This is a genomic window from Flagellimonas aurea (assembly GCF_017313785.1).
Lineage (GTDB): Bacteria > Bacteroidota > Bacteroidia > Flavobacteriales > Flavobacteriaceae > Flagellimonas > Flagellimonas aurea.
Window position 1 is genome coordinate 286,604 of the sequence record NZ_JAFLNL010000004.1, and the last position, 57,671, is coordinate 344,274.

At 41.8% G+C, this 57,671-nt stretch carries 56 protein-coding genes and 1 other RNA gene (2 of these 57 running past the window's edge); 24 read left to right on the forward strand and 33 right to left on the reverse strand.

Annotation, left to right across the window (positions count from 1 at the left end):
* Positions 1-352: the 5' portion of an SsrA-binding protein SmpB gene (gene smpB, locus J0656_RS09610; RefSeq protein WP_207033336.1), read on the reverse strand. The gene continues 110 nt to the left of window position 1, outside the view; 352 of the gene's 462 nt are visible here — the first part of the coding sequence; its start codon is at positions 350-352; the stop codon falls past the left edge of the window.
* Between the two features lie 80 nt (positions 353-432).
* Between smpB and J0656_RS09615 the strand changes: the two genes are divergently transcribed.
* The gene (locus J0656_RS09615) at positions 433-1,170 is read left to right on the forward strand and encodes a DUF6503 family protein (protein ID WP_207033191.1); all 738 of its coding nucleotides are present in this window, start codon (positions 433-435) and stop codon (positions 1,168-1,170) included.
* Position 1,171: 1 nt separating this feature from the next.
* Here J0656_RS09615 and J0656_RS09620 read toward each other — a convergent pair whose 3' ends face one another.
* Positions 1,172-1,696, reverse strand: a complete 525-nt coding sequence (locus tag J0656_RS09620; protein WP_207033193.1) for a SixA phosphatase family protein — start codon at positions 1,694-1,696, stop codon at positions 1,172-1,174.
* 71 nt (positions 1,697-1,767) lie between these two features.
* Between J0656_RS09620 and J0656_RS09625 the strand changes: the two genes are divergently transcribed.
* A complete protein-coding gene (locus J0656_RS09625) occupies positions 1,768-3,171 on the forward strand; it encodes a PorP/SprF family type IX secretion system membrane protein (RefSeq protein ID WP_207033195.1) in 1,404 nt (467 codons plus the stop codon).
* A 130-nt stretch (positions 3,172-3,301) separates the two neighbouring features.
* Here J0656_RS09625 and J0656_RS09630 read toward each other — a convergent pair whose 3' ends face one another.
* From J0656_RS09630 to clpB, 5 genes are all read right to left on the reverse strand, one after another.
* Positions 3,302-3,898 carry a TetR/AcrR family transcriptional regulator gene (locus J0656_RS09630; RefSeq protein WP_207033197.1) on the reverse strand — a complete coding sequence of 199 codons (597 nt, stop codon included), beginning with the start codon at positions 3,896-3,898 and terminating at the stop codon, positions 3,302-3,304.
* Between the two features lie 118 nt (positions 3,899-4,016).
* Positions 4,017-5,081 carry a dipeptidase gene (locus J0656_RS09635; protein WP_207033199.1) on the reverse strand — a complete coding sequence of 355 codons (1,065 nt, stop codon included), beginning with the start codon at positions 5,079-5,081 and terminating at the stop codon, positions 4,017-4,019.
* 8 nt (positions 5,082-5,089) lie between these two features.
* The gene (locus tag J0656_RS09640; RefSeq protein ID WP_207033201.1) at positions 5,090-5,554 is read right to left on the reverse strand and encodes a RidA family protein; all 465 of its coding nucleotides are present in this window, start codon (positions 5,552-5,554) and stop codon (positions 5,090-5,092) included.
* Positions 5,555-5,565: 11 nt separating this feature from the next.
* A complete protein-coding gene (locus J0656_RS09645) occupies positions 5,566-6,879 on the reverse strand; it encodes a gluconate:H+ symporter (protein ID WP_207033203.1) in 1,314 nt (437 codons plus the stop codon).
* 158 nt (positions 6,880-7,037) lie between these two features.
* Positions 7,038-9,638, reverse strand: coding sequence for an ATP-dependent chaperone ClpB (gene clpB / locus J0656_RS09650; RefSeq protein ID WP_207033205.1), 2,601 nt, complete (start codon positions 9,636-9,638; stop codon positions 7,038-7,040).
* Between the two features lie 143 nt (positions 9,639-9,781).
* Between clpB and ytxJ the strand changes: the two genes are divergently transcribed.
* Positions 9,782-10,165, forward strand: coding sequence for a bacillithiol system redox-active protein YtxJ (gene ytxJ / locus J0656_RS09655; RefSeq protein ID WP_207033206.1), 384 nt, complete (start codon positions 9,782-9,784; stop codon positions 10,163-10,165).
* Between the two features lie 77 nt (positions 10,166-10,242).
* Here ytxJ and J0656_RS09660 read toward each other — a convergent pair whose 3' ends face one another.
* Positions 10,243-11,427 (reverse strand): hypothetical protein, encoded by a 1,185-nt coding sequence (locus J0656_RS09660; protein ID WP_207033208.1) that lies wholly within the window; start codon positions 11,425-11,427, stop codon positions 10,243-10,245.
* Positions 11,428-11,678: 251 nt separating this feature from the next.
* Here J0656_RS09660 and glyA point away from each other — a divergent pair, with 251 nt between their 5' ends.
* On the forward strand, positions 11,679-12,953 hold the full coding sequence (gene glyA / locus J0656_RS09665) for a serine hydroxymethyltransferase (RefSeq protein WP_207033211.1): 1,275 nt from the start codon (positions 11,679-11,681) through the stop codon (positions 12,951-12,953).
* Positions 12,954-12,970: 17 nt separating this feature from the next.
* On the opposite strand, the gene J0656_RS09670 is transcribed toward glyA, so the two are convergent.
* The 7 genes from J0656_RS09670 to J0656_RS09700 all read right to left on the reverse strand — a co-directional run bounded on the left by J0656_RS09670 (position 12,971) and on the right by J0656_RS09700 (position 19,811).
* Positions 12,971-13,636 carry a hypothetical protein gene (locus J0656_RS09670; RefSeq protein WP_207033213.1) on the reverse strand — a complete coding sequence of 222 codons (666 nt, stop codon included), beginning with the start codon at positions 13,634-13,636 and terminating at the stop codon, positions 12,971-12,973.
* Between the two features lie 180 nt (positions 13,637-13,816).
* Entirely contained in the window at positions 13,817-14,485 is a 669-nt protein-coding gene (locus J0656_RS09675) for a response regulator (RefSeq protein ID WP_207033215.1), read from the reverse strand.
* A gap of 28 nt (positions 14,486-14,513) precedes the next feature.
* Positions 14,514-16,598, reverse strand: coding sequence for a tetratricopeptide repeat-containing sensor histidine kinase (locus J0656_RS09680; protein WP_207033217.1), 2,085 nt, complete (start codon positions 16,596-16,598; stop codon positions 14,514-14,516).
* A 333-nt stretch (positions 16,599-16,931) separates the two neighbouring features.
* Entirely contained in the window at positions 16,932-17,105 is a 174-nt protein-coding gene (locus J0656_RS09685) for a hypothetical protein (RefSeq protein ID WP_207033219.1), read from the reverse strand.
* Positions 17,106-17,242: 137 nt separating this feature from the next.
* Complete coding sequence (locus J0656_RS09690) at positions 17,243-17,977, reverse strand: LytR/AlgR family response regulator transcription factor (RefSeq protein ID WP_207033221.1); 735 nt, start codon at positions 17,975-17,977, stop codon at positions 17,243-17,245.
* A 398-nt stretch (positions 17,978-18,375) separates the two neighbouring features.
* Positions 18,376-18,768, reverse strand: coding sequence for an acyl-CoA thioesterase (locus J0656_RS09695; RefSeq protein WP_207033224.1), 393 nt, complete (start codon positions 18,766-18,768; stop codon positions 18,376-18,378).
* Positions 18,768-19,811: a glutaminyl-peptide cyclotransferase gene (locus tag J0656_RS09700; RefSeq protein ID WP_207033226.1), complete on the reverse strand. Its 1,044-nt coding sequence runs from the start codon at positions 19,809-19,811 to the stop codon at positions 18,768-18,770. The genes J0656_RS09695 and J0656_RS09700 overlap by 1 nt, the downstream gene beginning before the upstream one ends.
* 98 nt (positions 19,812-19,909) lie before the next feature.
* On the opposite strand from J0656_RS09700, the gene ffs reads away from it, so the two are divergent.
* The 3 genes from ffs (at position 19,910) to fsa (ending at position 21,538) form a co-directional block, all read left to right on the forward strand.
* Positions 19,910-20,008, forward strand: an RNA gene (gene ffs / locus J0656_RS09705) — signal recognition particle sRNA small type.
* Between the two features lie 24 nt (positions 20,009-20,032).
* Entirely contained in the window at positions 20,033-20,842 is an 810-nt protein-coding gene (locus J0656_RS09710) for an SDR family oxidoreductase (protein WP_207033228.1), read from the forward strand.
* Positions 20,843-20,881: 39 nt separating this feature from the next.
* Complete coding sequence (gene fsa / locus J0656_RS09715) at positions 20,882-21,538, forward strand: fructose-6-phosphate aldolase (protein WP_207033230.1); 657 nt, start codon at positions 20,882-20,884, stop codon at positions 21,536-21,538.
* A gap of 58 nt (positions 21,539-21,596) precedes the next feature.
* On the opposite strand, the gene J0656_RS09720 is transcribed toward fsa, so the two are convergent.
* Entirely contained in the window at positions 21,597-22,985 is a 1,389-nt protein-coding gene (locus J0656_RS09720; RefSeq protein ID WP_237688904.1) for a TlpA family protein disulfide reductase, read from the reverse strand.
* A 173-nt stretch (positions 22,986-23,158) separates the two neighbouring features.
* Between J0656_RS09720 and J0656_RS09725 the strand changes: the two genes are divergently transcribed.
* Complete coding sequence (locus J0656_RS09725; RefSeq protein WP_207033232.1) at positions 23,159-24,787, forward strand: ABC-F family ATP-binding cassette domain-containing protein; 1,629 nt, start codon at positions 23,159-23,161, stop codon at positions 24,785-24,787.
* On the opposite strand, the gene J0656_RS09730 is transcribed toward J0656_RS09725, so the two are convergent.
* Positions 24,784-25,503 carry a hypothetical protein gene (locus tag J0656_RS09730; protein ID WP_207033233.1) on the reverse strand — a complete coding sequence of 240 codons (720 nt, stop codon included), beginning with the start codon at positions 25,501-25,503 and terminating at the stop codon, positions 24,784-24,786. The genes J0656_RS09725 and J0656_RS09730 overlap by 4 nt on opposite strands.
* 209 nt (positions 25,504-25,712) lie before the next feature.
* Here J0656_RS09730 and J0656_RS09735 point away from each other — a divergent pair, with 209 nt between their 5' ends.
* The gene (locus J0656_RS09735; protein ID WP_207033235.1) at positions 25,713-26,240 is read left to right on the forward strand and encodes a fasciclin domain-containing protein; all 528 of its coding nucleotides are present in this window, start codon (positions 25,713-25,715) and stop codon (positions 26,238-26,240) included.
* 3 nt (positions 26,241-26,243) lie between these two features.
* Here the strand turns inward: J0656_RS09735 and pheT are convergent, their stop codons facing one another.
* Positions 26,244-28,655 (reverse strand): phenylalanine--tRNA ligase subunit beta, encoded by a 2,412-nt coding sequence (gene pheT, locus J0656_RS09740; protein ID WP_207033238.1) that lies wholly within the window; start codon positions 28,653-28,655, stop codon positions 26,244-26,246.
* Positions 28,656-28,784: 129 nt separating this feature from the next.
* Here pheT and J0656_RS09745 point away from each other — a divergent pair, with 129 nt between their 5' ends.
* The gene (locus tag J0656_RS09745; protein WP_207033240.1) at positions 28,785-30,041 is read left to right on the forward strand and encodes a peroxiredoxin family protein; all 1,257 of its coding nucleotides are present in this window, start codon (positions 28,785-28,787) and stop codon (positions 30,039-30,041) included.
* On the opposite strand, the gene leuB is transcribed toward J0656_RS09745, so the two are convergent.
* Both leuB and J0656_RS09755 read right to left on the reverse strand, forming a co-directional pair.
* The gene (leuB, locus tag J0656_RS09750; protein ID WP_207033242.1) at positions 30,034-31,152 is read right to left on the reverse strand and encodes a 3-isopropylmalate dehydrogenase; all 1,119 of its coding nucleotides are present in this window, start codon (positions 31,150-31,152) and stop codon (positions 30,034-30,036) included. The genes J0656_RS09745 and leuB overlap by 8 nt on opposite strands.
* Positions 31,153-31,164: 12 nt before the next feature.
* Positions 31,165-32,337, reverse strand: a complete 1,173-nt coding sequence (locus J0656_RS09755; protein WP_207033244.1) for a 2-isopropylmalate synthase — start codon at positions 32,335-32,337, stop codon at positions 31,165-31,167.
* A gap of 147 nt (positions 32,338-32,484) precedes the next feature.
* Between J0656_RS09755 and J0656_RS09760 the strand changes: the two genes are divergently transcribed.
* Entirely contained in the window at positions 32,485-34,029 is a 1,545-nt protein-coding gene (locus J0656_RS09760; RefSeq protein ID WP_207033246.1) for a hypothetical protein, read from the forward strand.
* On the opposite strand, the gene J0656_RS09765 is transcribed toward J0656_RS09760, so the two are convergent.
* Positions 34,019-34,681: an RluA family pseudouridine synthase gene (locus J0656_RS09765; RefSeq protein ID WP_237688906.1), complete on the reverse strand. Its 663-nt coding sequence runs from the start codon at positions 34,679-34,681 to the stop codon at positions 34,019-34,021. The two genes, J0656_RS09760 and J0656_RS09765, sit on opposite strands and share 11 nt — an antisense overlap.
* A gap of 62 nt (positions 34,682-34,743) precedes the next feature.
* Positions 34,744-35,562, reverse strand: coding sequence for a 3-methyl-2-oxobutanoate hydroxymethyltransferase (gene panB, locus J0656_RS09770; RefSeq protein ID WP_207033248.1), 819 nt, complete (start codon positions 35,560-35,562; stop codon positions 34,744-34,746).
* 69 nt (positions 35,563-35,631) lie between these two features.
* Here panB and J0656_RS09775 point away from each other — a divergent pair, with 69 nt between their 5' ends.
* The gene (locus tag J0656_RS09775; RefSeq protein ID WP_207033250.1) at positions 35,632-36,111 is read left to right on the forward strand and encodes a nuclear transport factor 2 family protein; all 480 of its coding nucleotides are present in this window, start codon (positions 35,632-35,634) and stop codon (positions 36,109-36,111) included.
* Here J0656_RS09775 and J0656_RS09780 read toward each other — a convergent pair.
* Positions 36,108-37,532 (reverse strand): L-serine ammonia-lyase, encoded by a 1,425-nt coding sequence (locus J0656_RS09780; RefSeq protein WP_207033252.1) that lies wholly within the window; start codon positions 37,530-37,532, stop codon positions 36,108-36,110. The genes J0656_RS09775 and J0656_RS09780 overlap by 4 nt on opposite strands.
* A 230-nt stretch (positions 37,533-37,762) precedes the next feature.
* On the opposite strand from J0656_RS09780, the gene dnaK reads away from it, so the two are divergent.
* The gene (gene dnaK / locus J0656_RS09785) at positions 37,763-39,676 is read left to right on the forward strand and encodes a molecular chaperone DnaK (protein WP_207033254.1); all 1,914 of its coding nucleotides are present in this window, start codon (positions 37,763-37,765) and stop codon (positions 39,674-39,676) included.
* A 73-nt stretch (positions 39,677-39,749) separates the two neighbouring features.
* On the opposite strand, the gene J0656_RS09790 is transcribed toward dnaK, so the two are convergent.
* Entirely contained in the window at positions 39,750-40,394 is a 645-nt protein-coding gene (locus J0656_RS09790; RefSeq protein ID WP_207033256.1) for a response regulator transcription factor, read from the reverse strand.
* A gap of 692 nt (positions 40,395-41,086) precedes the next feature.
* A complete protein-coding gene (locus tag J0656_RS09795; protein ID WP_207033258.1) occupies positions 41,087-41,935 on the reverse strand; it encodes a TolB-like translocation protein in 849 nt (282 codons plus the stop codon).
* A gap of 391 nt (positions 41,936-42,326) precedes the next feature.
* On the opposite strand from J0656_RS09795, the gene J0656_RS09800 reads away from it, so the two are divergent.
* Positions 42,327-43,823, forward strand: a complete 1,497-nt coding sequence (locus J0656_RS09800; RefSeq protein WP_207033260.1) for a potassium/proton antiporter — start codon at positions 42,327-42,329, stop codon at positions 43,821-43,823.
* Positions 43,824-43,827: 4 nt separating this feature from the next.
* Here the strand turns inward: J0656_RS09800 and J0656_RS09805 are convergent, their stop codons facing one another.
* Both J0656_RS09805 and J0656_RS09810 read right to left on the reverse strand, forming a co-directional pair.
* Positions 43,828-44,178, reverse strand: coding sequence for a tRNA-binding protein (locus tag J0656_RS09805; RefSeq protein WP_207033262.1), 351 nt, complete (start codon positions 44,176-44,178; stop codon positions 43,828-43,830).
* 52 nt (positions 44,179-44,230) lie between these two features.
* Positions 44,231-44,620, reverse strand: a complete 390-nt coding sequence (locus J0656_RS09810; RefSeq protein WP_207033264.1) for a DoxX family protein — start codon at positions 44,618-44,620, stop codon at positions 44,231-44,233.
* A 155-nt stretch (positions 44,621-44,775) separates the two neighbouring features.
* Here J0656_RS09810 and J0656_RS09815 point away from each other — a divergent pair, with 155 nt between their 5' ends.
* The gene (locus J0656_RS09815; RefSeq protein ID WP_207033266.1) at positions 44,776-45,972 is read left to right on the forward strand and encodes a TlpA family protein disulfide reductase; all 1,197 of its coding nucleotides are present in this window, start codon (positions 44,776-44,778) and stop codon (positions 45,970-45,972) included.
* A gap of 56 nt (positions 45,973-46,028) precedes the next feature.
* Here J0656_RS09815 and J0656_RS09820 read toward each other — a convergent pair whose 3' ends face one another.
* The 6 genes from J0656_RS09820 to J0656_RS09845 all read right to left on the reverse strand — a co-directional run bounded on the left by J0656_RS09820 (position 46,029) and on the right by J0656_RS09845 (position 50,624).
* Complete coding sequence (locus J0656_RS09820) at positions 46,029-46,922, reverse strand: DUF4382 domain-containing protein (RefSeq protein WP_207033268.1); 894 nt, start codon at positions 46,920-46,922, stop codon at positions 46,029-46,031.
* 143 nt (positions 46,923-47,065) lie between these two features.
* Positions 47,066-48,013, reverse strand: a complete 948-nt coding sequence (locus J0656_RS09825) for a TolB-like translocation protein (RefSeq protein WP_207033270.1) — start codon at positions 48,011-48,013, stop codon at positions 47,066-47,068.
* A gap of 73 nt (positions 48,014-48,086) precedes the next feature.
* Positions 48,087-49,145, reverse strand: a complete 1,059-nt coding sequence (arsB, locus tag J0656_RS09830) for an ACR3 family arsenite efflux transporter (RefSeq protein ID WP_207033272.1) — start codon at positions 49,143-49,145, stop codon at positions 48,087-48,089.
* Complete coding sequence (locus tag J0656_RS09835) at positions 49,145-49,762, reverse strand: arsenate-mycothiol transferase ArsC (protein WP_207033274.1); 618 nt, start codon at positions 49,760-49,762, stop codon at positions 49,145-49,147. Before J0656_RS09835 ends, arsB begins: the two co-directional genes overlap by 1 nt.
* A 16-nt stretch (positions 49,763-49,778) precedes the next feature.
* Positions 49,779-50,246 carry a DUF6428 family protein gene (locus J0656_RS09840; protein WP_207033275.1) on the reverse strand — a complete coding sequence of 156 codons (468 nt, stop codon included), beginning with the start codon at positions 50,244-50,246 and terminating at the stop codon, positions 49,779-49,781.
* A 48-nt stretch (positions 50,247-50,294) separates the two neighbouring features.
* Positions 50,295-50,624: an ArsR/SmtB family transcription factor gene (locus J0656_RS09845; RefSeq protein ID WP_207033277.1), complete on the reverse strand. Its 330-nt coding sequence runs from the start codon at positions 50,622-50,624 to the stop codon at positions 50,295-50,297.
* A 154-nt stretch (positions 50,625-50,778) separates the two neighbouring features.
* Here J0656_RS09845 and J0656_RS09850 point away from each other — a divergent pair, with 154 nt between their 5' ends.
* The 9 genes in view from J0656_RS09850 to J0656_RS09890 are tightly spaced (at most 21 nt apart) and all read left to right on the forward strand, a layout consistent with a single transcriptional unit that may run on beyond the window.
* Complete coding sequence (locus J0656_RS09850; RefSeq protein ID WP_207033280.1) at positions 50,779-51,933, forward strand: cysteine desulfurase family protein; 1,155 nt, start codon at positions 50,779-50,781, stop codon at positions 51,931-51,933.
* Complete coding sequence (locus J0656_RS09855; protein ID WP_207033282.1) at positions 51,930-53,084, forward strand: XdhC family protein; 1,155 nt, start codon at positions 51,930-51,932, stop codon at positions 53,082-53,084. The genes J0656_RS09850 and J0656_RS09855 overlap by 4 nt, the downstream gene beginning before the upstream one ends.
* Complete coding sequence (locus tag J0656_RS09860) at positions 53,081-53,686, forward strand: nucleotidyltransferase family protein (RefSeq protein ID WP_207033284.1); 606 nt, start codon at positions 53,081-53,083, stop codon at positions 53,684-53,686. Before J0656_RS09855 ends, J0656_RS09860 begins: the two co-directional genes overlap by 4 nt.
* Before the next feature lie 21 nt (positions 53,687-53,707).
* On the forward strand, positions 53,708-54,010 hold the full coding sequence (locus tag J0656_RS09865) for a MoaD/ThiS family protein (protein WP_225604618.1): 303 nt from the start codon (positions 53,708-53,710) through the stop codon (positions 54,008-54,010).
* Positions 54,007-55,020, forward strand: coding sequence for a HesA/MoeB/ThiF family protein (locus J0656_RS09870; RefSeq protein WP_207033285.1), 1,014 nt, complete (start codon positions 54,007-54,009; stop codon positions 55,018-55,020). The genes J0656_RS09865 and J0656_RS09870 overlap by 4 nt, the downstream gene beginning before the upstream one ends.
* The gene (locus J0656_RS09875) at positions 55,013-55,456 is read left to right on the forward strand and encodes a molybdenum cofactor biosynthesis protein MoaE (RefSeq protein WP_207033287.1); all 444 of its coding nucleotides are present in this window, start codon (positions 55,013-55,015) and stop codon (positions 55,454-55,456) included. Before J0656_RS09870 ends, J0656_RS09875 begins: the two co-directional genes overlap by 8 nt.
* On the forward strand, positions 55,457-56,353 hold the full coding sequence (moaCB, locus tag J0656_RS09880; RefSeq protein ID WP_207033289.1) for a bifunctional molybdenum cofactor biosynthesis protein MoaC/MoaB: 897 nt from the start codon (positions 55,457-55,459) through the stop codon (positions 56,351-56,353).
* Positions 56,346-57,338 (forward strand): GTP 3',8-cyclase MoaA, encoded by a 993-nt coding sequence (moaA, locus tag J0656_RS09885; protein ID WP_207033290.1) that lies wholly within the window; start codon positions 56,346-56,348, stop codon positions 57,336-57,338. The genes moaCB and moaA overlap by 8 nt, the downstream gene beginning before the upstream one ends.
* Positions 57,338-57,671, forward strand: partial view of a molybdopterin molybdotransferase MoeA gene (locus tag J0656_RS09890; protein ID WP_207033293.1) — the 5' portion only. Its footprint extends 833 nt past the window's final position; the window shows 334 of its 1,167 coding nt (coding positions 1-334); it begins with the start codon at positions 57,338-57,340; its stop codon lies beyond the right edge, outside the window. Before moaA ends, J0656_RS09890 begins: the two co-directional genes overlap by 1 nt.

Consider the following 57,671-nt stretch of genomic DNA (forward strand, 5'->3'; position numbering starts at 1 on the left):
TTTTGGCGAGACCTCTATCATTTATAAAAACCTTGAGGGGGACAATAGTGAGTCCTGTGGTGGCCACTTCTTTATGGAGCTTTTTTAGTTCCCGCTTGTTCAGTAACAATTTACGTACGGCCTTTGGAGCATGATTGAAGTGACTTGCGTGGCTGTATTCATCAATCTGCATGTTGACGACGAACAGTTCCCCTTTGTCATTAAACTCACAAAAACTTTGGGAAATGGAAGCCTTGCCCTCTCGGAGTGATTTTATTTCGGTACCACCCAAAACAATACCTGCCATATAGGTGTCCAAAATTTCATAATCGAATCGGGCCCTTCTATTTTTTATGTTGATATTTTTCTGCATCATGGACAAAAATATAAACTCTTTGCCAAGAATATTGTAATGTTACACTAGATTTTACGAATAACTACCAAAACCAACTCATGAAAAGAATTTTAATCCCCCTGATGCTTGTCTTTGTCATCTCATGCAAGCAAGAACCCAAAAAAGAATTGACAGTGCAGCAAATCGTGGATAATTCCATTACCGATAGCGGAGGAAAACGTTTTGACGATCATAAAGTGACTTTTGATTTTAGGGACAAAGGTTATGTTTCTGAAAATATGAATGGGCAACGTGTATATAAACGAATCTCAGATTTGGACTCCACTACCATTATTGATGTGAAACGAGGAGACGATTTTGAACGTTATATGAACGATTCCTTGGTGATGGTTCACGATACCATGGCGGTGAAATACGCCAACTCCATCAATTCGGTGCATTATTTTGTGCGGTTGCCCTATGGATTGAACGATGCAGCCGTCAACAAAGAACTTTTGGGCAAGGAGACTATCAAAAACAAAGAATATTACAAAGTAAAGGTAACGTTTGACCAACAGGGTGGTGGTGACGATTTTGAGGATACTTATTTATATTGGTTTGATATAGAATCATTTAAACCTGATTATTTAGCGTATGACTTTCATGTGAACGGAGGTGGGCAACGTTTCAGAAAAGCGTATAACGAACGCTACGTAAATGGTATCCGATTTGTGGATTATGAAAACTATAAGCCCAAAAAAAATGGCACGGACATCTTAGAGATTGGTCAATTGTATGACAAAGGAGAATTGGAGCTCTTGAGCAAAATTGAGCTAAAAAACATTGTAGTGGAATAATTTAGTCCATTTTTAAGCGGATATCTGTGGGGACTCCATCGATAATCCGTATTATAAATAGGCTGCTATTGTCAGAATCGTCCATTTGATCATACTTTTCCTCGCCTATTACTTTGTTTACGAGCATGGGAGTAGTGTTGCTATGGCCGACCACCAAAACATTTTTTCCTTCATTCTCTAGTTTAAAAGCTTCAATATCCAAAGAACTTGGGTCGTAATATTTGATGTCTATATCTTTTTTTACAGATGTTGGAGCGGCGGTCATAGAGGTGCGCTCATAATTGGTGGAATACACTATGTCCAAAGGGATGGCATCAAATACCTCTGCCCAACGAATGGCCCTGTCCAACCCATCTTGGTTAAGCTCTGGATCTGGATTTTCGGGGTCCGTCCTGTCCTTTTCGGCATGTCGGATAAAATAGAAGGTGGAAACAACGGGATATTCCCCAATTTTCGTATCTTTTTTGCAGCCGATACTTCCAACGAGTAAAACTGCAAGGGCAATTAAAGGTTTGATGGTTCGCATAGTTCTATTCAAAGTTCCCGTGTATTTTTGTTAATCAGTTTAAAAGTAACGTTTAATTTTCATTTTCTCGTATGCCAAAGTTTTTGGTTTTTTTCTGTGGATTAGCAATTTGCACATGGGGCATGGCCCAAGAATCCGTATTGCCGTCCGATTTCAGGCAGCATTCGTTGACACAATATAATGCAAGTTTGTTCAATCCCACATACGCTTTGGATTGGAACAACCCTAATTCCCTATCGGTATGGACACGTTGGCAATGGCAAACTATTGATGGGGACCCGACGACCATTTTTGCCAATTATACGCATCAATTCAATACTTCATCGGGGGCATCGATAGGATTTTTACAGCACAATACGGGAATATTTTTGTTTACAGGGGGCAATCTGAATTTTTCCCAAAGCTTTGAACTTGATAAGGGAATCAAGTTGATGGCGGGTTTGAATACATTCGTTTATCAACAAACAGTGGCGGATGAGCAATATGTTCCAGATGATCAGCTGGACCCCATTGCATTGGAGGATTTGGAGGGACTTAAGGTTCAATTTTCCCCCGGGCTGCGGTTGTTGATAAATAGATTCAGTGCTGGGATAGCTTTTGAAAATGCCATCGGATTCAATATTTCAGGAAACGATAGCGGCAGTGTGGGCAACTTTCAGAGCATTACGGGTACATTGAGCAATGATTTTCCGGTTGAACTTTCCCCAGGTCTTGGCGCGAGCTATATTCGCCCGGTACTCTATGTCAAATCGGTGCCCAATGCCGATACCCAATTTGGACTAAACGGATTGTTCTCCACATCTCGATTCTGGGTACAGGTCGGTTATAACAGCTTTTACGGTCCCTCCGGGGGATTGGGGATTACCATCACAAAATCCTTTTCTATCGGAGGGCTGATGGAATTTGGAACCGATAGTTCCTTGAGCGAGGAAGAACCCTCCATAGAAATATTGGCCTCCTATCATTTTGGAAAAACAAAACCGAAGAAAAAGAAGATTGAAGAATCGAATACGCTTGAAGAAGAGGTCGAGAGACAAAGATTGGAACAGGAACAAAGGGAGCTTGAAGCCAGAAAACGGATAAAACGAGAGAAAGATTCCTTGGCAGAGGTACAACGCCTCAAAGAGCAAATGGAACTACAAAGAAAGAAGGATAGTATTGAGCGCCTCCAAAATCAGACAGTAGAGGTGAGGCCCAATGAAAGATATGAGGAAGTTGAAAATGAAGACGGTCTGGAACCTGGTTTTTATCTGATTGCCAATGTGTACGGTACCAAAAAGTACTTCGACAATTTCATGAGGACACTTCGTGAAAAAGGTCTGGAACCGAAATCCTTTTATAGGAGCTTCAACAAGTATAATTATGTGTATCTGGAACGCTACAATACCATGGATGAAGCCAGAAAAGCCCGTGACAGTAAGTTTTTTGGTAAGTACGCAGATAAAACGTGGATATTTAGGGTGAAGGGCAATTGATTCTTAGGGTATAATGTCATTTCTAATCTGGTGAGAAATCTCTTCTCAAATTCAATAATGGGAGACTCCTCGTCGCTTCACTCAGTCGGAATGACAAACGGTTTCAATTTTAAAAGCAGGATAGGTTGCTTTATTTTTTCAGCTCCTGCTTCACCAAAAACTCCAGATACGTAATGGTATTGACCAAATACTTTCGGTCTTGGGTCATGGTGCTCATGGCTACCGCACCTTGAACCATGGTAAACAGTTGCTTTGCAAATTGTAGCGGGGGGACAGGAAGTTTAATTTCGTTCTGTTTGGCGCCGTTTTCCAAGATAAGGGCAATTTTTCCTTCAATCTCCTTAATGGTTTCTTTTACGGCCGCGGCCAAAAGCTTGTTGTTGCCTTGGGCATCCACGCCCACGTTCAACAGTGGGCATCCACCCATGGGAAGGGTAAAAACGTCGTACTGCTTGTAAAAATTCAAAAGGGAATACAATCTGGCCAACGCTTCAGTTCCAGTGCTAAGTTTATCGTCAATAGCTTTCAACAACATGTTCCGATTGTGTTCAAAAGCCGATAGCGCCAGAGCTTCTTTATTTTCAAAATTGCCATATATGGCTCCTTTGGTAAGCCCTGTGGCCTCGGTAAGGTCGCTCATGCTTGTACCTATATAGCCGTGCTTATTGAATATGGGCGCTACGGTTTCAATAATGTAAGCGGTGGTTCGTTCTGCTTTCTTGGACATGGGATAGGTTGCTGTTGGTCGAAACTAAGATATAAAAAATCAAATACTGTTTGGTATTTAAGCTGCCGAAAGCCTGTATTTTAACATGTTTCTGGCTTTTTTGTGGTTAGCTTATTGTTTAAGACCAAACTTTTTTAAGGAAGTTTATGAAATTCTGGTTCATAATTTTTTCAATACCCGAGCTTGTGTAACCTCTCTTCGTCAATAGATCTGGAATTTTTTGAAGGTCGGCAATCGTGTCCAGGTCATATGGGCTCTGTTCTTTCCCGAAGGCACCGTCCAGGTCGGTTCCAATACCAACATGGTCGGTATTCCCTGCCAACTGGCATATGTGATCTATATTATCTACCGCGATTTCTAAGGTCACGTTCATTTCTTTTGGAGTGGATTTACCACGTACCCAATTGGGAACCATCATCCAGGCATCCAATGCAACGCCGATTACAGCGTCCCGGCTAATAAGCTCTTTGATCTGTTCATCGGAAAACTGGCGATTATGGTCCACCAATTCTCTGCAATTATTGTGGCTGGCCCAAACAGGTCCATTGTAGACATCCATGGTCTCCCAAAAGCTTTTATCGCAAAGGTGGGTGGCATCCAAGATAATATTGAGTTCCTCCACTTTTTTGAGCAAATCCTTTCCTTTTTGACCTATTCCTCCCACCGAATCGGTGCCATGGGCATAAATCCCAGGACCGTAATGAGCTGGACCTATTGCCCTGAGGCCAGATTCGTAGGATTTTTCCAAATAGCTCAAATCTACAATGGAGTCCGCCCCTTCCAAACTTAAAATATATCCAACAGGTTTTTTAGGCATATCGCTCTTCCAAAGTTTAAGGTGGGATTCCAGTCCATCAATGTCCTTGATTTGAACCATTTCACCTGCCGCCTCCATGGTTTTGTACCATGCCAGTTGCCCTTGTGTCTGTGCCCAAGCTTGATGCTGTGAATGCCAACCAGGTAAGGAACTGCCTTTTTTTACAAAGCGTGCAATTTGGGTGGCCATGCACAGGCCAATGTTGCCTTCTCGCATAGCGGGCAAGGAAACGGTATTCTTGCCACGATCGGGTTTGTCCGTCATTCCCTGTTCACGTTCACGTATTTCGGCAACTGGAAGGGTAAGGTCCCTATTCCATTCCATTGCGTTCATGGAAAGGTCGAGATGGGCATCAAATATAAACATGAGAGGTTTTATTGGTGAAGTTCAAAAATTGCTTCAATTTCTACGGCAATATTTCCTGGAAGCATCATACCGACCGCACTTCGCGCTCCGATTCCGTTCTCTTCTCCAAAAATATCGGCCATCAGTTCACTAAAACCATTGATCACGTAGGGTTGTTTGCCAAAGTCGGGGGTGCAATTCACCATTCCCAATACTTTCACCATTCTTTTGATTTTGTCCAAGCTTCCAAAATGTGTCGTAATCGTGGATAGCATGGTCAATCCCACCTGACGAGCTGCCAGTTTGGCCTGGTCTTCATCAAGGTCGTCCCCAGCACGCCCAGTCATTAGGGAGCCATCCAAATTAACGGGCCCTTGACCCGATACGTACAGAAAATTACCGACCACTAAAACAGGTCGATACACGCCCGCAGGTGGCGGGGCAGGAGGAAATTGGAGGTTCAATGCCTCCATTCTTTTTGATGGTGATTCCATGAGTTTTATTGTTAGATTATACTATTGATGGCCAAAACGCCCAAGAGTCCCATAATGCCCACCAAGGTTTCCATAACGGTCCAAGTGGAAAGGGTTTCTTTCACTGATAGGTTAAAATATTCCTTGAACATCCAGAAGCCTGTATCGTTGACGTGGGAAAGCATTAAACTTCCTGAGCCGATGGCCAAAACCATTAACTCTGGACTTGTTCCCGTGCCCGAAGCCAGCGGAAGTACAATACCTGCGGCAGTAAGTCCTGCAACGGTGGCCGAACCTACACTAACGCGTATGGCGGTGGCAATCAGCCAGGCCAGTACCAAAGGTGAAATGCTTGAACCTTTTAAACTGTCCGCAATATATTCGCTTACTTGACTGTCTATCAAAACTTCCTTTAATGCCCCAGCTCCCGCAATGATCAAAAGAATCATGGTAATACTGGAAACGGAAGTGGACAGGGAATCCATAATGGTGCTCATTTCCTTGCCCTTGGCCAGCCCAAGTGAGTAGATGGCAATAAGTACCGAAATCAGCAAAGCTATCACGGGATTACCTATAAAGGTGAGTATATTTCTGAGTACGCCTTCTTCCAAAAATTGCTCGGCGGCAATACCGACCCCGATAAAGATGATTGGGGACAGGGCGGTTAAAATACTTGTTGCGGTCGATGGCAACTGTTCCTGGGGTATGGGCTCGGCATTGTAAAACTCTTTTAATGGTTTTGCCTCAATTTTTTTTATGGTACGGGCAAACAAGGGTCCCGCTACTATTATTGCTGGTACGGCAACGATAAGGCCGTACATCAATGTTTTGCCAATATCCGCATTGAACATGGCGGCAATGGCCGTTGGAGCGGGGTGGGGAGGAAGGTAGCCATGCGTTACAGATAAAGAGGTAAGCATGGGCAATCCCACATAAAGCAAGGGCAATCCCGTTGAAAAAGCTACGGTAAAGACCAGAGGTATCAAAATAACGAAGCCTACCGAATAGAACATCGGGATACCTACAATAAAACCAGTGACCACCATGGCCCATTGCACGTGTTTCACGCCAAATTTGTTGACCAATTGCGTGGTAATCTGTTGAGCGGCGCCGCTATCAGCCACCAATTTTCCCAACATGGCCCCGAGCCCTAGAATAAGTACCAGAAAGCCCAATGTGTTTCCTATTCCCCGTTGAATGGATTGCACCAAATTTGCCAGTTCCATCCCTTGGAAAATACCAACGAACAGGCAAACGATGATAAAGGACAGAAATGCATTGAGTTTAAATTTTGCGATAAGCAAGAAGAGCAGTAAAATACCTAGGACGGCAATGATCAGTGGCATATTTAGGATATGGTTTTGAGCTAAAATAAGGATTTAAATGTAATGGCATTCAAAAGTTGTAGATTTCTAAAATTTTGACAATAAAATATGATATAAATAAAAATCCCCTCCCGAGAAGTTAGGGGAGGGGATTTCATGACTGAAATTTATTTGGAGAATTATTCTACCAATTCATCTTGATTTCTGAACACCAATTGATCGTCAAAGGAATCCAAGAGCACTATGCTATCGGAGGTTATTTTTCCTGACAACAACTCTTTGGAAAGGTTGTTCAAGACCTCTTTCTGAATCAATCGTTTAACAGGTCGAGCACCATATTGAGGGTCGAAACCTTTTGCGGCCAAGTAGGCAATGGCTTCTTCGGTCGCATCGAGGGTAATGTTTTGCTTGCCCAACATTTTCTTCAAGTTTTCCAATTGCAATCCCACAATATCCTTGATGTCCGATTTGCTCAATGGTGCAAACATGATGATGTCATCAATACGGTTGAGGAACTCGGGCCTGATGGTTTTGCGAAGCAATCCCAGCACTTCTACCCTTGCTGCCTCGGAAGCACTTTCCACATCTACGGCATCTTCAAACTTCTCCTGAATGATGTGGCTTCCCATATTACTCGTCATAATAATGATGGAGTTCTTGAAATCCGCTACGCGACCTTTGTTATCGGTCAACCTACCTTCGTCCAACACCTGTAACAGTATGTTGAAGGTATCAGGATGTGCTTTTTCAATCTCATCCAACAAGATGACGGAATAGGGTTTCCTTCTCACGGCTTCGGTCAACTGACCTCCCTCATCATAACCCACATATCCTGGAGGCGCACCTACCAATCGGCTTACGGAGTGGCGCTCTTGGTATTCGCTCATATCTATCCGTGTGATGGCATTTTCATCATCGAACAGATAGGCGGCCAAGGTTTTGGCCAGCTCGGTCTTACCTACACCAGTTGTACCCAAGAATAGGAACGAACCGATGGGCTTTTTGGCGTCCTGCAATCCCGCCCTGCTTCTTCGGATGGCATCGGATACCGCGATAATCGCCTCATCTTGACCTACTACGCGTTTGTGCAGTACATCTTCCAGTTTCAGGAGTTTTTCCCGTTCGCTCTGCATCATCTTGTTCACGGGAATGCCTGTCCACTTGGCAACCACTTCGGCAATGTCCTCATAAGTGACTTCCTCTTTGATCAAAGTGCCCGCAGTTTGCTGCTCTGCCAACTCATCTTGAAGTTTTTCCAATCGTTCTTGGGCCTCTTTTATTTTGCCGTAGCGCAATTCGGCCACTTTTCCGTAATCGCCGTTTCGCTCGGCACGTTCTGCTTCAAGCTTATAGTTTTCAATGTCCTCTTTTGTTTTTTGGATGTTGTCCACCACGGTTTTTTCACTTTCCCATTTGGCAAATATCTCGTTACGTTCTTCTTTAAGATTGGCGAGATCCAAATTCAACGTTTTCAATTTGGAAGTGTCGTTTTCCCTTTTGATGGCCTCCAACTCAATCTCCAACTGCATTATCCTACGGTCGAGCACATCCAATTCCTCGGGTTTGGAGTTGATTTCCATGCGAAGTTTGGAAGCGGCCTCATCCATAAGGTCAATGGCCTTGTCTGGCAAGAATCTATTGGTAATATAGCGTTGTGATAACTCCACGGCACCAATTACAGCTTCGTCCTTGATGCGGACCTTATGGTGTGCCTCATATTTTTCCTTGATTCCCCTAAGGATGGAAATGGCACTCTCGGTATCGGGCTCGTCCACCATCACTTTTTGGAATCGACGCTCCAAGGCTTTATCCTTTTCAAAATATTTTTGGTACTCGTCCAATGTAGTGGCACCAATGGCCCTCAATTCGCCACGGGCCAAAGCAGGCTTCAGGATGTTTGCGGCATCCATCGCCCCTTGTCCGCCACCTGCACCCACCAAGGTGTGGATCTCATCAATAAAGAGCACAATGTTTCCATCCGATGAGGTTACCTCTTTGATTACGGCTTTCAAGCGTTCCTCGAACTCACCTTTGTATTTTGCCCCTGCGATAAGCGCACCCATATCCAAAGAATAAATGACTTTATCCTTCAGGTTTTCGGGTACATCCCCTTGAATGATTCGATGTGCCAAGCCTTCGGCAATAGCGGTTTTACCCACACCAGGTTCACCCACCAACATGGGGTTGTTCTTGGTGCGTCTGGACAAAATCTGCAAAACCCTACGGATTTCCTCGTCCCGACCAATCACGGGGTCCAATTTGCCGCTATCGGCCATTTGGTTGAGGTTGTTTGCATATTTATCCAATGAGTTATAGGTTTCTTCGGCACTTTGCGAGGTTACCTTACCGCCTTTGCGTAGTTCTTCAATGGCTGCTTTCAAATCTTTTTCGGTCACTCCCTGATCCTTTAGGATTTGGGCGATTTTGCTTTTGGATTTGAAAATGGCCAATAATAGGTGTTCAACGGAAACGTATTCATCGCCCATGTTTTTGGCCACGATGCTCGCTTCGTTGACGGTTTTTCCAGCTTCTCTGGAAAGCATGATTTCCCCTCCCGATACTTTTGAAAAGCTCTGCAGTTCCTTGTCCAATATTTGGTTGATGAGATTGGTATTGACGTTCAATTTTTTCAAAATGAAAGGCAGCACGTTTTCATCGACCTCGGCGATGGCCTTGAACAAGTGTTCGTTTTCTATTTGTTGATGCCCAAATTCTTGGGCCAATTGCTGGGCCCTTTGAATGGCTTCCTGTGATTTTATGGTAAAATTATTAAAGTTCATTGCTGTTGTTTTTCTAAAGGAATGTCAACAATCCTACCAATACAGGTTTACGGTCAAAATGTCTTGAAAAACCAACAATAGCAAGACATTTCGTCAGTTGTAAGCTTTTTGGTCGCTCCCGACTTATCCTGTAAATTTGTATTATGGGAATATTTGACAGCGTCTTCGGAAAGAAAGAGAAAAAGGAAAAGAAAGCATTGCCTTGGATTACATTGGAATCCGTTGCCCAATTGGAGGAAATCGTGAAAAAATCAAAAAACAAATCCCAAGTCATCTACAAGCATTCCAGTACTTGTGGAATCAGTAGGATGGTTTTGGGTATGTTCACCGATTCTTTTGATATGGAAACGGATGTTGACCTATATTTTTTAACGATACAGAACCACAGGGATGTGTCCAACACCATAGCGGATAAATTTGAGGTTAGGCACGAGTCACCCCAATTATTGGTAATCAAAAACGGGGAGGTGGTTTTTCACACTTCGCACGGGGCCATTTCGGAAATGGACTTTACAAAGTATTTATAAAAAAAAGAAGTTCATGTCAGTTCGAGCGCAGTCGAGATGTTTTAAGTTCTCGACTAAGCTCGATGTGACACAATCTTTTAGTTAAATTGATATTTTGAGACGATGCTCTTCAGCCGAAGTTTAAGGTCCTCACCTGCATCGTAGACCATTTGTTCGTTGGAAGGGAAAGGTACTTCCCTTGCGTTCAGGTACAACATTAAATCGTCTTCCAAAGCTCTTTTATCACCTTGATAATTGGCGAAAACATGTTCGAACAAGAACTCACTGGATAAAGGGTAGGAGTTGATTACCTGCCCGTTCCGTAAATCCGTGAAACTAACCTTAGCGCCGATTTGTGCGGTTTTGGTCTGTGTAAACTGAAACAATTTACAGGTTACCGTGCGCATTTTGTCAATTTTTATCTTATTGCCTAAACTGTCCTTTACCACATTGCCTTCTTGGTCCAAAAGATATTCCCAGCCATCTTTGATCTGTCTTTCTTTGATCACTTGGGTTTCGTTGATCCTTTCCGGCGACACGTTGATTTCCATAAAATCAAGGTTCATCGCGTAATCATACTTTACATTGGCCAATGGACTGGTATGGTATTGCAACCAAAAATTATCGATGCCAAAGGCATTAAAATCCAAAAGTTCAGACTCCAAACGTTCTGGAATTATCTGTTGTGTTTGGTTGGAGATATCCACCCTTACGAATTCCAGTCCTTTATTATAGGCTTCATCCATTTTGGACACTGTTTCCCTATACCCCGGATTTATTTCCTGTAAATATTTCAGATCATCGTAGGCAGCTCTGTAATCCGCTTTGTATTTGGCCGATGCCAACAGATTGGAAGCGTTTTGGTACAGATGTTCGGAAAGATCGTCCTTGGTGTTCAAAATGCTATTGTCGTAGTCCACAAAATTGAATTCGGCCGTTCTGCCTTCATCTTCAATATACAACGGCAATAGTGGCCTGATGCGCTGTTGAATCTGTTTTAATTGTAAATATTTGTTATAGATGGTCTCCAAATTGGCCGGGTTCCCATCATTTTGAAGAAAAGCAATTTCCTGCTGTTCCCTAGCGGCATTTTTGGCAAATGCTTCTTCCAAAAGGATAATGTATTCCTGATGCCCTTTCTTGGTCTTGTTCTCGGCCAAATTCTTAATGGCTTTGTTCATGGCGGTGGAATAATTCCCCGTATTCAAGGCCTCTTGTGTTTTCTTTACGCCACTGCAAGCGCTTAAAACAATGATAGTGGTTAAGAGTAAAAGTTTTTTCATATTGGTCAACTTTATGGTTGTTTAGGGGGAATTCAATAGCTGTGCCAAAAATCCTCATCCTATTAACGAAAAAGGTGATATTGTAGTATATCTTCAACAAAAACCCTTTTAAATGGAGGGCTGTACAGGATTTGATTTTTTCACAGAATTGTTAATTGCCGTTTAATAAAATTACATCTCAACCTTATTTTTATAGATGGAAATCCCCTTTCAATTCGTAATTTTACGCCCTTAATTAAACAATGGGCAACATGCAACGAGACCAGAAGATTTTTGAACTTATAGCACAAGAAAAGGAAAGACAGTTGGAGGGTATTGAACTAATAGCTTCCGAAAACTTTGTAAGTCCGCAAGTAATGGAGGCCGCAGGCTCCGTGCTTACGAACAAATATGCCGAAGGATATCCTGGAAAGCGCTATTATGGCGGTTGCGAAGTTGTTGACCAAGTCGAACAATTGGCCATTGATCGTGCCAAGGAGCTTTTTGGAGCTGAATATGCTAACGTGCAACCACATTCGGGTTCTCAGGCCAATGCTTCGGTGTACCATGCTTGCCTTAACGCAGGGGATAAAATTTTAGGTTTTGATTTGTCCCATGGAGGGCATTTAACCCACGGTTCACCCGTAAATTTCTCCGGAAAATTGTACAATCCTGTTTTTTATGGGGTTGATGAGGAGACCGGCATGTTGAACTACGATAAAATCCAAGAGATTGCGGACAAGGAAAAGCCCAAATTGATTATTGCCGGTGCTTCGGCCTATTCAAGGGATATGGACTTTAAACGATTCCGTGAGATTGCAGATAGTGTTGGTGCTATTTTGTTGGCCGATATTTCGCATCCGGCTGGTTTGATAGCCAAAGGTATTTTGAACGATCCCATTCCACATTGCCATATTGTTACCACAACTACCCATAAAACCCTACGTGGTCCACGTGGCGGTCTTATTTTGATGGGAGAGAATTTTGATAATCCATTCGGTATCAAACTGAAGAATGGAAACTTGAGAAAAATGTCAGCTTTGTTGGATTTGGCGGTGTTCCCAGGGAACCAAGGAGGACCTTTGGAGCACATCATCGCTGCCAAGGCCATTGCATTTGGAGAAGCGCTTACCGATGACTATTTGCACTACATGGTTCAAGTGAAAAAGAACGCTGCTGCCATGGCCAAGGCTTTTATGGACAGGGATTACAAAGTAATTTCCGGAGGTACGGACAATCATATGATGCTGATAGACCTACGGAACAAAGATATTTCTGGTAAAGAAGCAGAAGAGGTATTGGTAAAAGCCGACATTACTGCGAACAAGAATATGGTGCCTTTTGATGATAAATCACCGTTCATCACCTCTGGAATCCGTTTTGGTACTTCAGCCATTACCACTAGAGGTCTTAAGGAAGCGGATATGGAGACCGTTGTGGGCTTTATTGATGAGATCATCACTGATGCCGAGAATGATAAAAAAGTAGCCGAGATAAAACAAAAGGTCAACGACTTGATGAAATCGCGACCTTTGTTCAGTGCTTAGTATTTGCTAGTGGAATATTATTCGAAGAGGAATATGCTTTCCTCGTAAAATCTCTTTTGTTGGAGGGAATAGATCAAGGCTTCGTGCTCTTGGTTCCCTTTATCAAAATATAGCCCCCAGTAATTATCATAGCTGGTCTCTATATTCACCTTGAAAGGGTCGTCTTCTATGGATGTGTCCTCAAAAACCGGAACGAAAATTTCATAAGGCATTTCAGTCAATCCTTTGGTAAAATAGACAAAGTGTTTGCCAACTAATGTCAATATATTGCTTGCATGTTCGGGAATACTGTGTCTGTACAATCTCGAAATGATTATTGAAGTATCCTTAAAATGCATCGAAAGCTCCAAAATATCAGTTGGATAGGCACTCTTTTGGTTAAGCACTTGAAGTGCTTTGTTAATAGAGGAAAAAATGTTGGAACGGCTTTCCTCGGCAAAGTTATACCCGCCCCAATCGCCATTGTTGAAATGCCTTAAGCATTCGGCAATCCCAAAATTGTGAAACAAATCTATAATAAGGTCCGTTCTATTGTTTAGGGAATCGTGTTTGCACTTTACCTTTGCGGTCGCAAAAAAATACTTTTCTAGAACTCTAAGAAAATCGTCCAGTCCATCTGTGGCCTCATAGGTTTTTGGACCAGCGTACTTATAATTTTTTTTTGATCTGTTTGAAGATGACATGTGGTGTTGATTGAATTCTTATATTCTTTCAACATAAAGTTAGGATGAATCTTTTGCATGGGATTACAGATTATCCTTAAAAATTCTGGGGTTTTTCCCTTGTTTGTAAGATTTTTTTGAAAAAAAGATTGAAAACGAACCACAGAATCGAGTTGAGGCCAATTTTATGGACAGTGATCACTAAATAAAACCTCTGTTTTTTGCGGCCAATATAAGGGCCAGATCATTTTCGTTCTCTGTTCCGAATAGGGTCTTTAAATGGCGTTTTCTGTTTTCAATGGAAGAGGGGGAAAGCCTGATAAACTTCTCAAGATCTTTGTTCTTGGTTCCTTTGGACAAATGATAAAGTATTTGTTTATCCTTCTCATCGATTTCTATATCATTGGCCATTTTCTTTCTAATGGCACCAAGAGCTTTTGAAGAATAATAAGGTGGGTCCAGCATTATGGTCTTGACCGCATCCTCAAGTGTTTTGGGGTCAATATCAGTCTTTACCAAATACCCGTCCGGGTCAACTGATTTTAAGATGCTATTGATTCTGAAATTGTCGCTAAAAGAAGACATGAAAACGATTTTGCTACTGGGCACGATCTTACGCGCCAAAATACCCAAATCTTCACCTGTGTAGGGTTGATCTTCGTTCGGGGCGAACAATTGTACATCCAAGAACAAAATATCATACTGAAAGGTACTCACTGAATCCTCTATGAGCTTTTTGCCCGCATGATAGGAAGTCGCCGTATCCACAATAATGTTATAGCCGTCAAAATTAATGCTCTCCAGTATAAATTTATACCCGAGCATAGTCATTTCGTGGTCGTCTATGGCCAGTATTCTCAATGTTTTCATGGTAGGTTCTATTATTGTATCTGGGGAACTAAGCATTTATTAATTTATGTTCTTCAGGTGTTTTTACATCCGTGTATTTTGCGGGGATTAGAATTTTAATCGAAGTTCCCTGGCCCCGTTTACTGTCAATATCCAGAGTTCCTTTTATTTTTTTGACCCTTGAAACAATATTCCTAAGGCCAATTCCTTTTTTCTTTTTGTTTACATCAAAGCCAACGCCATCATCTGTAATGATCAACTTTAACTTGTCGTCCATAGCATGGAACGATATGGTAACGTGTTGACTTTTGGCATGTTTCACACAGTTTTTCAGCGATTCTTGAATAATCCTGTAAGCATTGATCTTAATGTCCCCCAACAAATCATCCCAATGTACTTCAGGGTCATAAGTAAAGGAACACGTAATGCCCGAAGATTTTTCAATCTCCACGATCATGTTTTCAAGAGACACAATAAAATTATGAAATTTTTTGTATGCTGCATGGTTCAGTTCGTGCGAAATGGTTCTGATTTCTTCTTCCAGCTCTCGCAATTTTTCAATAAGGGCTGCACGTTGCTGTATGGAAGCAGGATCCTCACGTTCGTTGAGTCCACTTAAAATGAGGCGTATTCCCAGCATTTCACCCAATATCCCGTCGTGTAGTTCTTCGGAAATCCGTTTTTGTTCCAATTGCTTCCCTTCCTCGAACTTGCCTTGTTGAGAAAGTAGGAGGTTGTAAATTTCTTGGTTGCTTTCCTGTTGCTTTTGCTTAAACTTCAACTGATTGTTGTTCACGTACAACGAAACCATGAGCATGAACCCAACACCGAAGATAATCAGTAATATAGCGGAGTATACCCACACCTGCTTTTCTTTGGTCAGAATTTGGTTTTCCTCTATAATTTCGTCCGTTTCCAGTCGTATCCGTGCAAATTTGTCCCTCTTGGTGCGTTCTTCCTCGCTGATAATTTCGTTCAATTGATAATATTCTTCTGCATAGGCAGATGCATTGGCCATATCGAATTTGGTCAATAACTTTAAGGCATCCAATGAGCGGTCATTGTTGTAGGTTTCCCGCGCTAAGGTGTAGGATTCATTGGCCTGTGCAATGGCCTGTACGGTATCTCCTTTGGTGGCCAATACCTCTGCATAAAAGTAATGGAGCCTAGCTTTATCATATAAATCCCCAGTTTGGGAGTTGATGTCAAATGCTTCTCGTAAAAGCTTTTCAGCTTGTTCAGTATCGCCGTCAACCTTGAGAATGGAGTAGGCTAAGCTTCCTAGAGCTTTTTCATATAGTCCTGGCATTTTTGCTTTCAACTGATTATCTAAAAGCAACTCTTTATAGTAATTTTTAGCCCCTAAATAATCACCTGAGTTAAGATATATGCTGGCAATATTATTTTTAATTTTCCATAAAAGCTCAGTTTTATCGGCCCTTTCAGATTTCATCAAATATTCTCGAGCTTTATTGTAGGACTCTATAGATTTTTCACTGTTACCCATGCCATTGCCAAGAACACCTAACATGTTATAAGCAAGATGTAATCTGTAGTTGTCTTCTAATTCATTGAAAATCTTTACTGCGGCAGTAGCACTTATTTCTCCACCCAAATAATCTTTATAGGAATCTTGAATTCGTGACATACCATAAAGCATTCTGCCTTTAAGAGATTGTGATGTGGAATCTTTCGGTAATTCTTCAAAATTATCCAGAGCATTTTTGTAATGAAAAAAAGCGCTGTCCATGACTCCTTTACTTTCCATAAAGGTGGCAAGGTCCCAATAGGAATACCCCAATATTTTGTTGGCCTCGGCTTTTTTGGACAACCTTAAGAGTTCAGCATTCGATTTTCTAAAACCCAAAGAGTCCCTCAATTTCATATAGGCCAATGAAACCTGCGAGAGCTGTTCCAGTTTGGTGGTATCCTGTGGCATAGCCAATACTTTGGCTTCGGCATCCCTTAAATAAGTTTTCCGGTCTTCGAGGGACAGTTCCTTGGAGGTTTTGGCGATATTCAATAATTCTTGGATGGTATCTACCTCGGGGTTGGAAGCATTTTCTCCTTTGGTCTTATCCTGAGAGCACCCTAAAAATAAAAATAGCAAAAATATTAAGGTTACGTTTTTCAAAATGATTTGGTTCGTTTATATATCCAAGGTAACAAAAAAAGCCCCAAATTTTTAAGGTTTGGGGCTGAGTTGTATGTTCAATATCAATTTAAAGTTCGCGACTATCGTTGGCAGTTTGCTCTAATCTGATCGTGCTACGTTTTAAAAACCCAGCATGCACCCGATTTTGAAGCAGCTTTTTTTTATAACGCTTTAGCTGTTCATTTTGATGTGTAGATATAATCTCATCTTGTGCAGTTGGTTCATCTTTGTGATAAGAAAACACTATTAACAAAAAAGAGATTGAAGCTATATTTCGTACTAAGTTGGTAAAGGTATTAAAATTCATTTTGTTTATTCATCATCTCCACGTCCGTCAGGGGTAATCTCATCATCATCCGTTGCATTTTGATCTAAGGTCAATTGTTCGAACATGGCTTCGGTGTCCTGTACATCTGTTTCGGCTTCACAAGAGTAGAATCCAACTGTTAATAATGCCACTGCTAAAATGCTAAATAATTTTTTCATAATGATAAGTTTTGGTATGAATATTAAGTTTATACAGCTAAAGTACAGGGCATTTTGAGCCTAGGTGGTATATACCCAAAGGGAGTAGTATTCCAAGGAAGTCTGTTAGAATTATACGGTAATCTGCAAGAATTTTGCTAATTGAGAGCTTTTGTCACTGTTTTGGAGAGCATTTCTTTTAATTGGTCCACCTTGTCCTTGTATGTTTTGGAAAAGGGGAGTTCCTCCTCTTCCCCATGATTTAGGCTACAAATGGACTTACCATAATTGATACGGGAAACGTAGCGACTATTAAGAATGTAACTCTGGTGCACGCGGATGAAATCCTTTGGAAGTTTTCCCTCGAAGGATTTCAAGGTTTTAAAGGCACTGATCACTGTGCCATCCTTCATGTAGAAATCCGTGGTGTTGTTGTCGGATTTAAGATAAAGGATGTTTTTGGTATCCAAATACCTATAGTCCTTATAAGATTTTAGACAAATGGTAGATGGGGTATCCTGTTGTGGGTACAATTTTCTTAATCTGAGTATCGTCTTTCTAATATCGAACTCATTGTGCGGTAGAATCCAATAATCAAAAAAGCCACTCTTAATGGCATTGTAAGCGTACTGCTTGGTCTTTGCATACCCTATTATAATAGGAAGCGTTTGCATATACTGGTTCAGCTCCGTTACCATTTGAAAGTAATCCATACCATCTTCACCAAGGTTGATGAGCACCAAGTCAGGATTATACTTTAATATAGAATTGAGTCCAGTGGAAGCAGTGGTCTCCACACCTGCACAAACCAAATCTTCATACTCCTCCAAATAGAGTTGCAGCTGAAGCTTAGAGGCCGCATCGGAGTCGATTATGTTGTAGGTGTATTCCATGTGCAATTTGCTGATTGCAAGTTACTAACGCACAAAATAAACTCATTGCAGTTTTCCCTTAAAAAAACTATGGGTTTTCCCTTAAATTGGGCTATTTTCCTACACTTTTCCCTAAAAAATCGTTAAAACAGGTTTAACTGTAATTTTTCACCTCATCTTTTTGGAAGGCTTGAACGTAAAAAAATGGCTGTTTCAACAAGTATTGGAATTTAGGAAAATAGGGAAGGTAAAATGGTCAAGGTTGCGTGTATTAGGTTCAACAAATAGGTTTAGTTTATGTTTGGTTCACTACTATATTACGATTTGTTGTCCCGGTTACAAAATTTTTGACAAGTGTATTTTAGGATATAGGGCTATATTTCGATGAAATACAAGGTTTTAGATGGTCCGATTAATGTTTAATCTATAAAAAGAGCTTCAATTTCACTGGGAACCCGTTTGGGTCGGAAGGTTTTGGCGTCCAATAAACACCATTCCGTGGCAGCTTTTACCAAGAGTTCACCAGTAGTTTTATTTTTGATTTCCACCACCCTCGTAGAAATAGGGCCTTTGTTGCTTTTGATATAAGTGTTCAGTAAGATGGTGTTTCCCAGCACTGCGGATTTATGATAGGTAATATTATGGTTCCTTACAACCCAAATCATGGATTTTTGGGTTTCTTCGGACGTAACGTGTGTCCAATGTTTTTTGGAAATATCCTGAATCCATTCCACATACCTTATATTGTTTACATGGTTCAGGTCATCTAAATCGCTCGGAACTACATCAAAAACTTGGGAATAGGTCTTCATTAATCTTTTTTACGGATTTTGACCTCAAAAAGCTTGTCCCAGTTTTTGCCGGTCACAAAAAAGGTTTCTCTTTCTGGATGATAGGCCACCCCATTCAACACAGAATTGCCTTCGTCCCATTCCGGTCCCTTGTTTACCTTGTTCTTGAGCCCTCCGAAGTTGATGACGCCCTCAATGGCCCCTGATGTGGCATCTATGATCATCATACTTTCCTTTTGGTAAACATTGGCATAGATTTTACCGTTCACATACTCCAGCTCGTTGGCCATATTAAAAATGGATTTGTTGGTAGCTGTTTCAATGTAGCCTTGTTCTTCCAAAGTTTCTGGATCCAAGAACCATATTTTCTCGGTTCCGTCACTTTTGAATATTTTGTCTCCGTCGTTGCACAGTCCCCATCCTTCGCGGCTTTTACCATAGACGAAATTTTTGATTTTCTCCAGATTGGATATGTCGTAAACAAAACCCATCCCACTTTGCCAGGTAAGTTGGTAGAGTTTATCATCCATAATGGTGATGCCTTCACCAAATATAGTGGCATCCATATTTATTCGCTGAAGAATCTCACCGGTTTCAAAATCTATTTTTCTAACGCTCGAGTTCCCTCTTTTTCCTGTGCTTTCATACAAAATACCATTGTGGAACTCCAAGCCTTGTGTGTAAGCACCCGTATCGTGAGGGTAGCTATTTACGATTTCATAAGTGTAAACCTCCGGAGCAGATGCGGCCAATAACCTCATCTCCTTCTCAACTTCCACTGTTTTTTCCTCGATTTTGAACTTGGCGACCAAGGTTTTGTTGCCTAGAGTTGGCAGGTCCAAGGTCAATTTTCCATTTTCAACGGGCAGTTCCTTTCCATCTATATAATAATGTAAGTCGGAAAATTCTATGTCCTTTTTATTCTTTAGTGCAACACCTACTTGCTGGTTTTGCTGTATGGCTTTGTTTTCCAGTTGAATGGAAAAATGTTTGGCGGGATCGGCACTTCCTCCGCACGCCAAAAAGAAGAGCAACGCCCCGGTTATGGAAAAAAGTTTGCCCATTGTTCTTATTGCTTGTATCATAAATCGTTAATCGTAAAACACCGAAATTAAGAATCAATTGGGATTGCCACAAATATAAAAGGTCGTATATTTGCAACCGGCAAGTCCTACACGACCAGCTCCTGCAGAATCCCCCAGGGCGGGAACGCAGCAAGGGTATGTGGTCGTAGCGGTGCGATGTAGGTAGCTTGCCTTTTTTTGTACCCAAAAATCAGATGATCATGGATAAAAAAGTTGTACTGATCACCGGCGGTTCTTCAGGTATTGGTAAATCCATCGGAACGTATTTGACCCAAAAAGGATTTGTTGTTTACGGTACTACGCGCAATCCAGAAAATTACCCCGATTTTAAGGAATTTGAACTTGTTCAATTGGATGTTAAAGATGTTGAAAGCATCCAAAGGGCCGTTTCTTACGTTATTTCTAAGGAAAGCAGATTGGATGTGCTGATCAACAATGCGGGTGTGGGTATTACCGGACCCATTGAAGAAACTCCACATGAAGAAATCCTTCATGTATTCGACACCAACTTTCATGGCCCGGTACATGTGATGAAGGCTGTTTTGCCACAAATGCGTAAACAGGGTAGTGGGGCCATCATCAATATAACATCCATTGCAGGATATATGGGATTGCCCTTCAGGGGATTCTATTCCGCAACAAAAGGCGCTTTGGGACTGATTACAGAAGCACTTCGAATGGAGACCAAGGATTTTGGGGTGACCATCACCAATGTGGCACCAGGTGATTTTGCTACCAATATAGCATCAGGTAGGTACCATTCCCCTGTAATAAAGGGTTCTGCCTACGAAGAAAAGTATGGTCAGACCCTTAAAGGAATCGACGAGGATGTGGATAGTGGGGGTGACCCAATTCAGGTAGCCGAGGCCGTTTATAAAATTATCAACCAGAAAAAACCGAAGGTGCACAACCCCGTTGGAGCGTTTTTACAAAAGTTTTCACTTAGATTAAAGAAGATTTTACCGGACAAAGTCTACGAAAAGTTACTCCTCAACCATTATAAGTTGTAATTTTACAGGTATTAGCGAACAAATTATAAATACTTAGAAATGAAGTTTTTTATTGATACTGCCAACCTTGACCAAATTAAGGAAGCCCAAGAACTGGGTGTGTTGGATGGGGTGACCACCAACCCTTCCCTAATGGCAAAAGAAGGTATTACAGGAAAGGATAATATTTTAAAGCACTACGTGGACATTTGCAACATTGTTGATGGTGATGTTTCTGCTGAAGTTGTTGCCACCGATTTTGACGGAATGGTCAAAGAAGGGGAGGAGCTTGCAGAACTGCACGAGCAGATCGTAGTAAAAGTTCCCATGATCAAGGATGGTGTAAAGGCATTGAAATATTTTTCGGATAAGGGCATTCGTACCAACTGTACGTTGGTATTTTCACCAGGTCAGGCATTATTGGCCGCCAAAGCGGGAGCTACTTACGTGTCTCCTTTCTTGGGCAGATTGGACGATATTTCCACGGATGGTCTAAACCTGATTGCTGAAATCCGTTTGATTTATGACAACTATGGGTTCGAAACTGAAATTTTGGCCGCATCTATCCGTCATACCATGCACGTGATCGACTGTGCCAAATTGGGTGCCGATGTTATGACAGGCCCATTATCTTCTATTGAAGGATTATTGAAACACCCATTGACCGATATCGGGTTGGCCAAATTCTTGGAAGATTACAAAAAAGGAAATTCCTAATTAAGGAATCAAAATAAAAGTAAAGAGAGCTCTGAACTAAAGTTTGGGGCTTTTTTATTTATAGGGAAGTGTAAAGATTGGCAAAGCCGTCCACCACAACGGAATCTTTAGTAATGACACATTTGTTAAGACCATCAATGATCATGGCCATTTGTAGCTCCTTAAAATTTTCTCCGTAGAATTGCTTCTCCTTATCCAAATTGTTCTCGCTCATGAGTTGTTTCCACTGCGAGTGGCTGGTTCTTAGATTGATGCCCAAAAAGTTATGATTCGGATATTTTCCTTCTAACTCAGCAATGTGCTTGCTTATATTTCTAAAGTGTCCTTTTTGTCCTGCTGTCCAGAAATAGAAAACGGTATTTTCTTTTTTGCCGGCTAAATCCTTTAATGATACTTTCTCATCATTGAAATTTAAAACTGCAATATCCGGGATGGTATTGTTGGGTTGAAGATTTTGTATTCCCTTGTATAAAAGCTCAATCTCTTGCTCATGCTCCTCATTTGTGGATAGCGTCTTGAACTTATCTATAAAAGCTACGGATTCCTTATCAGGATTATGTTCCCACTTTAAATAGTCCACGGCAATATTCCGGAAAAGGTTGTTTCTCAATTCCTTTTCAACAACAATGCTATCTACAATGGCAAGCTTGTGTTGGTTAAAGTGCAAGCGATCGCTTACGGGTTTTTTGTTGCTGGAACAGTCATCTAGGCAGGTCATGTACGAAACGTTGCCTATATACCATTTCATAAAATCAAAATAAGGCTTTAAATAGGTTAAATCCTTGTTGTTGAAATCTATCTCTTTCCGATAACTGTAAAATTCGTTGCTGAGATCGTGTATGGTCTCTTCCCCTGTTTTCTTTTTATGATAGAAGGGATACTTTTCCTTTGTGATAAACGTATTGTAGTACACAGAAGCCTTGCCCATGGCCAAAGCTTTTGGGGGCAATTGGTCGTCGGAACTCAATTCGTTCAACAAGTCCAATTTATCCTTGTGTAAGGAGTCGATTTTTTGGCTGAAAGCCTCAGGGTCTAGACTATAATAATCTTTTATCAGTTCCTCGTCACTTTCATTTTGTAAAAAAATTTCAATCAGAAAGTTGTTTATTTCGCTTCCTTTTCCGGAAAACACAAGTGATTCATCAAACTCTACCGTATTAAGGCGCGCAACAAGACTGTCTCCTTTGCTCAAATACACATATTGAAGCTCAGGTGTGTGGTCAAAATGATATAAGCCATCTTCTAAGGTGTCGAGTTGAAAAGAAAAGTGGTTTTTTTCATCGAGCTTTACGGAATCCACAAAGTTATCTTTGTGGTAAAGAACCACATAATCACTTGTAGGGTTTACAATTTCACCACCAAAAAAAACAGTGGAATTGTTCTCAGGGGAATCCGAGCACGATACAATTGAAGAAATAAAAGTGAGGCTTAGTAAAAATCTTACCATATATAGATACCAATCTATTTGACTTTCAAATGTAAGCAACCCAGGAAGCTAAACTTGTTAAGGGCTAGTTAAAAGTTGTTAAACGGTGATTTTCCATCGTTTAAATATGCATTCCAAAATTAGAATTACCATTTGTATTTAGCTACTTTTGCAAAAAATCTAAAGATAGTTGCATGTTATCAGTATCGAATTTATCCGTACAGTTTGGCAAAAGAGTTTTGTTCGATGAGGTCAATGTAACCTTTACCGAAGGGAATTGTTACGGTATTATAGGGGCCAATGGCGCTGGAAAATCCACTTTTCTCAAAATATTATCGGGACAAATAGACCCTACTTCCGGCCATGTACACTTGGAGCCGGGAAAACGTATGTCCATTCTGGAACAGAACCACAACGCCTATGATGAGTACCCGGTTTTGGAGACTGTGGTAATGGGAAACAAGCCACTGTTTAAGATAAAAAAGGAAATAGATGCGCTATATGCAGACTATACGGATGAGAATGCCGAAAAAATAGGTGAGCTTCAGGTTACTTTCGAAGAAATGAACGGATGGAATGCCGATAGCAATGCTGCCGCCATGCTTTCCAACCTTGGTATTCCGGAAGACCTTCATTATACCAATATGGCCGATTTGGATTCCAAGCTCAAGGTACGTGTGCTTTTGGCACAGGCCTTATTTGGCAACCCAGATGTGTTGATCATGGACGAGCCTACCAACGACTTGGATTACGATACAATCAACTGGTTGGAGAACTTCTTGGCAAATTATGATAACACGGTTATCGTGGTCTCTCACGATAGGCACTTCTTGGATGCTGTCTGTACCACCATCGCCGATATTGATTTCGGAAAAATCAACCTGTTTTCCGGTAACTATACGTTCTGGTACGAGAGTAGCCAATTGGCTGCACGTCAGAGGGCGCAGCAAAACAAAAAGGCCGAAGAAAAGGCGAAAGAACTCAATGAGTTTATTCAGCGTTTTAGTGCCAACGTGGCCAAAAGTAAGCAGGCCACTTCCCGTAAAAAGATGTTGGAAAAACTTAAGGTCGAAGATATTAAGCCTTCAAGTAGAAGATACCCAGCCATTATTTTTGATAGAGAGCGTGAGGCCGGTGATCAAATTTTGAATGTAGAGAAACTATCTGCAACTTCAGAAGACGGGGATTTGTTGTTCAAAGATGTGAACATCAACTTGGCCAAAGGGGATAAAGTGGCTATTCTGTCCAAAGACTCACGTGCCACGACTGCATTCTATGATATTATTGCCAATAAACTCAAACCAGAAAGTGGTAAGTTCCAATGGGGGGTGACCACGACCCAATCCTATTTGCCAGCGGATAATTCCGATTTTTTCCAAGAAGACATCAACTTGGTGGATTGGTTGCGCCAATGGGCCAAGACGGAAGAGGAAAGGGAAGAGGTGTATATCCGAGGTTTCTTGGGCAAGATGCTTTTCAGCGGCGAGGAAGCCCTTAAAAAATGTACCGTACTTTCGGGAGGAGAAAAAGTACGTTGTATGCTCAGCCGTATGATGATGCTTCGTGCCAATGTTCTTATGTTGGACGAACCAACCAATCACTTGGATTTGGAGAGTATTACGGCTTTCAACAACTCGCTTAAGAACTTTAAGGGGACTATCCTGTTGACAACCCACGATCATGAGTTTGTGAACACGGTGGCAAATAGAATTATTGAGTTGACACCAAACGGAGCTATTGACCGTTACTTGAGCTTTGATGATTATATGTCCGATAAATCCATCAAAGAACAGCGTGATAAAATGTACGCCGTTACGGTCTAAGCGTTAAAGTACTTACTTTTCCAAATAGCAGGGTTAAAGTTTTTCCCTAAGGCGAATCCATAGAAAATCACTATGGATGCAATGCATTTGAACATAAAAAAGTAGATGATCCAAAACTCTGCCGTTGTGTTTTTTTTGGAAAAGAGCCCTTCAGGAACCATAAGGGTGACAAGGTAGCTGATCAGAAGTACCACCAATCCCAAGTTGGCGATGTTCTTAAAAGGCCATGCAAACAATTTTCGCAAGGGGTGAAGATCGTTTCCCCACTTGTGGATTAGATAAAAATAATCGTTTCCGATAGGGGCAAAGAGCAATGGGTCGTCCTTATCTTCCAATTTGAACAATTTGGAGGGAGCCATAATTTTAAAACCTCTTATTTTGGTATTATGGGCTGCTTCCAACTGTTTGATCTTGGAAATCGCTTCTTGTGGAATTTCACCTTTAAAATAAGAGCTGTTCAAAAAACGCAGTCGGTAATCAATACAGATTTCTTTGATGTGTTCAATATGAAAGATTTTATCCGTTTCCAATAGATCAAAATCAAAGTCGTTTTCGCGAGTGTTGCTTTTTGAACTCAATTGCTTACATATCTGTTCGTCCTTGCGGGAATCTTTATTCAGAATTTGTTGTACTTCGTCCAAAATATCCAAGCTGCGCGCACTTTTATTTTTACTTTTTTGAAGCTTGTGTTCAATATTTGTTCCTCTCAAAATCACACGAATTTTTCAGTAATCTACTCAAATTTAAGGAATTGAATTTTCGATTAGATGTCTTTGTCAAAAACATTGGCGTTAAGTTTCTGTTAAATGGAATTATGGATAAAAATTAATTGAACCAAGTAAGCAAAAAAAGGTGTATCTTATCGACGTTTTTGGTAGTTAATCGTAAAATCATACTAAGAGAAGCTTATAATTTGACCAACCGCATGAACACCCCCGCAACCAAATTCTTCCTATGCCTTTGTCTGGCATTTTCATTTAACACAACTGCCCAAAATACATCCAATGCACTTTCGTACACGGGCAAGATGGATAATCATAAAATTTTGCTGGCAGCAGTAAATGCAACTGAACTGGGCTCTTTGCTTCAAAAATCAGGGCCATTTACCATTTTTGCGCCATCAGATGCTGCATTCGAAAAGTTCTCCAGCAATAAAATAGCCGAGTTGATCAAAGCGGAGGATAAGAGGGCCCTAAAGTCGTTGTTGTCCTACCATATTGTTGCAGGCCAACTTACTGCTTCCCGTATGTTGCGTGCAATAGGCAGGGGCAATGGTATGGCTAGTTTTACAACGGTGCAGGGCAAAAAGCTTATTGCGCACTTGGATGGCTATGATATTGTGCTTACCGACCCCATGGGAAACACAGCCAGGATTACAGCTGCAGACCTAAATCTGGAAAATGAAGGCGTTGTCCATGAAATAGATAGTGTTATCCTTCCGGCTCAGATGTAATTTTTAACGAAGTTCTGCTCCCAATTCCTTTTGATACTGGGCCAAAAGTTTGCCCATGATCTTGTCGATTTGTTTGTCTGCCAAGGTTTTCTTTTCATCCATCAACGTGAAGCTTACAGCGTAGGATTTTTTGCCCTCGGGCAAGTTTTTTCCAGTGTACACATCGAACAGGTTTACTTTTTTAAGCAATTTTTTCTCTGTATTCCAAGCAATATCGTATACTTTTTGGAAAGAGATCGATTCATCCAACAGTAGTGCAAAATCTCGCGTCACCTCTGGGAACTTTGGAATTTCTTTGAAAGAAACATTTTGTGTGCTTACCGATTCCAGAATAGCATCCCAATCCAAGTCCGCATAGAACACCTCCTGTTTAATATCGAATTTTTTAATGTCTGCCTTGCCCACTAAACCGAGCGATACCAGGACTTTGTCGTTCTTCACATAAGAAATACCTTCGGCGTAACCTGATTCGGCCAATGGTTTTGTATCGATGTCTCTTAACCCTAAACGTTCCAAAACATTGTCAACTATACCTTTTAGGTAGAAAAACTCTGATTTTTTAGAGGCCACCGACCAACTGTTTTGGTTACGGTCGCCTGAGATGAAAATGGCCAAATGTTGTTTTTCTATATGTTCTCCGTTCACTTTGTGATACGTTTTTCCGAACTCGAACAACTTAAGGTCCGTTTTTTGGCGATTGTGGTTATAGCTTACCGTTTGGAGTCCTGAATGAAGCATGGAGGTCCTTAGCACGGATAAGTCGGAGCTCAATGGATTCAACATCTGAACAGCGCTATCATCCGTAGAAGTAATATCCGATGAGACCAGACTGTTGGTCATTATCTCATAAAAACCTTTTGCGGCAAGCATATTTCCAACCAAATCTTGGATTCTGTAGTTTTCGAATCGTGATGTTTTGGCAATGGATGCGTTCAGTTTTTCCTTAAAGTCAATGTTGTTATAGCCGTAAACCCTTAGGATTTCCTCGATAACATCAACCTCTCTTGTTACATCCACCCTATACGCAGGAATGGTTAAGCCAAGCCCCGATTCGGTTACATTGTTGATGCGGATTTCCAACGAAGAAAGAATCGATTTGATGGTATCCTGTGGAATCTCCTGACCAATCAATGAGTGAATTTTATTGAAGGTCAAGAATACTTGTCTATCCTGTGGTTTTTTCGGAAATAAGTCAACAATCTCCGAAGTGATATATCCGCCAGCAATTTCCCTTATTAACAATGCAGCCCTTTTCAATGCATATTTGGTCAAATTGATATCGATGCCCCTTTCAAATCGAAACGAAGCATCAGTATTAAGACCATGTCTTTTGGCTGTCTTTCTAATTGAAACAGAGTCAAAGTAGGCACTTTCCAAAAATATGGAAGTGGTGTGTTCCGTAACCCCGGAGTGAAGCCCTCCAAAAACACCAGCAATGCACATTGGGGTTCCGGCGTCACAAATCATAAGGTCGTCTTCGTGCAATTCGCGTTCTACACCATCCAATGTGGTGAACTTGGTGCCACTTGGCAAAGTTTTTACCTCTACTTTGGTACCTTTTATTTTAAATGCATCAAAGGCATGCAATGGCTGGCCCAGTTCGTGAAGCACATAGTTGGTGACGTCCACAACATTGTTTATTGGGGTCAATCCAATGGATTTTAGCCTATTTTTTAGCCAATCCGGAGAATCCTGTACAACCAGATTACTTATGGTTACACCGCAATATCTTGGAGCAAGGTTGCTTTCTAAAACCTCTACGTCGACCTTTAAAGAGCGGTTGTCGATAGAAAAGTTGCTTACGGAGGGGGTAACCAGTTCTTTTTGGATTTCTTTTTGCTCCAAACCAGCCTTAAGGTCACGGGCTACGCCAAAATGGCTCATGGCATCAGCCCGGTTAGGGGTAAGGCCTATTTCAAAAACCTCGTCATTTTCAATGTCAAAAACTTTGGAACAAGGCGTGCCAGGAATCAATTCCTCATTGAGGACCATAATCCCATCGTGGCTTTCACCAATACCTATTTCATCTTCGGCACAGATCATTCCTTCGCTTACCTCACCACGGATTTTTCCTTTCTTGATGACCCAAGCTTCACCTTCTGGAGTGTAGAGCGTGGTTCCAACAGTGGCAACAGGTACTTTTTGTCCGGCAGCTACGTTGGGTGCGCCACAAACAATCTGTAATGGTGCTTCTTGGCCAATATCTACCGTAGTTAACTTTAGCTTGTCTGCATTCGGGTGTTTTTCGCAAGTAAGCACTTGTCCTACCACTATACCTTTTAATCCACCCTTAACTGATTCAAATTGAGATATGCCCTCAACCTCAAGCCCGAGGTCAGTTAACAGTTCACCTGTTTTTTGAGCGTCCCAATCAACTTGCAAAAATTGTTTTAACCAGTTATAAGAAATCTTCATAGCCCGTTTTTAGAGGGCACAAATATATAACAATAGGGGAACAGATTCAACGATAATAATAACCATAAACCTATAGAAATGCTCTGTTTTAAAATGTATTCCCTACATTTAGGTAAAATCTTTCATTTTATGACAAGAATCAGGTTGGCAATGCTGGGGCTTTTGATTCTTATGGCCTCTTGCAAAAAAGAAGGGAAAGGAAATCTTAAAATTGGTCACTGGCTGGGAACTATGGAAGTTTCGGAGTCGCAAATGCTACCATTTGAGTTTACCGTTTCCCAAAACGATGAAGGTGGATATGTAATGAAAGTATACAACGCCGAAGAGGTAGTGGAGATCGATGAGTTTACATTTGATGGCGACTCCATCGATATTCGTATGCCCATTTTTGAAGGTCATATTGTTGGAACGTACACTGCTACTGAAATCACAGGGGAATTTATTGAGGAAAGTAAGGAGAGAAGTGTTCCCTTTAGGGCTGTGCACGGTCCGCAAGACCGTTTTGATGCGGAGAAACCAGCTGATGTGAACATTTCAGGTATCTGGGAGACCTATTTTAAAGTGAACACGGAGGATGAATATCCTGCCAAGGGTATTTTTATGCAGAACGGCAATGAGGTAAAGGGAACTTTTAGGACCAACACAGGAGATTATCGCTATTTGGAAGGAGTGGTGACAGGAGATAGTATGAAATTGTCCGCTTTTGATGGTTCCCACGTGTTTCTATTTTTGGCCCAAGTGACCGATAGTACTTTGGACGGAAAGTTTTACTCCGGACAACATTCCATTCAGGAGTTTTTAGGGGCCAGAAACGAAGCTTTTGAGCTTCCCGACTCGAACGAACTCACCTATTTACGTGAAGGCTATGATAAATTTGATTTTACTTTTCCGAACAGTGAAGGACAAATGGTAGGACTGGATGACCCAGTGTTCCAAGGAAAGCCGGTACTGATCCAGATTATGGGAACATGGTGTACCAATTGTTTGGACGAAACCCGATTCTATGTGGATTTTATTAAGAACAACCCCGATTTGGATGTGCAATTTGTGGGGTTAGCATTCGAGTATTCCAAAACCGAGGAAAAGGCCTTCGAAGGTATAAATAGATTAAAAGAGCGAGAAGATGTGCCGTATCCTATTCTATTGGCGCAATATGGGACATCGAACAAGCAAAAGGCCAACGAGAAGTTGCCCATGTTGAATCATATTCTTTCATACCCTACTACCATTTACATTGATAAATTCGGAAAAGTCAAGAAGATTCACACAGGTTTTAATGGACCGGCCACTGGTAAAAAGTTTATCGAATTTAAAGAAGAGTTCAATAAAACCATTCAAGAGTTGACAGCGCCACAGGAAACCGAAGAAAACAGCGAAGCTATATAATGGTCGATTTCCCCAAGTCGATGTTTTCATCGTTCATAAGGGTATCATCTTCAATATCTACAATGTTATGTGCGATAAAATCACCAACTTGATTGGTTCCGTATTGACTGTTTTCCTTTAAATCCGGAGTTACAATTCCTTTTTTTAGTGATTTGTCCACCGCTTTTTTGATGGCCCATGCTTCCTCAATAAGTCCAAAGTGTTCCAAAAGCATTGCAGCGGATAGTATGGAGGCAATCGGGTTTGCAATATCTTTCCCCTTTGCTTGTGGGTATGAACCGTGGATAGGTTCGAACAGCGCATTTTCTTCACCTATCGAAGCTGAGGCCAACAATCCTATAGAACCACCGATAACACTGCCTTCGTCGGAAATAATATCTCCGAACATGTTCTCTGTCAAAATAACATCAAACTGTCTAGGGTTGAGTATAATCTGCATTGCGGCATTGTCCACAAATAAAAAATCCAATGCAACTTCGGGGTAGCTTTCACCAATTCGTTTTACAACCTTGCGCCAAAGCCTTGAGGATTCCAAAACATTCGCTTTGTCCACCAAAGTAAGTTTCTTTTTTCTTCCTTTAGCTGCTTTAAAGGCCAAATGTGCGATACGGCTTATTTCAGCTTCGCTATATTCATAAAGGTCGGAAGCTTTTGTGCCTTCCTCGTTCAATTTTTTCTCCCCAAAATATATTCCTCCTGTGAGCTCACGGTAGATTACAAAATCGGTACCGCTGATTACTCTCTTTTTTAAAGGAGATTTGTCCAACAAAGTTGGGTGGGACAAAACAGGTCTTATATTCGCAAAAAGTCCTAGCTCTTTTCGTAATTGGAGCAAACCCTGTTCGGGTCGCACTTTGGCATCTGGGTCGTTGTCGTATTTTGGGTCGCCAATGGCGCCAAAAAGGACTGCATCCGATTCTTTGCAAAGCTTTAGGGTAGCATCGGGTAGGGGAGTTCCTTTTTTATCGATGGCGATGGCGCCAACAGGAGCTTCTTTAAATATAAAACGTTGGTTGAAGGTCTCTTCAACAGCTTCCAGACATTTTACAGCCTGGGCCAGCACTTCGGGGCCCACACCATCTCCTGGAAGCAATGCAATTTTCAATGTCATATGATACGCGTGTTACGCCAAACTTTTCATTCCGACATTGCTGGTTTCAACAATCTCGTGGATATCTTCATCCAAAATCTCCTTCTTCACGTCCGCATATTTCAAGAAGTTTTCATACACAGTGTCCAATTGAAGCTTTGTGAGTTCGTAACCTACTTTTTTAGCTCTGTATGCCAAGGCGGCACGCCCACTTCTAGCAGTCAAAACAATGGAGGATTCGCTCACGCCAACATCCTTAGGGTCGATGATTTCGTAAGTTTCCCTACGTTTGATCACACCATCTTGGTGGATTCCAGAGCTATGTGCAAATGCATTAGAGCCTACAATGGCTTTATTGGGCTGTACCGGCATTCCCATTTTTTGGGAAACCATGGTGCTGGTGTCCCATAATAATTGACTGTTGATATTGGTGTCCAAGTTTAAATGTGGATGCTGCCTCATAATCATTACAACCTCCTCTAAAGAAGTGTTCCCGGCTCTTTCGCCTATACCATTGATAGTACATTCAATTTGTCGTGCTCCGTTGATTACGCCTGCAATTGAATTTGCTGTGGCCAAACCAAGATCGTTATGGCAGTGACATGAAAGAATGGCTTTATCAATGCCTGTTACGTTTTCTTTCAAGTATTTCATTTTGGCACCGTATTCTTCAGGCAAGCAATAACCTGTGGTATCAGGAATGTTGAGCACGGTTGCCCCGGCCTTTATGACGGCCTCGCAAATACGGGCTAAAAATTCATTGTCCGTACGTCCGGCATCTTCAGCATAAAACTCCACATCTTCCACAAAAGTCTTGGCATAGGCTACCGCATCAACAGCACGCTCAATAATCTTATCTTGTGTAGAGTTGAATTTGTATTTGATGTGGGATTCAGAAGTTCCGATTCCGGTATGTATTCTAGGTCTTTTTGCAATTTTGATGGCTTCAGCGGCCACTTCAATGTCTTTTTTCACGGCGCGGGTCAATCCACATACTGTAGCATTTTTGACCAACTTTGCAATTTCGTTCACCGATTTGAAATCACCAGGGCTGGATATGGGGAAACCTGCCTCGATCACATCAACTCCGAGTTCATCCAATCGTTCGGCAATGATCAATTTTTGTTCGGTATCCAGTTTACATCCTGGAACTTGTTCTCCATCTCTTAGTGTTGTGTCAAAAATTTCTACCTTATCTTTACCCATGATATCAACCTGATTTTTTCTATGACTAACGAAATTAGTAAAGCAAGGTTGAAGATGAAAGGCAGCCCGGATTGTGTTACAACGTTAAACTGCTTTTTGTTGTGTTCAATTAACTGAAAAACAATACTTTAAATATTATTTTTTACGATGACAAATGCCCATCAGGATGCTTTGTTTGTGCTGGTAAAATCGCTATCCAAATCTGAAAAACGCCAATTCAAACTATATGTTGGTCGATTGGGGGTGAATACGGATGCCAAGTTTTTGGCACTTTTTAACCTCTTGGATAAGATGCGAAAGTACGATGAAAAGCAAATTTTGGACAGCGGCATTGTCAAAAAATCACAGCTCTCCAACCTTAAAGCGCATTTGTACAAGCAAATATTGGTGAGCCTACGTTTGAACCCCGTGAACCAAAACGTTCGAATTCAAATTCGTGAACAATTGGATTTTGCTACGATTCTTTATCAAAAAGGCCTCTACAAACAGAGCTTGAAGATTTTGGAAAAAGCAAAAAGCTTCGCCATTGAGAACGAAGAGAAGAACGTAGCCTACGAAATCGTGGAGTTGGAAAAAGTAATCGAAACCCAATATATTACCAGAAGTATTCCGGATCGGGCCGATGAACTTGCCGTTGAAGCCAAGGAACTTTCCGCACAAAATGTGATGACGAGTAAGCTTTCCAACCTTTCGCTGCAATTGTATGGGATGATGCTGAAAGTAGGATATGTGCGTAGCGATGAAGACCTTCAAAAAGTAAAGAGTTACTTTGACGAGCATTTGCCCAAATATGATATTGAAAAGTTGGGTTTCCGAGAAAAATTATGGCTGTACAAAGCACATTTGTGGTACAGTCTGTTGATACAGGACTTTTTGTCAGCCTACAAATACGCAAGCAAATGGGTGGACCTTTTCTACGAACACGAACATATGATTCCGCTTAACCCCGTGTTCTTTTTAAAAGGGAACCACTATTTATTGGAGTCCTTGTTCTTTGTGAAATATGCATCACAGTTTAGACAAACTTTGGAGCGCTTGGAAGAGCAAGTTCAAGATCCTGGTTTTCCTAAAAACGACAATATAAGTTCACTTGCCTTTTTGTACATCAACACCAACAAATTGAACCTTCATTTTTTGGAAGGTACTTTTGATAAGGGTGTTTACTTGGTGAACATTATCGAGTATGGCATTAAAAAACACCGACAACAGATTGATGAGCACCACATTATGTTGCTTTATTACAAAATTGCTTGCCTGTACTTTGGAAATGGAGATAACAAGAACTGTATTGCCTACCTCAAAAAAATCATCTCCAACAAAAAACTGAAAATGCGAGAAGATTTGATGTGCTTTGCAAGGGTATTGAGCCTGGTAGCACATTATGAAGCGGGGATGGACTATCATTTGGAAGTTCAGCTTAAAAGTACGTACAAGTTCTTGCTGAAAATGAACGACTTGCACGAGGTGCAAAAGGAAATGATCAAATTCTTGCGAAACCTTGGGGATATCTACCCGACCGATTTAAAAGGAGAGTTCCAAAAGTTGTACAATGAGTTGAAGAAGTACGAAAACCACCCCTACGAAAAAAGGGCGTTCCTGTATTTGGATATACTTTCGTGGTTAGAAAGCCATTTACAGAACAAGCCTGTTTCCGAAATCATCAGGGAAAAGGCATTGGCAATTACTCGCTAACGCAGGCGTTCCAAATAGGGTCTTCTGGTGGAGGCGCCAAAAACGGCATGGGTTCTTTTTGAACAGGATGCATTATTTCCAAGCTTCGTGCGTGTAGGTGTATGCCGCCATCTTTGTTGCTACGGTCGGCACCATATTTTAAATCTCCTTTTATGGTACAGCCTATAGTTGCCAGCTGCGCCCTAATTTGATGATGTCTACCGGTTTTCAAATCAATTTCCAGCAAGAAATAATTGTCGAGTTTTTTTATGATATTATAATCCAAAACCGCTTTTTTGCTATCGGAAACCTCCTTTTCGTGGGCATACGATTTATTCTGTTTCGGGTTACGTACCAGCCAATGGGTCAAAGTGCCGCTTTCTTGTGGAGGGGCATTTTTTACTACCGCCCAATACACTTTTTTCGTCTCGCCCTGAGCAAACATTTTATTTAGGCGAGGTAATGCTTTGGAAGTTTTGGAAAAAAGTACAATGCCTGAAGTAGGGCGGTCCAATCGATGCACTACGCCCAAGTACACATTGCCTGGCTTGTTGTGCTTTTCTTTCAGATACTGCTTTACCACTTCGCTTAGGGGATCATCACCTGTTTTATCCCCTTGTACAATGTCGCCGACCCGCTTATTGATTACAATCAAGTGGTTGTCTTCAAACAAAACCTGAAGATTGGAGGGAGTAGAGTGTTGATTATTGTTGATTGGCAATTGTTTATTGGGATTTAATAAGATTCCTCATCATTTGGAAAATCCTGGCTTTTTACATCGTTCACGTATTGAGATACCGCATCGCTCATTTCATCATAGAGGTTCAGGTACCTTCTTAAAAATCTAGGATGGAACTCGTGGGTCATTCCCAACATATCGTGAACCACCAAGACCTGACCGTCCACGTGGTTACCTGCGCCAATACCAATAATGGGAATGGAAACACTTTCCGCTACCTCTTTTGCCAATTTGGCTGGAATTTTCTCCAAAACTATGGCAAAACAGCCTAATTCTTCCAATAATTTGGCATCTGACTTCAATTTTTCGGCTTCCTCTTCTTCTTTTGCACGAACGGTATAGGTGCCGAATTTATAGATAGATTGTGGAGTAAGTCCCAAGTGGCCCATCACGGGGATGCCTGCTTCCAATATACGGCTGATGGACACCTTGATTTCTTCGCCACCTTCAACCTTTACAGCATGAGCACCGCTTTCTTTCATGATTCGTATAGCGGAGCGTAAAGCTTCTTTGGAGTCTCCTTGATAGCTTCCAAAGGGAATATCCACCACAACAAGCGCCCTTTTGGCCGCTCTTACAACAGAGCTTGCATGATAGATCATTTGGTCTAGGGTAATGGGCAATGTGGTTTCGTGTCCTGCCATGACGTTACTGGCGGAATCGCCTACTAAAATGGCGTCCACATTGGCACCATCCACAATTTTGGCCATGGAGTAATCGTAGGAGGTAAGCATGCTGATTTTTTCACCACGCTTTTTCATGTCCACCAACGACTTTACGGTTACTCTCTTATATTCTTTTTTAGCTGTTGACATCGAAATTGTATTTGATGCTAAAAGTAAGCAGATTTGTTTAATTTAGGCATTGATCAAAAAACTAATCAAATGAGAGAACTGTTCTGTTGTGTAGTATTATTTGCTTTGGGTGCAATCGGATATACCCAAGGTTCAAATGCTTCAAACGAAGAAGCCAAAAATGAGGTCAAACAAGTTATCGAAACTTTTTTTGATGGATTTCATAAACAAGACTCCACTATCATCAAAAATACGGTTGCGGATGAAATTGTACTGCAGACCACGGGAAGAAACCCAGAAGGCAAGACACTTTTCAAAACCGAAGAATTCTCGAAATTTTTAAAATCCATTGTGGGCATTCCGGAAACCGTGAAGTTTGAGGAAAAACTCACGTCCTTCTCCATTCAGGTGGATAGGACCATGGCCAATGCCTGGGTAGGTTACGAGTTTTGGTTGAACGACGAGTTCAGTCATTGCGGCATTAATTCCTTTCAGCTCATCAATTTTGATGGGGAATGGAGGATTATCTATTTAATCGATACGCGGGGCAAGGAAGGTTGTATGGATTAACAATCGCTCAAAAATACGCCGACAGCAAGTCCTCCTTCGGAGGTTTCCTTGTACTTGGAGCTCATGTCCTTAGCCGTTTCCCACATAGTATTCACCACTTTGTCCAAAGGCACCTTAGCTTCTTTTGGGTCGGTGTCCAACGCCAGTTCAGCCGCATTAATGGCCTTTATGGCTCCCATGGCGTTACGTTCTATACATGGGACCTGCACCAAACCGCCAATGGGATCGCACGTGAGCCCAAGGTGATGCTCCATGGCAATTTCAGCAGCAATAAGTACTTGTTCTGGCGAACCTCCCATTAGTTCGGTGAGTCCGGCCGCGGCCATGGCGGATGATACACCGATTTCGGCTTGGCACCCACCCATGGCTGCGGAGATGGTAGCGCCTTTTTTAAAGATGCTTCCCACTTCACTGGCCACCAACAAAAATTGCTTTACATCATCAAAATTGGCATCATGGTTTTCGATGACCATATAATACATCAAAACAGCGGGGATTACGCCCGCACTTCCATTGGTTGGAGCAGTAACAACACGTCCCAAGGAAGCATTCACTTCGTTGACACTGAGCGCAAAACAGCTTACCCATTTAATGATCTGACGGAATTTCACCTCTGTATCGCGAATACTTTCCAGCCATTCCTGCGGATTGGAGTAGGGAATATCCCCTTTAAGTTTTTGGTGCATCTCAAAAGCACGTCGCTTTACGTTCAATCCACCGGGGAGCTTACCTTCGGTGTGGCAGCCAACGTACATGCTTTCCAACATGGTGTTCCAGATTCGGGCAATGCCTTGGTCTATTTCCGATGCCGTTCGCAACGATAGTTCGTTTTCCATCACAATGGTAGAGATGGTTTTGTTTTGTGCATGGCAATGTTCCAGTAGTTCGTTTCCAGTGGTTACAGGATGGGGAAAGGTTTTAAACGTTTCTTTGTTCTCTTTGGCATGAACGCGTTCTTCCTTTACAACAAAACCGCCGCCAATAGAATAGTATGTTTCGGAAATGGTTTCTCCAGTAACCAGTTCGGCTTCAAATTGCATTGCGTTTGCGTGAAAGGGAAGAAACTCTTTTTTGAAGACTACATCGTTGAGGAAGCTAAAAGAAATCTCTCTTTTTCCGCCCAAATTGAGTTTGTTCTCGGTCTTGATCTTGTCAATACTTCCTGAAATACTGTCAATATCGATTGTCACAGGGTCTGTTCCCAACAACCCCATTACCACGGCAATATCTGTTGCATGTCCTTTTCCGGTGAGGGAAAGCGACCCGTACAAATATATCTTAATGGATTGTACTTCATCAAAAACATGCTGCTCTTCAAGTTCGGAAATCCAGCGTTCGGCCGCACGCCAAGGGCCAAGGGTGTGCGAGCTGGAAGGCCCAACACCGATTTTTAGCATATCAAACACACTAATGCACTCCATAAACTCAATTTACAGTTTCAAATATAGGAAGCTAAACGGGATAAAAATGCGAATATTTAAATATACCGCCGGCTTTTTCAATATTGATTATGGCATCCTTAACGGAGTCAAGGTTTTTAAGTGTTTTGATAAAAATATGACACCTTGTCAGATTCTATGTCGTGGCATAATCATTGACATTTTAAGAGCGAGACAAAAAAGAATTTTAAACAGATATAACTTTAGATACGATGAGCAAGATTATAGGTATAGACTTAGGTACGACCAACTCCTGCGTCTCTGTAATGGAAGGTAACGAACCCGTGGTAATTCCAAACGCCGAGGGAAAACGTACCACTCCATCGATGATCGCATTTGTTGACGGTGGGGAGATCAAGGTCGGAGACCCTGCAAAAAGACAAGCGGTGACCAACCCTCACAAAACGATTTATTCCATTAAGCGATTTATGGGTAACAAATACTCAGAATCCAGTAAAGAGGCCACAAGGGTTCCTTACAAAGTGGTAAAGGGGGACAATGATACACCAAGAGTGGATGTTGACGGACGTTTGTACACTCCACAGGAATTGTCTGCCATGATTCTTCAAAAAATGAAGAAGACCGCGGAGGATTACTTGGGACAAGATGTAACCAGAGCGGTAATTACCGTTCCAGCATATTTTAACGATTCACAAAGACAGGCCACCAAGGAAGCTGGTGAAATTGCAGGTCTTACCGTGGAACGAATCATCAACGAGCCAACCGCCGCTTCTTTGGCATACGGACTTGATAAAAAGGACACAGAACAAAAAATTGTAGTATTCGACTTTGGTGGAGGTACGCATGACGTTTCCATTTTGGAATTGGGTGACGGAGTGTTCGAAGTATTGGCCACGGATGGTGATACCCACTTGGGTGGTGACGATGTTGACCAGAAAATTATTGATTGGTTGGCCGAAGAGTTCAAGAAAGATGAGGATATGGACCTTCGTGAAGACCCCATGGCATTGCAACGTTTGAGGGAAGCTGCCGAAAAGGCCAAAATCGAGTTGTCCTCTTCTGCACAGACAGAAATCAACTTGCCTTACGTTACAGCTACGTCTTCAGGACCAAAGCACTTGGTAAGAACATTGTCCCGTTCCAAATTTGAGCAATTGATTGCCGATTTGGTAAAAAGGACCATCGAGCCCTGTGAGAAAGCGTTGAAATCTGCAGGACTTTCCAAAAGTGATATTGATGAAATTATCTTGGTAGGTGGTTCTACCCGTATCCCAGCGGTACAGGAAGCCGTTGAGAAATTCTTCGGTAAAAAACCATCAAAAGGAGTAAACCCAGATGAGGTTGTGGCCATTGGTGCCGCTATTCAAGGTGGTGTATTGACAGGGGATGTAAAAGACGTGCTCTTGTTGGACGTAACCCCACTTTCTTTGGGTATCGAAACTATGGGAAGCGTGTTTACCAAATTGATTGAGGCGAACACCACCATCCCGACCAAGAAATCACAGGTATTCTCTACCGCAGCGGATAATCAACCTTCGGTTGAGATTCACGTGCTGCAAGGGGAAAGGCCTATGGCAGCGGATAACAAAACTATTGGTAGGTTCCACTTGGATGGTATTCCACCAGCACCAAGAGGTACACCTCAAATTGAAGTGACCTTCGATATTGATGCCAACGGTATCATCAAGGTTTCTGCAACAGATAAAGCTACTGGCAAATCGCAGGACATCCGAATCGAGGCTTCTTCTGGATTGACCGAGGAAGAAATCCAAAAGATGAAAGCGGAAGCGGAAGCCAATGCCGATGCAGATAAAAAAGCGAAGGAAACCGCAGATAAGTTGAACGAGGCGGACGCCATGATTTTCCAAACAGAAAAGCAATTGGGCGAGTTTGGCGATAAATTGTCCGATGACAAGAAAAAGCCGATTGAGGAAGCTTTGGAGGAATTGAAGAAGGCTTACGAAGGTAAAGACCTAGCAGTCATTACACCTGCTTTGGAGAAAATCAACGAAGCGTGGAAAGTAGCTTCCGAAGAAATGTACAAAGCGCAAGCTGAAGCACAGGGCGGAGCAGCAGGAGACACCGCAGGTGGTGGTGATGCTGCTGGAAACGGAGCCTCAGAAGGTGATAATGTAGAGGACGTAGACTTCGAAGAAGTGAAGTAATTTACATTACTTTAAATAGATAAAAAAACCCTGACCATTTGGTCAGGGTTTTTTGTTTAGTGGAATCTTCAACTTACGCCGCGTTCAACTGCTGTATCTCCATTTCTTTGAGTTTTCGCAAAGCTTCTGATTTTGAGTTTACGTTCAGCTTTACATAAATGTTCTGAATGTGAAAATTGACCGCGCTGGGAGTAACAAAAAGCTTGTCCGCAATCATTTTATAGGTGAATCCTTGGGTAAGGAGCTCTATGATTTCGTTCTCCTTTTTGGAGAAAGCTTCAAAAGATTTTGACTGGAACGAGTCGATGATTTTTTTCGCTACATCCAGTTCCAGAGCAATTCCATGCTGGTCAAGTGCCTCCAAAGCATTGAACAACCTATCCTTGGTTATCGGTTTGATAAGGTAGCCACTCGCTCCTTTTTTAAAAGCCTCTTTGATGAGTTTGAAATCATTCATTTTACTCATCATCAATACCTTAAGGTCCTTGTTTTTTCGGTAAAAATAATCAAGGCCATCAATGCCCGAAATACCGTTCAGCATTGCTTCGCAGATAATGATATCTGGATGGGAGCGCCCAAAATTGGACAGCAGTTCATGTACGGAACCATAGGTTCCGTGAAGCTCATACTGCTCGTTTTCTTCAAAATACTGATTGTAAATGCCGCCGATAGCACCATCATTATCGATGATGGCAATTTTTAATGGTTTTTTTTCCATGATAAGAAAGATTTGGGGGATTAATACTGTTACATCATTGTTCTGTAGGTTGAGTTTTTGGACATGGGAGTCCTTCTCCGCATTGTTGAAGTTGGGATAAACCAATATTGAAACTAACCGTATTGCTTTGTAAGGCAACAACAATCGATGTTCCATTTAAGTTTACTTCAAAAATGGGTGTAATCCCTAAAGGGATTAATTGCTAAAATTTGTGCTTAGTTGAGGTTTTTACCTCATCAAAAAAGTAAGGTGAAAAGAGGTTTTTGGGACGCCTTTTTTTCTAGTGTTGTAGTTTTTGTTCATGACTTAATAGATTTGGGATTGTATTATTTCAATAGTGAATTTAGAATTTTTTAACTATTGAACGGAATTTTTGTAGTGGTTTTCGTTCAAATGCACTTTTGATGAAATCTTTCAATTCAGAAAGATAGAAGAATGGGGGAGTGGAGGGTATATTTAAGTATTTGTTTTTCAGTATTTTAAACAAAAAAAATAGGATGCCGTCCCATCAGCATCCTATTCTTGGTGTAAATCGGTCAGATTGAAATAATACAACCCGCTTTCTATGATAGTCTGTCAGTTTCCCCCTGTCTTTCTTATCATGGTCATGAGTGTTTCAAAATTCGGCTATGAAACAACATCACAAGACACTTCAGGTTTATTGACCGATTCAGTAAGTATTTTTCTGTATTCTATTCTTCGTCTTGGAACGATGTATCCACGTAATCGATGGTATTATCGTTCATAACAGTTTGGAGTCCTGTACCTCCATCAGCAACATCGTTGTACTGATCCCGCTTACTTGAACGTCCATAGGCTACAGTATATTGTGATACGGTATTGTTGAAACCTCTATTGGACACTACAAATCCCATCTTTTTCTCTGGGCTCAATTGAATGGCGTAGTCGTCACTATTGCTGTTGATGTGGGCACCAAGGTTCACGGATGTGGTAAGCGTGTTCTTTACCACCTGTGAGGCATAAAGGTCCAATCCACCGTAACCATCTCTCCCTTCAGAAGCAAAGAACAACAAGGTTTCGTTGTAAATGCTAGGGTAGAGCTCATCTTCTTTGGTGTTTACTTTGGGGCCAAGGTTTTTGGATACACCTGGAGTTCCGTCTGTAGCGATATCGGCTACGTAGATGTCATATTTTCCATAGCTTCCTTTCATATTGGATGCAAAGAACAATCGAGATCCATCAGCGGTTACCGTTGGGTGTTTGGCGGAATAATGTTTAGGACATACCTCCAATCGAGTAACGTTGGTCCATTCACCGTTGACTTTCTCGGCACGATAAACGTGATAAATCAATTCTTTTTTAGAAAACACACCGTAAAGTGGCTTTTCGTAAGTACCCTTGCTAAAGTAGGCTGTTTTACCATCTTTGGTAATGGACATGGATGGTACGTAGCCATCAACAGTGGAAACACTGCCATCCATAGTCTCGTTGATCATTTTTTCGTCTGCCTGGGCAAAAGTAGATTGACCGGCTAGTATTGTAACTGAAACAATAAGGCTGTAAAAAGTTGAACGTGTCATGATGTATAGATTTGGGGGTTAATACATGACAAAGTTCAAAAACATTGGCAGCGAATACTTATCAAATTTTCATAGGTTTTTACTTTTAACGACTAAAAAGTGCATTTTATCGAATATTTTTTAGGTATTTAACACTGGTTTGACCGTAAAAATGCAGTTAAACGTTCTTTTTTGTGTTTTAACAGATTAATTCAAGTTCGGATAAATTAGGCTCAATTAGTTCAAAATCAAGATTTCTTATGCTCATTTTGAGGGTAATGGTAATATTTCCCATCTTCACATATCGGACAAATTGAGTTAACTTCGCTTTTTTGAAAACGTATCCATACTATAAGGAGCTATTCCTTGAATACTTTAAAAACAATTACCTCAAACTAGAAAGCCTGCCTAAATGAATATCACTATTGAAAATATCATCTTAATAGGTTCGGTGCTCCTTTTGATCAGTATTTTGGCGGGCAAAACAAGCTACCGTTTTGGTATTCCTACATTGTTGTTGTTCTTGACCATTGGTATGTTGGCTGGCTCGGATGGTATTGGAGGTATTTATTTTGATAATCCAAAGATTGCTCAGTTCGTTGGTGTCGTTTCCTTGAATTTTATTCTTTTCTCCGGGGGATTGGATACCAACTGGCAGTCGGTTAAGCCTGTACTAAAGGAGGGTATAATGCTTTCAACCATTGGAGTTTTGCTCACGGCGGTAGGTTTAGGGTATTTTGTGTACCTGATCACCGACTTTAGTATATATGAAAGCCTGTTACTGGGTGCTATTGTATCATCCACAGATGCTGCTGCGGTTTTTTCCATACTTAGGGGCAAGAATTTGGCGCTGAAGAAAAACCTTAGACCTACCCTGGAACTGGAAAGTGGAAGTAACGACCCCATGGCCTATGTGCTCACCATTGCATTTTTGACCTTGGTGCAGTTTCCTGAAAGGAATATTTTATCGGTATTGCCCATGTTTTTTCTACAAATGACGTTGGGCGGCGCGGCAGGTTTCCTGTTTGGTAAATTGAGCAAGATAATCATCAATAGGATACAGCTGGACTTTGAAGGACTCTATCCGGTATTGACCATCGCACTGATGTTCATTACATTTTCCGCTACCAATTTTATAGGGGGGAACGGGTTTTTGGCCATTTACATCTGTTCCGTATATCTGGGCAACCAAAACCTGATTCATAAGAAAACCATCATGCGAATGTTTGATGGCCTGGCCTGGCTTATGCAAATAGTGTTGTTCCTTACCCTGGGGCTTTTGGTTTTCCCGACCCAGATTGTTCCATTTATTGGAATAGGGCTGTTAATCTCCCTATTCTTGATTTTTGTGGCCCGTCCCTTGGCGGTAATGCTTTCCCTTTTGCCGTTTAGAATGAAATTGAGACGGAGATTCTATATTTCTTGGGTGGGATTAAGAGGGGCCGTGCCCATTGTGTTCGCTACGTATCCATTACTCGCTGGAATCGACAAGGCAAGTATCATATTCAATATTGTTTTCTTTGTATCGATAACCTCTGTGCTTATTCAAGGAAGTACCTTGTCCATTGTGGCGAAATGGCTTCATGTGGGATTGCCCGAGAAAGCCAAACCACTTTCTCCTACGGATGAATTGCTGTCGGAACATCCTAAAGCAATTATGAAAGAGATAACGATCAGTGGGTCTTGTCCTGCCACAGGAGAAAAAATCGTGAACTTGAACTTTCCTAAGAAAGCCATTATTGCAATGATCAAGCGTAATGGCAATTACCTTACACCAAATGGCTCTACCATTATTGAAGCAAATGATACGTTGGTAGTGCTTACGGACAAACCCGAAATTTTGGACAAAGTCTATGCGTCTCTCTCCATATCCAAAACCGTAGAGAAGACAGGGGAACTAGCTGAATAGTTCCCTATCCGATTCGGGTGCCGTTTTCAATACTTCGTTCCGGTTGTAGGAGAGTAATTTCTTTGTTCTGGCCAATACCTCCAAGAACCAAACATTCGCTCATCATCGTGGCAATTTGCTTAGGAGGGAAGTTGACAACCGCTACAACTTGTTTTCCTATCAGTTCTTTGGGAGTGTATAGATCTGTGATTTGGGCAGAGGTCTTTCTTTTGCCCACAGCACCAAAGTCAATGATCATTTTATAGGCGGGGTTTCTAGCTTCTTCAAACACTTCGGCTTCCAATATGGTTCCAATCCGCATTTCTACCTTGGTAAAATCACTCCAAGTTAATTCGTTGGATGTTTTTTCGTCCATTTTCATAATTTAAAACAAAAATAGGACCGTATTGAACAGGGTAGGACTTAATTCAGAACAAATTTTTGACAAATGGTATGTTGGAACGCCGTTGCCAAGCTAAAATCAGGCAGAACAGTAAAGTAACCAGAGCTAAAATAAAAAGAGAACCGCCGTCATTCTGAACTACTATCCCTAATTTGGTGAGATGTGAAAGTACGGCTCCCAACATAATTCCAACACCCAACAAAGCCCCAAGCCAAGTTGTTTTGGGAACAAGTATCAGAACCGCTACGATCAATTCAATTATTCCCAGGCCTATTCTTCCCCAAGGCTCCATGCCTAGCTGTTCGAATATGTATACGGATTCGGGGGCTGCCGAAAACTTAAAAAATAAGGTCTGTAACAAAATTACGGCGGGGACAATTCTCAGTAGTGCATTTACAATTGATTTTGTTTTCATTTTTTAATTGATTGAATTGGATATTGGTTTGGTCGGGAAACATCATTGTAAATAACTGAATGGCAATAATTATGTGCGGATTGATATGGGACTCAATTTATTCAGGGTTGATTGAGGTCATAAAACCATCTGAGGAAATGGTTAATTTTACTGCTATGAAAAATCTATTGAAATTCTCTTTGCTTTTCCTTTTTTTGATACAATCCTGCTCCAAGGAAACATGGTTATCCGGAACTATGGATTTGGAGGGTGGTGAAGATTGGAAACCTATGGTATACCTGGTTGTTCCCGAAAAATTTGATGCCGTGGCGCAAAGTTTTGTTGGCAAGGTGTTGGATTCGGCCCAAGTTGATGAAGCCGGGAGCTTTGAGTTTAAGAGCCCACCTGAATTGCAAGCTCCGGTATTGTTGGAGATAGTGGTTCAGCGGAAAGGAGAAAAGTATCCGAATAAGTTGTTGAATGAAAATCCTGAAACGGATAATTACTTTCCGTTTGTGTATGAATCAGGGAAAAGCATCAGAGTGAATGCAAATATCTCCCAATTTCAAGCCTCTTTTTCGTTGGAGGAGCCTTCGCCCATCAACAGCGAAATGCTTTCATTAAGAGAATTACGTTTGGAAGCTTATCGAAAACATTTGAAAGGTCAATCAAAGAATGAAGCTTCAGATGAAGGTTTATTGGAACGGGAAAAGAAACTCCATCAGTATCAAAAGCAATTGATGGACTTTGCAAATGGCACGGAAGAATTCCTCCCGGCCATGGTAGCCCTGCGTTGGGCCAGTCCTGAAGGAAACTATGAGCGTATCGCAGAATTGCTGTACGATCAATCCGAAAAATGGAACAAGCTGCACCCAGAACATCCTTGGGCAAAAGAGCTAGCTTCCATAGCCGACAAGGAAAATCTGCCCATTTTGGTAGGAGACCTTGTTCCCGATTTACTTCTACCCATGAAAGATGGTGAAACGGTACGGTTACAGTCCGTGATTGAAAATCAAAGATTGGTGGTATTGGATGTTTGGGCATCATGGTGTGCACCGTGTAGGATGGAAAATAGAAAGGTGCTACTTCCTTTATGGGAAAAGTACAACCCAGATGGTTTTCAGATTATAGCATATGGTTTGGAAAGTAGCAGAAAAGCTTGGGACAATGCCATAAAAAAAGATGGAGCCAACCTCTGGCTGCATGCTTCACATTTGCAGGGAGACCAAAATCCCTTGATGGATGCACTTCGGTTAAAAACGATTCCGGCTAATTTTTTACTGGATCCAGAGGGTAGGGTGCTGGCAAAAAACCTACACGGTGAAGAATTAATGGCGTTTGTAGCGGATTATATGCAAGATTATAAGGAATAAAAAAGCCAGGATATATCCTGGCTTTTTCTTCTTTAATTTGTTTGTGTTCGGGGATATTAATTTCCGCCTTCTGTTGTTTCTTCTTCGGTAGCTGCAGGATCTACTTCAAGAATAAAATCTTGGGTTGTAACGTTCGCAGCATTTATTTGTACTTCTAAGGTATCACTTGCAATAAAGCCATCAAACTCGGAAACCACTTCATAAGTGCCGGCTTCCAGACCTAGAATGGTATAATTACCGTCTGGATCAGTAAATGAAGTCATGTTTAGCGTGTCCGCAGCAAACACGGAAACTTGTGCGCCAAATAGGCCGATTTGAGTTTCCTCTTCAATAGTGCTTACATTTCCTGCAAGTGTACCGGCAGTGGAAAGATTACTGGCCTTGATCACAGGTTTGAAGTTGAAGCCGTTTACATCTAAATTGCCTTTCGCCACAAATGAGCGACTTACATCAAAATCTAGTAGTAAATCGGAAGATAGGCCACCTACTACGGTAATCCCTGGATCTATAAATACTTTAATACCAGATGAGTCACCACTTGGGACTTTTAGATCATAAACAGTTCCATCTGTCAAAACTACATTTACGCCCTTAACGTATACACGAACCTGATCATAGGTGCCAACAGGAACCTCAATTTCAGCCAATTGAAGAGTCAGGCCATTGGTCAGTTCCAATAGGTTTGTTTCTATTTCTTCTTCCATCAAGGTAATGTAGGGGCTTACTGTAAGAGCATCATCATCGTCGTCCTCGGAAACACGACGAGCTTCTACTTTATAAACGGTAACGTTTGCTTCTGCAACTAATTCATAAGGAAAAGGGGCATCAGTGAGTTGCACGGAAAGTGTGCCTGTTCCTTGTGGATTTCCTCCGTTTCCTTCATCATCGGAGCAGCTTACAAAAAATAAGGTCATTACGGCAAATAAACTGCTAAAAATCTTTGTTCTCATAGTATGGGGTTTTTTAAAATTTTTCAGGGCATAATTATCCCTGTGCGATTTCTACCCAATAAACAAGTTGGGCGGAATAAACCCTACCCCAATGACAAGAAAAATTGATTTTATCGATAAAGAGCACTTGTAGAGCCTACAATTTAATCTTTGTAGATAAAGCTCGGAGCCTGTTGAAACTTAAAAGTATCATCGGTCAGAATTTGCATCTCTTTCGTTTCCCAATTCATTAAACCAATATGAAACTGCGATTGTTCGTCGTCAAAAAGTTCAATGGCCAGCCATTTGCCATCGGGACTCCAATCGTGCCACCCTTCGTTTTGCTCGTTTTCCGTTAATTTCCAGGTTTTGCTTCCATCCAAGCTAACGGCATATAAGCTGTATTTTCCATTTTGCTTGCTTTGGTACGACACAAATTTTTCCGTTGGATGGAGTTTTGGGGCACCCGCCCTGTATTCATATTTACCTGCTGTTGTATCTTTTTCGGGATAATGGGTAAGTTGCTTTCGGTTTTTACCATCCGCATCAATAATGTAAAGCTCTTCGTCGAAACCGTTGATTTCTTTACGGACTGTTTTTCCTCCCCTAAAAACGACCTGCTTGCCATCATTTACAAACAAGGGATCCGCTGCAAAAGGAAGTTTTGTGTCCAATCGATCTATGATTTCACCTTTTTGGTTTAGAACATAAAAGGTTGATTCCGTGATCAGCTTGGGCTTTACGATAAGCTCGGTGCCGTCCTTTCTGCTGCTCATCCAACTATCGGCCAGCTCCAGATTGGTGACTTTTTGAACATTTTCTCCATTAAAATTGGTCTTGTACAAAAAATAGCAGCGCTTGCAAGCGCCCCTATCCGAAATAAAATACAAGGTATCCTTATACGAGTAGTAGGTCCAATCCACTGGGTATAGGTCTGTAATGTTCTTTTTGTCGGACCCATCGAGGTTCATTGAAAAAATCTCATAATTCTCAATGTCAAAATCCCTTAAAACATTGTAAACCAAGCCAAGTTCACGTTGGGCATCGTCCTTTTTTGAATTGCAGGACAGTAGTAATGCCAATAATCCAAGAAAAGCTATTCTTTTAGTCATAATGAGTTTAGTTTGTTTGAAATTTTTTGTCCAGTCGAATTTACTAAACTCCATGAATTTTTAAAATGGTGATTTAACCTTGAAGTTCTACTTTTTTAGGATTGAAATATTTTTTTCTAAGCCAAAATGAAACTTTGACCAATAAAATTAACGCTGGCACTTCAACCAAAGGACCGATAACGCCTGCAAAAGCTTGGCCTGAGTTCAATCCGAAGACGGCAATGGCAACCGCAATGGCGAGTTCAAAGTTGTTTCCAGCTGCGGTGAAGGCAACCGAAGCGGTTTTATTGTATTCGGCACCCATCGCTTTTGTGGTGAAAAAGCCGATAATGAACATCAAAGCAAAATAGACCAGTAATGGAACTGCAATAATCAAGACATCCATGGGTATTTGCACAATCAATTCACCTTTTAAGGAAAACATGATCACAATGGTAAACAAAAGGGCAATCAAGGTCATGGGCGAAATTGCAGGGATAAACTTTTCAGTGTACCAAGCTTCGCCCTTAGATTTCAGTAAGATTTGACGACTCAAAATTCCCATCAAAAAAGGGATGCCAAGATAAATGGCCACGCTCTCGGCAATCGTCCCGATGGAAATGTCCACAATGGCACCTTCAAACCCAAAATAGGGAGGCAATAGGGTGATGAACAACCACGCATAAAAACTATAGGCAAAAACTTGGAAAATACTGTTCAAGGCCACTAAACCAGCGCCGTATTCGCTGCTGCCTTCGGCCAAATCGTTCCAAACAAGCACCATGGCAATACAGCGAGCCAAACCAATCAAAATAAGTCCTACCATGTATTCAGGGTAGTCCCTTAGAAAGATGATGGCAAGGACAAACATTAAAATTGGGCCCACAAACCAATTCAAGACAAGGGAAATGGACAGGATCTTGGTGTTTTTGAACACTTTTGGAAGCAAGGAATACTTGACCTTTGCCAAGGGAGGATACATCATCAAAATCAACCCGATGGCAATGGGGATGTTGTTGGTCCCGCTACTGAACGAATTGACGAAATCGGGAAAACTTGGAAAAAAGTAACCAATTCCGACCCCCACTGCCATGGCCACAAAAATCCAAAGAGTAAGATTTCTATCTAAAAAACTGAGTTTCTTGTTTGCCATTACTTCTGAATTTGGGAAAATACATACAACATTTCGGTAGCAATCTGTTTGCTTCGCTCGCTGTATTTTTCTGCCTGTTGAGGCGTGTCATCAAATGCTTTTGGGTCTTCGTACGTGATCGGAATGCGTTTCTCGGCACCAGGCACAAAGGGGCAACCTTCATCAGCCTGTGAACAGGTCATGATGGCTGCAAAGTCTGATTTTGGGTTAAAATCATCATCCATCCGTTTGGAAAAACAGATAACAGGATGTTCATTTTCCGAAAACTTGATGCCGTACACAGGGTTTTTTCCTTCGGAAAGCATTCGCACTTCAAAACCAGTGTTCGCCAAAGTTGAAGCTACCATGGGAAATAGGGCAGTGGCCTCCGTTCCTCCAGAATAGCAGCTCACGTTCGCGACACCAAAGTGATGCGCCATGGTTTGTGCCCAAATTTGGGACAAATGGCTACGTCTGGAGTTGTGGGTACAGATAAGATTAAGTCGAATCGACTCTTTATTGTCCGTCTTTTCTTGAATATACTCCACAAGAGGGGACAAAGTTTGCTTTCTCTCCGTTGTGATGGATTGTGCATCCAGATTTGAAATGAAACCGTTCAACACCGAATAATGTGACATAAGAACTTGATTTGGGTTAACAGCAGCCGCTACCAGGCGTGCAACATGCTGAGCTTTGCAGTTCGGACAATTTTACTTTTGGTTTTTCCGCAGGGACTCCACATTTATCTTTGGCCAAACAATCCGTTTGCTTGGTGGTGAGCAAAAAGTTGGTGCCATCAAAATCGAGGGCAAATTTTTCAATGGTCTGTCCCTGATACTCCACTTCAACCTCCAAATTGCCGATATCCAATGTTTTTTGGGACAGTTCAATAATGTGCACCAATTTTTCGGGATGAAGTCTGTGGTCGTAATCATTGGCGTTCCAAAGCTGGAAGTTGACCACTTCTTCATGGCGAACGGTACCGCCACAATCAATAAAATTTTTAGTAATTTTACCCACTTCGGTCACATGAAAATGATTGGGGACCAACTCCCCGTTGGGCAATTGAAACGCAATGGTGTCCAATTGGGCCAATGCTGATTTAACTTCGTCTAACTTCATAATTATCTCTATTTATTGTAATATTACGATTAATGTGTTCAAATTTTTTTAGCAACAATCTTTTTGATTGAGGTCTTGGTCCAAAAACTCGGACATAACGGTCTTCATTTTCTTCCAGTTGTCGGCATCAATACAATAGCAAACACTGGTTCCTTCAACGTTTCCCTTAATCAGCCCCAAATGCTTTAATTCCTTTAAGTGCTGGGAAATGGTAGGTTGAGCCAAACCGATTTCATCCACCAAGTCACCACAAACACAGGCATTCAATTTGTACAAATACTGTAAAATGGCAACGCGTGCAGGGTGGCCCAGAACCTTCGCATACTGTGCAATCTGGTTTTGCTTATCGGTAAATATTTCTGTTTTGGTAATACCCATCAGTTTAATTTATTCATTGCAATATTACGATTAATAGTGTAGCCACCAAAAATTTTCTTCGATTTTATTTCTTAAATGGTTTGAAAAACATAGTTGAATACTGATTCATTCTTATTAAATTGCGTTATGCACATGCAAACATAACGATTCCATTTTGTCGGCAACTAGAAAAATATACTTGGATTATAATGCAACCACACCTGTGGACCCAAGGGTGGTGGAGGCGATGCTGCCGTATTTTACCGAGCATTTTGGCAATGCCAGCAGTGATCATTCTTTTGGGTGGTATGCCAAGGACGCTGTGGAAACGGCGCGAGAACAGGTGGCAAAGCTTGTGAGTTGTAGACCAACGGAACTCACTTTCACTTCGGGTGCTACGGAAGCCGCCAATTTGGCGTTGTTTGGATTTTGCAAAAAGAACAGGAGCAAGGGAAACCATATCATTTCTTGCAAAACGGAGCACAAAGCGGTTCTCGATACATTGGAAGCGTTGGAGTCCGATGGTTTTGAAGTCACCTATTTGGATGTGGATGGGCAGGGAAATATTGATTTGAATGAATTGGAAGCGGCCATAAAATCGTCCACAATTTTGGTTTGCATGATGCTCGCCAACAACGAAACGGGCTTGATTCATCCAATAAAAACCACAACGGAAATAGCACATGCCAACAATGTTCCCGTGATGTCGGATATCACACAAGCGGTCGGGAAAGTTCCAGTGGATGTACAGGATTTGGGAATCGATATCGCTGTTTTCTCTTCACACAAACTTTATGGCCCCAAAGGGATTGGAGCACTTTATTTAAATAAAAACAACAGTATTTCGATAGATAAACATCTTTTTGGCGGAGACCATGAAAAAGGGGTTCGTCCTGGCACTTTGAACGTTCCTGGCATTGTTGGTTTTGGAGAGGCTTGCAGCATTGCCCAAAACAACTTGGAAGAAAATCGACAAAAATTGGTAGCCCTTCAAAACCAATTGGAGCAAGAACTTTTGACCATTGGGGAGGCTACAATCAATTGCCAAAATGAAAACTGTTTGCCCAATACCACGAATGTATCTTTCAATGGGGTGGATGGCACCAAGCTGCTCCGTTATTTGAACACCATGGCCGTTTCCCGCGGTTCCGCCTGCACCGCGAATCAGGTGAATCCGTCCCACGTATTAAAAGCGATGGGCGTTGAGGATGATATTGCCTTGGCCAGTCTACGCATCAGCACAGGGCGAGACACGTCTTCGGAAGACATTGAGAAAGCCGTTTCTGAGATTAAAAAAGCCATCAACCAACTAAAAACCACTGTGGTATGAGGGAGTTGGATGTCATCATAAAAAAATATCAGGAACTAAAATCACAAAATGTACGCTGTATTTTGGCCACTGTGGTTCATGTTGAAGGGTCATCGTACCGTAGAGCGGGCGCGCGGATGTTGGTGGATGAGTATGGCAATATCACGGGAGCCATAAGCGGGGGTTGCTTGGAGGGCGATGCGCTTAGAAAAGCGCTTTTTGCGTTGGATAGACAAGAAAATAAACTGGTCACTTACGATACGAGTGATGAGGAAGATGCGGTAATCGGAGCGCAGTTGGGTTGCAACGGAATCATTCAGGTGTTGTTTGAACCCATAAATTATACCGCAGGGAACAATCCCTGTGAACTTTTAAAAACTGTTGCCAAACAGGAAGTTCCAATGGCTGTTTCCGTTGTTTTTGACTTGGATAAAACCCAGCATCAACAAGGAACTGTTTTGGTTACAGATGAAAACGAAGCAGTTTTAGGGCAGCAGATTTCGAATGATTTGCAACAAGCCTTGCTTTTTAAAAGCAAAGAGGTCATCAACGAAAAAGCTTCCTATTATGCAGAGGTCACTACTGAAGAGAAAACACATTTTGCATTTATCCAAATACATCAACCCCCAGTAAAATTGATTTTGGTAGGAGCGGGTAACGATGCCCAAATTTTGGCACAACAAGCTGATTTGTTGGGTTGGAAAGTAACTGTTACCGACGGACGTCCCACACATGCCAACAAAGAACGTTTTGTGGGGTCGTGCCAAGTCATCGTGACCAAACCCGAAGAAACTTTAAAGAACATCAACATAGACAATCGAACTTGTTTTGTGTTGATGAGCCACAATTACAATTACGACTTATCGGTGCTCAAATTGTTGCTAGGAAATTCAGAGACACCTTACATAGGCATTTTGGGCCCATTGAAGAAATATGAGCGTATGCTCAATGAGCTGGCAGATGAAGGCATCGAAGTATCGAAAGAAGATTTAGCCAAGATTCATGCACCCATAGGATTGGAAATAGGCGCGGAGACCCCCGCCGAAATCGGATTGTCCATTTTGGCGGAAATCCAAAGTGTACTGACCAACAAAGGAGCCCGACCTTTAAAGCAGAAAACTGAGCCGATTCACGATACTAAACAGAATCAATTTCAAAAAATAACCCTTTGAGTGAAGAAGAAAACATAGCGGTGGTTGTATTGGCAGCAGGTGGCTCCACTCGTTTGGGGCGACCCAAGCAGCTGGTGGAATTCAAAGGGAAAACCCTTTTGGACCATACGTTGGACAACGTAGACTTGTTGGGTTTTCAGACCAAAATTTTGGTATTGGGCGCAAAACGGGAAGAAATTATGGATAAAATTGATGCCAATAGTTTTAAAGTGGTCATTAACACCCAATGGGAGCAAGGAATGGCATCCAGCATCAAGGTTGGACTGGAAGCTGCAATGGCAGAGGAAGAGGGACTGGACCACGTATTGTTTCTGGTATCGGACCAACCCTTTTTGGAACGAGCCAACTTGATAAAACTAGTGCATACGCAACTGACGCAACATCCCAATGCGACCTATTCCCAATATGGGGAAAACGTTGGAGTGCCAGCGATTTTTGGTAAGGAAGCATTTCCTTTGTTGTTGCAATTGGAAGCTGACGAAGGGGCCAAGAAATTAACTCGCTTGGAAGATTTTAAGTATTGTACGGAAACCTTTAAAAAAGGAGGTTTTGATGTGGATACCGAAGAAGACGTACAGCAACTAAAGCAAATGGAAAAATGAAATGCCCATTAATCAAAGCCGATGTACCAAACAATATGTTCAGGGGCATTCCATCTGACCGCTCAAAAGCAAATAAAAAAAGAACAGATGAAAGTGACCATTAAATATTTTGGTTTGGTAGCAGAAGCTGCCGATAAGTACGAAGAGGTTTTGGAGCTCAATGGAGCGCTTATCGCTTCGGAACTAAAAGCGCAATGCTTGAACGGTTTGTCCATTGCGGACAAAGATTCCGTGCAGATAGCTGTAAACCAAAATCTGGATGATACAACAACCATAAAAGATGGGGACGAAGTGGCCTTGTTGCCACCGTTCGCAGGAGGATGAGCAGATACAACAGACAAATAAAACTCACGGAAGTTGGCCTAGAAGGTCAGGAGAAGCTTCGCAATGCCAAAGTGTTGCTAGTTGGTGTTGGAGGATTGGGCTGTCCTGCCGCGATGTTTTTGGCGGGTGCAGGAGTTGGCAAGATGGGTTTGATGGACCACGATAAGGTCGATATGTCCAACCTGCATCGACAGGTTTTGTTTCAAGAGTCGGATGTAGGAAAGTCAAAGGGCGTTGTTGCCAAGGAACGTTTGGAAAAACAGAACAGTGAGGTCCAGTTTGAAGTGTACGAAGAGCCGTTGACCATTGAAAATGCTAAAAGCATCATCCAACAATACGATGTTGTCTTGGATGGTACCGATAATTTTGAAACGAAGTATCTCATCAACGATGCTTGTATATTGGCCGATAAACCTTGGGTTTTTGCCTCCATATATAAAAATGAAGGCCAATTGTCGGTCTTCAATTACCAGAATGGGCCTACGTATCGCTGTGTATTTCCGAAAAGTACGAGACAGAACATCAGCTGTGAGGCCACAGGGGTATTGGGCGTGTTGCCTGGCATTTTGGGAACGCTTCAGGCAGCCGAGGTTCTTAAAATCATCCTTGGGGTGGGTAAGGTGCTGTCAGGCAAGCTAAAGTTGATTAATATGATGCAGGCCAGCGAGCAAACCATCAACATAAACAAGCGTCCCGAAGAAGTGGAAAAAATTCGCAAGAGCGGGATAGCGCCCGTTTATATTGATTGCGATTTGAAAAATAAGGAACAATGGTATCTCGATGTACGCGAAGTGTTCGAGCAGCCCAAACCAAAGGGTAAAAAAGTGTTGAGTATTCCTTTGAGCGATTTGACATCACGCTACCAAGAGATACCGAACAATCAAGAGGTCTTGGTGTTCTGCCAATCTGGAAAACGAAGCAAAAACGCCATAGAAATCCTTAAAAATGAATTTGGCTTTCACAATTTGAAAAACGTGGAAGGCGGTATAGAAACAATTATTGATGGATAAGAAGAAACCAAAAAAAGTATTTGTACAAGGAGCGATTCCTCCCGAAAAAATAGCCAATTCGGTGGCCAACCACCAAAGCAAGACGAATATTGGCGCGCACAGTATTTTTTTGGGACAGATCAGGGCCGACGAAGTGGAAGGCAAAACCGTGACTGCTATCGATTACACAGCTTATGAAGAAATGGCCGAGAAAGTGTTCCACGAAATTCGCGAAGTCGCTTTTGCCAAGTTCGATATTACCTGTGCCCATATTTATCACAGTTTGGGCAAAGTGAAGGTTGGAGAGTTGTGCCTGTTCGTGTTCACATCATCAGCACACCGAAAAATCGCGATTGAGGCGACCAATTTTTTTGTGGAGGAGATAAAGGCGAAAGTGCCCGTATTCGGCAAAGAGATTTTTGAGGACGAAACCCATCAATGGAAAGTAAACAAGTAAATGGTAGACATTACACATAAAGTAACCACCTTGCGGGAAGCCACCGCAGAAGCTATCGTGAAAACGAGTAGTCAAGCCACGATTGATGCCATTCAAAACAACGAAGTTCCCAAAGGGAATGTGTTTGAAATGGCCAAGGCGGCTGGATTGTTGGGTGTTAAGAAAACGCCCGACCTATTGCCCGATTGTCATCCGTTGCCCATTGAGTACACGGGCATCGATTATGAAATTGATGGTTTGGACATCATCATTTCGATGACGGTAAAGACCATTTACAAAACAGGGGTAGAGGTTGAGGCGATGCACGGAGCCAGCGTTGTAGCCCTCACGATGTACGATATGCTGAAACCGATTGACAAAAACGTGGAAATCGGCACCATTCGCCTCAAATCGAAAAAAGGAGGGAAATCCTCGTTCAAAATAAATTCAGAAGGGCTGACTGCCGATGTTGTTGTCTGTTCCGATACTATTTCCAAAGGAAAAGGAGAGGACAGGGCAGGGGAGGCAATTATCGAGAAATTGAAGGCATTGGGGGTGAAACCCCAAAAAAGCATTATTCCCGACGAAGCTGAGGAAATCATCAAAAAAGTGGAGAACACTTCCGCAGATTTGCTGATTTTTACGGGAGGTACGGGCGTGGGGCCACGAGATGTCACCCCACAGACTTTGGAGCCATTGTTGGACATCAAACTAAAAGGAGTAGAAGAACAAATGCGAAGCTACGGGCAAAATCGGATGCCGTTGGCGATGTTCTCGCGTTCCATAGCGGGCATCAAAAACGGTAAACTGATATTGGCGCTGCCAGGCTCCACCAAAGGAGCGGCGGAATCGATGGATGCGATTTTCCCACACGTATTGCACGCATTTAAAGTGATAGAAGGAAAAAGACATGATTGACAAAAAACCACAAATACTGGACAATTTCGGTAGGCCACATACCTATCTGCGCATTTCATTGACGGACCGATGCAACCTGCGATGCTTTTATTGCATGCCCGAAGAAGGTATTGAGTTGATGGAAAAGCCCAGTATCATGACCTTGGAGGAAATCATTGAAATGACGCGGACATTTCGGGATTTGGGCGTGGATACGGTACGGCTGACGGGCGGCGAACCTTTGGTTCGCAAGAATTTCGGTTTTTTGGTCGAAGAGTTGGCCAAACTGGGTGTGACCCTAAAATTGACCACTAACGGAATCATACTTGACAAATATCTGGACCTGTTCGATAAAATCGGCCTTCGCAAAATCAATTTCAGTCTGGATACCTTGGACAAGGCCAAATCCATTTTCATCACCAAGCGTGATTACTACGAGCGCATTATGCGCAACCTGAATATGGCCTTGGATATGGATATGGACATCAAGCTCAATATTGTGCTGATTAAGGGCGTGAACGACAAGGAAATCAACGATTTTATCGCCTTGACCAAGGATAAAAAAATAACACCCAAGTTTATAGAATTTATGCCATTCAAGGGCAATAAATGGGACTGGAGCAAAGGAGTTTCCAAAGAAGAAATCTTAAAGACCGTTGGTGATAAGTTCGGGGAAATCGAGACCCTTGATAATCCAAAGCACAGTACCTCCACCAATTTTAGGGTGAAGGGACACAAAGGCAGTTTTGGCATTGTGAGTACGATTACCAATCCGTTTTGCGATGAATGCAACCGTATTCGTTTAACGGCCGATGGCAAAATGAAAAATTGTCTGTTCGCGAATTCAGAAACAGATTTGTTGACGCCATTTCGTAATGGAGAAAAGATTGAAAGCACCATTTTGGAGGCCATTAAATCCAAAAAATATTCTCGTGACGGTATGGACGTGAAAATGGACGCCGACCATTACGAGCAAAACCGTTCAATGATTTCAATAGGAGGCTAATGGTTACGATTGAAGAAGCACTTCGCATTATTGAAAATCAGGAGATTAGTTTAAAAAGCGAATCAAAACCTTTAGAAAAGGCATTGGGTTATGCATTGGCAACAAATACGACAGCTCCTTTTGATGTGCCCGAGTTTGATAATTCCGCGATGGATGGCTACGCACTTTGCGGACTGTATCAGGAATACCGATTGGTAGGGGAGGTGGCTGCTGGCGATTCCAAGGAAGTTTCGTTGCAAGATGGCGAAGCGGTTCGGATTTTTACGGGAGCCAAGGTGCCCCAAAACACTACTGCCGTGATGATGCAGGAGAAAACCTCCGTGAAAGACAGCA

Excerpts from the sequence above, each read along its gene's own strand:
- J0656_RS09615 (WP_207033191.1), top strand. The coding sequence starts at position 433 with ATGAAAAGAATTTTAATCCCCCTGATGCTTGTCTTTGTCATCTCATGC.
- J0656_RS09620 (WP_207033193.1), bottom strand. The coding sequence starts at position 1,696 with ATGCGAACCATCAAACCTTTAATTGCCCTTGCAGTTTTACTCGTTGGA.
- J0656_RS09625 (WP_207033195.1), top strand. The coding sequence starts at position 1,768 with ATGCCAAAGTTTTTGGTTTTTTTCTGTGGATTAGCAATTTGCACATGG.
- J0656_RS09630 (WP_207033197.1), bottom strand. The coding sequence starts at position 3,898 with ATGTCCAAGAAAGCAGAACGAACCACCGCTTACATTATTGAAACCGTA.
- J0656_RS09635 (WP_207033199.1), bottom strand. The coding sequence starts at position 5,081 with ATGTTTATATTTGATGCCCATCTCGACCTTTCCATGAACGCAATGGAA.
- J0656_RS09640 (WP_207033201.1), bottom strand. The coding sequence starts at position 5,554 with ATGGAATCACCATCAAAAAGAATGGAGGCATTGAACCTCCAATTTCCT.
- J0656_RS09645 (WP_207033203.1), bottom strand. The coding sequence starts at position 6,879 with ATGCCACTGATCATTGCCGTCCTAGGTATTTTACTGCTCTTCTTGCTT.
- clpB (WP_207033205.1), bottom strand. The coding sequence starts at position 9,638 with ATGAACTTTAATAATTTTACCATAAAATCACAGGAAGCCATTCAAAGG.
- ytxJ (WP_207033206.1), top strand. The coding sequence starts at position 9,782 with ATGGGAATATTTGACAGCGTCTTCGGAAAGAAAGAGAAAAAGGAAAAG.
- J0656_RS09660 (WP_207033208.1), bottom strand. The coding sequence starts at position 11,427 with ATGAAAAAACTTTTACTCTTAACCACTATCATTGTTTTAAGCGCTTGC.
- glyA (WP_207033211.1), top strand. The coding sequence starts at position 11,679 with ATGCAACGAGACCAGAAGATTTTTGAACTTATAGCACAAGAAAAGGAA.
- J0656_RS09670 (WP_207033213.1), bottom strand. The coding sequence starts at position 13,636 with ATGTCATCTTCAAACAGATCAAAAAAAAATTATAAGTACGCTGGTCCA.
- J0656_RS09675 (WP_207033215.1), bottom strand. The coding sequence starts at position 14,485 with ATGAAAACATTGAGAATACTGGCCATAGACGACCACGAAATGACTATG.
- J0656_RS09685 (WP_207033219.1), bottom strand. The coding sequence starts at position 17,105 with ATGAAAAAATTATTTAGCATTTTAGCAGTGGCATTATTAACAGTTGGA.
- J0656_RS09690 (WP_207033221.1), bottom strand. The coding sequence starts at position 17,977 with ATGGAATACACCTACAACATAATCGACTCCGATGCGGCCTCTAAGCTT.
- J0656_RS09695 (WP_207033224.1), bottom strand. The coding sequence starts at position 18,768 with ATGAAGACCTATTCCCAAGTTTTTGATGTAGTTCCGAGCGATTTAGAT.
- J0656_RS09700 (WP_207033226.1), bottom strand. The coding sequence starts at position 19,811 with ATGGGCAAACTTTTTTCCATAACCGGGGCGTTGCTCTTCTTTTTGGCG.
- J0656_RS09710 (WP_207033228.1), top strand. The coding sequence starts at position 20,033 with ATGGATAAAAAAGTTGTACTGATCACCGGCGGTTCTTCAGGTATTGGT.
- fsa (WP_207033230.1), top strand. The coding sequence starts at position 20,882 with ATGAAGTTTTTTATTGATACTGCCAACCTTGACCAAATTAAGGAAGCC.
- J0656_RS09720 (WP_237688904.1), bottom strand. The coding sequence starts at position 22,985 with ATGGTAAGATTTTTACTAAGCCTCACTTTTATTTCTTCAATTGTATCG.
- J0656_RS09725 (WP_207033232.1), top strand. The coding sequence starts at position 23,159 with ATGTTATCAGTATCGAATTTATCCGTACAGTTTGGCAAAAGAGTTTTG.
- J0656_RS09735 (WP_207033235.1), top strand. The coding sequence starts at position 25,713 with ATGAACACCCCCGCAACCAAATTCTTCCTATGCCTTTGTCTGGCATTT.
- pheT (WP_207033238.1), bottom strand. The coding sequence starts at position 28,655 with ATGAAGATTTCTTATAACTGGTTAAAACAATTTTTGCAAGTTGATTGG.
- J0656_RS09745 (WP_207033240.1), top strand. The coding sequence starts at position 28,785 with ATGACAAGAATCAGGTTGGCAATGCTGGGGCTTTTGATTCTTATGGCC.
- leuB (WP_207033242.1), bottom strand. The coding sequence starts at position 31,152 with ATGACATTGAAAATTGCATTGCTTCCAGGAGATGGTGTGGGCCCCGAA.
- J0656_RS09755 (WP_207033244.1), bottom strand. The coding sequence starts at position 32,337 with ATGGGTAAAGATAAGGTAGAAATTTTTGACACAACACTAAGAGATGGA.
- J0656_RS09760 (WP_207033246.1), top strand. The coding sequence starts at position 32,485 with ATGACAAATGCCCATCAGGATGCTTTGTTTGTGCTGGTAAAATCGCTA.
- panB (WP_207033248.1), bottom strand. The coding sequence starts at position 35,562 with ATGTCAACAGCTAAAAAAGAATATAAGAGAGTAACCGTAAAGTCGTTG.
- J0656_RS09775 (WP_207033250.1), top strand. The coding sequence starts at position 35,632 with ATGAGAGAACTGTTCTGTTGTGTAGTATTATTTGCTTTGGGTGCAATC.
- J0656_RS09780 (WP_207033252.1), bottom strand. The coding sequence starts at position 37,532 with ATGGAGTGCATTAGTGTGTTTGATATGCTAAAAATCGGTGTTGGGCCT.
- dnaK (WP_207033254.1), top strand. The coding sequence starts at position 37,763 with ATGAGCAAGATTATAGGTATAGACTTAGGTACGACCAACTCCTGCGTC.
- J0656_RS09790 (WP_207033256.1), bottom strand. The coding sequence starts at position 40,394 with ATGGAAAAAAAACCATTAAAAATTGCCATCATCGATAATGATGGTGCT.
- J0656_RS09795 (WP_207033258.1), bottom strand. The coding sequence starts at position 41,935 with ATGACACGTTCAACTTTTTACAGCCTTATTGTTTCAGTTACAATACTA.
- J0656_RS09800 (WP_207033260.1), top strand. The coding sequence starts at position 42,327 with ATGAATATCACTATTGAAAATATCATCTTAATAGGTTCGGTGCTCCTT.
- J0656_RS09805 (WP_207033262.1), bottom strand. The coding sequence starts at position 44,178 with ATGGACGAAAAAACATCCAACGAATTAACTTGGAGTGATTTTACCAAG.
- J0656_RS09810 (WP_207033264.1), bottom strand. The coding sequence starts at position 44,620 with ATGAAAACAAAATCAATTGTAAATGCACTACTGAGAATTGTCCCCGCC.
- J0656_RS09815 (WP_207033266.1), top strand. The coding sequence starts at position 44,776 with ATGAAAAATCTATTGAAATTCTCTTTGCTTTTCCTTTTTTTGATACAA.
- J0656_RS09820 (WP_207033268.1), bottom strand. The coding sequence starts at position 46,922 with ATGAGAACAAAGATTTTTAGCAGTTTATTTGCCGTAATGACCTTATTT.
- J0656_RS09825 (WP_207033270.1), bottom strand. The coding sequence starts at position 48,013 with ATGACTAAAAGAATAGCTTTTCTTGGATTATTGGCATTACTACTGTCC.
- arsB (WP_207033272.1), bottom strand. The coding sequence starts at position 49,145 with ATGGCAAACAAGAAACTCAGTTTTTTAGATAGAAATCTTACTCTTTGG.
- J0656_RS09835 (WP_207033274.1), bottom strand. The coding sequence starts at position 49,762 with ATGTCACATTATTCGGTGTTGAACGGTTTCATTTCAAATCTGGATGCA.
- J0656_RS09840 (WP_207033275.1), bottom strand. The coding sequence starts at position 50,246 with ATGAAGTTAGACGAAGTTAAATCAGCATTGGCCCAATTGGACACCATT.
- J0656_RS09845 (WP_207033277.1), bottom strand. The coding sequence starts at position 50,624 with ATGGGTATTACCAAAACAGAAATATTTACCGATAAGCAAAACCAGATT.
- J0656_RS09855 (WP_207033282.1), top strand. The coding sequence starts at position 51,930 with ATGAGGGAGTTGGATGTCATCATAAAAAAATATCAGGAACTAAAATCA.
- J0656_RS09865 (WP_225604618.1), top strand. The coding sequence starts at position 53,708 with ATGTACCAAACAATATGTTCAGGGGCATTCCATCTGACCGCTCAAAAG.
- J0656_RS09870 (WP_207033285.1), top strand. The coding sequence starts at position 54,007 with ATGAGCAGATACAACAGACAAATAAAACTCACGGAAGTTGGCCTAGAA.
- J0656_RS09875 (WP_207033287.1), top strand. The coding sequence starts at position 55,013 with ATGGATAAGAAGAAACCAAAAAAAGTATTTGTACAAGGAGCGATTCCT.
- moaCB (WP_207033289.1), top strand. The coding sequence starts at position 55,457 with ATGGTAGACATTACACATAAAGTAACCACCTTGCGGGAAGCCACCGCA.
- moaA (WP_207033290.1), top strand. The coding sequence starts at position 56,346 with ATGATTGACAAAAAACCACAAATACTGGACAATTTCGGTAGGCCACAT.